This is a genomic window from Paenibacillus elgii NBRC 100335 (genome assembly GCF_004000865.1).
GTDB classification, from domain to species: Bacteria; Bacillota; Bacilli; order Paenibacillales; family NBRC-103111; genus Paenibacillus_G; species Paenibacillus_G elgii.
In genome coordinates this window covers 230,686-271,656 of record NZ_BIMB01000004.1, presented here as the reverse complement: position 1 = coordinate 271,656, position 40,971 = coordinate 230,686, and the positions used below count along the sequence as shown (strand labels likewise).

The 40,971-nt window shown below is 56.9% G+C and carries 43 protein-coding genes (1 of these 43 only partly in view); 23 read left to right on the top strand and 20 right to left on the bottom strand.

What is annotated here, in order from left to right:
- Nucleotides 1-209 precede the first annotated feature (209 nt).
- The 3 genes from PEL01S_RS05080 to PEL01S_RS05070 are packed head-to-tail and all read left to right on the top strand — an operon-like array spanning nt 210 to nt 2,415.
- Entirely contained in the window at nt 210-1,391 is a 1,182-nt protein-coding gene (locus tag PEL01S_RS05080; RefSeq protein ID WP_164824243.1) for a glucose-1-phosphate adenylyltransferase, read from the top strand.
- A 40-nt stretch (nt 1,392-1,431) separates the two neighbouring features.
- Nucleotides 1,432-1,773 (top strand): YflT domain-containing protein, encoded by a 342-nt coding sequence (locus PEL01S_RS05075; RefSeq protein ID WP_127459575.1) that lies wholly within the window; start codon nt 1,432-1,434, stop codon nt 1,771-1,773.
- Between the two features lie 54 nt (nt 1,774-1,827).
- Complete coding sequence (locus PEL01S_RS05070; protein WP_127459574.1) at nt 1,828-2,415, top strand: hypothetical protein; 588 nt, start codon at nt 1,828-1,830, stop codon at nt 2,413-2,415.
- 151 nt (nt 2,416-2,566) lie between these two features.
- Here PEL01S_RS05070 and PEL01S_RS34350 read toward each other — a convergent pair whose 3' ends face one another.
- The gene (locus PEL01S_RS34350) at nt 2,567-2,728 is read right to left on the bottom strand and encodes a hypothetical protein (RefSeq protein WP_164824242.1); all 162 of its coding nucleotides are present in this window, start codon (nt 2,726-2,728) and stop codon (nt 2,567-2,569) included.
- A 166-nt stretch (nt 2,729-2,894) separates the two neighbouring features.
- Here PEL01S_RS34350 and PEL01S_RS05065 point away from each other — a divergent pair, with 166 nt between their 5' ends.
- Both PEL01S_RS05065 and PEL01S_RS05060 read left to right on the top strand, forming a co-directional pair.
- Entirely contained in the window at nt 2,895-3,230 is a 336-nt protein-coding gene (locus tag PEL01S_RS05065) for an STAS domain-containing protein (RefSeq protein ID WP_063187881.1), read from the top strand.
- Nucleotides 3,227-3,697, top strand: a complete 471-nt coding sequence (locus PEL01S_RS05060) for an ATP-binding protein (protein ID WP_127459573.1) — start codon at nt 3,227-3,229, stop codon at nt 3,695-3,697. The genes PEL01S_RS05065 and PEL01S_RS05060 overlap by 4 nt, the downstream gene beginning before the upstream one ends.
- 420 nt (nt 3,698-4,117) lie before the next feature.
- On the opposite strand, the gene PEL01S_RS05055 is transcribed toward PEL01S_RS05060, so the two are convergent.
- From PEL01S_RS05055 to PEL01S_RS05035, 5 genes are all read right to left on the bottom strand, one after another.
- Nucleotides 4,118-5,080 carry an ABC transporter permease gene (locus tag PEL01S_RS05055; protein WP_127459572.1) on the bottom strand — a complete coding sequence of 321 codons (963 nt, stop codon included), beginning with the start codon at nt 5,078-5,080 and terminating at the stop codon, nt 4,118-4,120.
- Nucleotides 5,081-5,084: 4 nt separating this feature from the next.
- Nucleotides 5,085-6,161, bottom strand: coding sequence for an ABC transporter permease (locus PEL01S_RS05050; protein WP_127459571.1), 1,077 nt, complete (start codon nt 6,159-6,161; stop codon nt 5,085-5,087).
- Nucleotides 6,154-7,713, bottom strand: coding sequence for an ABC transporter ATP-binding protein (locus tag PEL01S_RS05045; RefSeq protein ID WP_127459570.1), 1,560 nt, complete (start codon nt 7,711-7,713; stop codon nt 6,154-6,156). Before PEL01S_RS05045 ends, PEL01S_RS05050 begins: the two co-directional genes overlap by 8 nt.
- Nucleotides 7,710-8,762 (bottom strand): BMP family lipoprotein, encoded by a 1,053-nt coding sequence (locus PEL01S_RS05040; RefSeq protein ID WP_063187889.1) that lies wholly within the window; start codon nt 8,760-8,762, stop codon nt 7,710-7,712. Before PEL01S_RS05040 ends, PEL01S_RS05045 begins: the two co-directional genes overlap by 4 nt.
- 123 nt (nt 8,763-8,885) lie before the next feature.
- The gene (locus PEL01S_RS05035) at nt 8,886-9,779 is read right to left on the bottom strand and encodes a LysR family transcriptional regulator (protein WP_127459569.1); all 894 of its coding nucleotides are present in this window, start codon (nt 9,777-9,779) and stop codon (nt 8,886-8,888) included.
- Between the two features lie 125 nt (nt 9,780-9,904).
- Between PEL01S_RS05035 and PEL01S_RS05030 the strand changes: the two genes are divergently transcribed.
- From PEL01S_RS05030 to PEL01S_RS05020, 3 genes are read left to right on the top strand one after another with little or no spacing between them, the layout of a single operon-like run.
- Complete coding sequence (locus PEL01S_RS05030) at nt 9,905-10,612, top strand: ankyrin repeat domain-containing protein (RefSeq protein WP_127459568.1); 708 nt, start codon at nt 9,905-9,907, stop codon at nt 10,610-10,612.
- Between the two features lie 30 nt (nt 10,613-10,642).
- The gene (locus tag PEL01S_RS05025) at nt 10,643-11,965 is read left to right on the top strand and encodes a purine/pyrimidine permease (RefSeq protein ID WP_127459567.1); all 1,323 of its coding nucleotides are present in this window, start codon (nt 10,643-10,645) and stop codon (nt 11,963-11,965) included.
- A gap of 57 nt (nt 11,966-12,022) precedes the next feature.
- Nucleotides 12,023-12,706 carry a class I SAM-dependent methyltransferase gene (locus PEL01S_RS05020; protein WP_127459566.1) on the top strand — a complete coding sequence of 228 codons (684 nt, stop codon included), beginning with the start codon at nt 12,023-12,025 and terminating at the stop codon, nt 12,704-12,706.
- 38 nt (nt 12,707-12,744) lie between these two features.
- Here the strand turns inward: PEL01S_RS05020 and PEL01S_RS05015 are convergent, their stop codons facing one another.
- Complete coding sequence (locus PEL01S_RS05015) at nt 12,745-13,263, bottom strand: Dps family protein (protein WP_127459565.1); 519 nt, start codon at nt 13,261-13,263, stop codon at nt 12,745-12,747.
- 176 nt (nt 13,264-13,439) lie between these two features.
- On the opposite strand from PEL01S_RS05015, the gene PEL01S_RS05010 reads away from it, so the two are divergent.
- The 4 genes from PEL01S_RS05010 (at nt 13,440) to PEL01S_RS04995 (ending at nt 15,680) form a co-directional block, all read left to right on the top strand.
- Nucleotides 13,440-13,919, top strand: coding sequence for a DUF948 domain-containing protein (locus PEL01S_RS05010; RefSeq protein WP_174806900.1), 480 nt, complete (start codon nt 13,440-13,442; stop codon nt 13,917-13,919).
- A 145-nt stretch (nt 13,920-14,064) separates the two neighbouring features.
- Nucleotides 14,065-14,418, top strand: coding sequence for an STAS domain-containing protein (locus PEL01S_RS05005; protein ID WP_063188246.1), 354 nt, complete (start codon nt 14,065-14,067; stop codon nt 14,416-14,418).
- Between the two features lie 27 nt (nt 14,419-14,445).
- A complete protein-coding gene (rsbW, locus tag PEL01S_RS05000) occupies nt 14,446-14,895 on the top strand; it encodes an anti-sigma B factor RsbW (RefSeq protein WP_127459564.1) in 450 nt (149 codons plus the stop codon).
- Complete coding sequence (locus PEL01S_RS04995; protein ID WP_127459563.1) at nt 14,892-15,680, top strand: sigma-70 family RNA polymerase sigma factor; 789 nt, start codon at nt 14,892-14,894, stop codon at nt 15,678-15,680. Before rsbW ends, PEL01S_RS04995 begins: the two co-directional genes overlap by 4 nt.
- A gap of 15 nt (nt 15,681-15,695) precedes the next feature.
- Here the strand turns inward: PEL01S_RS04995 and PEL01S_RS04990 are convergent, their stop codons facing one another.
- Nucleotides 15,696-16,304, bottom strand: a complete 609-nt coding sequence (locus PEL01S_RS04990) for a pyridoxamine 5'-phosphate oxidase family protein (protein ID WP_127459562.1) — start codon at nt 16,302-16,304, stop codon at nt 15,696-15,698.
- Between the two features lie 233 nt (nt 16,305-16,537).
- Here PEL01S_RS04990 and PEL01S_RS04985 point away from each other — a divergent pair, with 233 nt between their 5' ends.
- The gene (locus PEL01S_RS04985) at nt 16,538-16,855 is read left to right on the top strand and encodes a hypothetical protein (RefSeq protein ID WP_063187907.1); all 318 of its coding nucleotides are present in this window, start codon (nt 16,538-16,540) and stop codon (nt 16,853-16,855) included.
- Between the two features lie 30 nt (nt 16,856-16,885).
- Here the strand turns inward: PEL01S_RS04985 and PEL01S_RS04980 are convergent, their stop codons facing one another.
- The 6 genes from PEL01S_RS04980 to PEL01S_RS04955 all read right to left on the bottom strand — a co-directional run bounded on the left by PEL01S_RS04980 (nt 16,886) and on the right by PEL01S_RS04955 (nt 22,493).
- Nucleotides 16,886-17,569, bottom strand: a complete 684-nt coding sequence (locus PEL01S_RS04980) for a CPBP family intramembrane glutamic endopeptidase (RefSeq protein WP_127459561.1) — start codon at nt 17,567-17,569, stop codon at nt 16,886-16,888.
- Between the two features lie 199 nt (nt 17,570-17,768).
- A complete protein-coding gene (locus PEL01S_RS04975) occupies nt 17,769-18,203 on the bottom strand; it encodes a YtxH domain-containing protein (protein WP_127459560.1) in 435 nt (144 codons plus the stop codon).
- Between the two features lie 58 nt (nt 18,204-18,261).
- On the bottom strand, nt 18,262-18,519 hold the full coding sequence (locus PEL01S_RS04970; RefSeq protein ID WP_010494880.1) for a GlsB/YeaQ/YmgE family stress response membrane protein: 258 nt from the start codon (nt 18,517-18,519) through the stop codon (nt 18,262-18,264).
- A 115-nt stretch (nt 18,520-18,634) separates the two neighbouring features.
- Complete coding sequence (locus PEL01S_RS04965) at nt 18,635-20,119, bottom strand: glycoside hydrolase family 26 protein (RefSeq protein ID WP_127459559.1); 1,485 nt, start codon at nt 20,117-20,119, stop codon at nt 18,635-18,637.
- Entirely contained in the window at nt 20,116-21,036 is a 921-nt protein-coding gene (locus PEL01S_RS04960; RefSeq protein ID WP_231885216.1) for a phosphatase PAP2 family protein, read from the bottom strand. The genes PEL01S_RS04965 and PEL01S_RS04960 overlap by 4 nt, the downstream gene beginning before the upstream one ends.
- Before the next feature lie 5 nt (nt 21,037-21,041).
- Nucleotides 21,042-22,493: an ABC transporter substrate-binding protein gene (locus PEL01S_RS04955; RefSeq protein ID WP_127459558.1), complete on the bottom strand. Its 1,452-nt coding sequence runs from the start codon at nt 22,491-22,493 to the stop codon at nt 21,042-21,044.
- Nucleotides 22,494-22,703: 210 nt separating this feature from the next.
- Between PEL01S_RS04955 and PEL01S_RS04950 the strand changes: the two genes are divergently transcribed.
- From PEL01S_RS04950 to PEL01S_RS04935, 4 genes are all read left to right on the top strand, one after another.
- A complete protein-coding gene (locus PEL01S_RS04950) occupies nt 22,704-23,249 on the top strand; it encodes an RNA polymerase sigma factor (RefSeq protein ID WP_108535031.1) in 546 nt (181 codons plus the stop codon).
- Entirely contained in the window at nt 23,246-24,832 is a 1,587-nt protein-coding gene (locus PEL01S_RS04945) for an ABC transporter substrate-binding protein (RefSeq protein WP_127459557.1), read from the top strand. The genes PEL01S_RS04950 and PEL01S_RS04945 overlap by 4 nt, the downstream gene beginning before the upstream one ends.
- Nucleotides 24,833-24,842: 10 nt before the next feature.
- Nucleotides 24,843-26,252: an ABC transporter substrate-binding protein gene (locus PEL01S_RS04940; protein WP_127459556.1), complete on the top strand. Its 1,410-nt coding sequence runs from the start codon at nt 24,843-24,845 to the stop codon at nt 26,250-26,252.
- A gap of 161 nt (nt 26,253-26,413) precedes the next feature.
- The gene (locus tag PEL01S_RS04935) at nt 26,414-28,171 is read left to right on the top strand and encodes an endo-1,4-beta-xylanase (RefSeq protein WP_127459555.1); all 1,758 of its coding nucleotides are present in this window, start codon (nt 26,414-26,416) and stop codon (nt 28,169-28,171) included.
- 358 nt (nt 28,172-28,529) lie between these two features.
- Here PEL01S_RS04935 and PEL01S_RS04930 read toward each other — a convergent pair whose 3' ends face one another.
- Entirely contained in the window at nt 28,530-29,423 is an 894-nt protein-coding gene (locus PEL01S_RS04930; protein ID WP_239551430.1) for an alpha/beta hydrolase family protein, read from the bottom strand.
- Nucleotides 29,369-29,719 (bottom strand): hypothetical protein, encoded by a 351-nt coding sequence (locus PEL01S_RS35120; RefSeq protein WP_239551428.1) that lies wholly within the window; start codon nt 29,717-29,719, stop codon nt 29,369-29,371. The genes PEL01S_RS04930 and PEL01S_RS35120 overlap by 55 nt, the downstream gene beginning before the upstream one ends.
- A 311-nt stretch (nt 29,720-30,030) precedes the next feature.
- On the opposite strand from PEL01S_RS35120, the gene PEL01S_RS04925 reads away from it, so the two are divergent.
- Nucleotides 30,031-30,567: a PadR family transcriptional regulator gene (locus tag PEL01S_RS04925; protein WP_127459554.1), complete on the top strand. Its 537-nt coding sequence runs from the start codon at nt 30,031-30,033 to the stop codon at nt 30,565-30,567.
- Between the two features lie 37 nt (nt 30,568-30,604).
- Nucleotides 30,605-31,459, top strand: coding sequence for a helix-turn-helix domain-containing protein (locus tag PEL01S_RS04920; protein WP_127459553.1), 855 nt, complete (start codon nt 30,605-30,607; stop codon nt 31,457-31,459).
- Between the two features lie 66 nt (nt 31,460-31,525).
- Here PEL01S_RS04920 and PEL01S_RS04915 read toward each other — a convergent pair whose 3' ends face one another.
- The 3 genes from PEL01S_RS04915 to PEL01S_RS04905 all read right to left on the bottom strand — a co-directional run bounded on the left by PEL01S_RS04915 (nt 31,526) and on the right by PEL01S_RS04905 (nt 34,360).
- Entirely contained in the window at nt 31,526-32,206 is a 681-nt protein-coding gene (locus tag PEL01S_RS04915; RefSeq protein ID WP_127459552.1) for a DUF2238 domain-containing protein, read from the bottom strand.
- A gap of 142 nt (nt 32,207-32,348) precedes the next feature.
- Complete coding sequence (gene erm / locus PEL01S_RS04910) at nt 32,349-33,200, bottom strand: 23S ribosomal RNA methyltransferase Erm (RefSeq protein ID WP_127459550.1); 852 nt, start codon at nt 33,198-33,200, stop codon at nt 32,349-32,351.
- A 263-nt stretch (nt 33,201-33,463) separates the two neighbouring features.
- Nucleotides 33,464-34,360, bottom strand: coding sequence for an AraC family transcriptional regulator (locus PEL01S_RS04905; RefSeq protein WP_063187927.1), 897 nt, complete (start codon nt 34,358-34,360; stop codon nt 33,464-33,466).
- Nucleotides 34,361-34,478: 118 nt separating this feature from the next.
- Here PEL01S_RS04905 and PEL01S_RS04900 point away from each other — a divergent pair, with 118 nt between their 5' ends.
- From PEL01S_RS04900 to PEL01S_RS04890, 3 genes are all read left to right on the top strand, one after another.
- Nucleotides 34,479-36,980: a glycoside hydrolase family 2 TIM barrel-domain containing protein gene (locus PEL01S_RS04900; RefSeq protein ID WP_063187929.1), complete on the top strand. Its 2,502-nt coding sequence runs from the start codon at nt 34,479-34,481 to the stop codon at nt 36,978-36,980.
- Nucleotides 36,981-37,001: 21 nt separating this feature from the next.
- A complete protein-coding gene (locus PEL01S_RS04895; RefSeq protein ID WP_174806899.1) occupies nt 37,002-38,153 on the top strand; it encodes a glycoside hydrolase family 88 protein in 1,152 nt (383 codons plus the stop codon).
- A gap of 130 nt (nt 38,154-38,283) precedes the next feature.
- A complete protein-coding gene (locus PEL01S_RS04890; protein WP_063187931.1) occupies nt 38,284-38,949 on the top strand; it encodes a hypothetical protein in 666 nt (221 codons plus the stop codon).
- Between the two features lie 695 nt (nt 38,950-39,644).
- Here PEL01S_RS04890 and PEL01S_RS04885 read toward each other — a convergent pair.
- Nucleotides 39,645-40,586 carry a helix-turn-helix domain-containing protein gene (locus tag PEL01S_RS04885; protein WP_063187933.1) on the bottom strand — a complete coding sequence of 314 codons (942 nt, stop codon included), beginning with the start codon at nt 40,584-40,586 and terminating at the stop codon, nt 39,645-39,647.
- Between the two features lie 224 nt (nt 40,587-40,810).
- On the opposite strand from PEL01S_RS04885, the gene PEL01S_RS04880 reads away from it, so the two are divergent.
- Nucleotides 40,811-40,971, top strand: partial view of a ThuA domain-containing protein gene (locus PEL01S_RS04880; RefSeq protein ID WP_063187934.1) — the start only. 577 nt of this gene lie beyond the right edge of the window; the window shows 161 of its 738 coding nt (coding positions 1-161); it begins with the start codon at nt 40,811-40,813; the stop codon falls past the right edge of the window.

Below are 40,971 nucleotides of genomic sequence, written 5' to 3'. Positions count from 1 at the left end.
CGTCATTAGCGTAGGTGGCGGGAGTGTTCAAAAATTTGTTAAAAAATTATAAAACTATAGATCAAACGATCCGTTCGACCCACCTTGAAAAACGGCTGGCTCGTGCTATGAAAGCTGCCAATTTATGTTTCATAGACCGGGCGCCCGGTTAATCATAGGTATCGAACGAAAGCGACGAAACACTAGACCAACAGAGAGGTGCAGGTGAAATGATGAATTCCCAAGCATGTGTAGCTTTGCTGCTTGCCGGCGGGGAAGGCCGTCGGCTGGGCGTGTTGACCGCATCCAAAGCAAAACCGGCGGTTCATTTCGGCGGTGCTTACCGGATCATCGATTTTGGCTTGAGCAATTGCAAAAATTCGGGGATCCGCTCGGTTGGTGTCGTGACCCAATATCAAGCCGCATCCCTGCATGAGCACATCGGCAGTGGGGCGGTCTGGTCGAACGTCTCGGACGGCGTTGCCCTGCTTCCGCCGCAGGAGAGCGAATATGCAGGTACGGCGGATGCGGTGTACAAAAATCAAGCGTTCATCCGGCGGCACGAACCGGAGCACGTGTTGATCTTGTCGGGCGATCATATATATCGGATGGATTATCGGCGGATGCTGAAGCAGCATGAGGACAGTGGGGCCGATGCGACGATTGCGGTCACGCCGGTCGCATGGGAGGAGGCTCCCCGCTTCGGCATTATGCGGACGGACAGCCGGGGACGGATCGTTGAATTTACGGAAAAACCAGCCCAGCCGAAAAGCAATCTCGCCTCGATGGGCATCTATATATTCAAATGGTCTTATTTGAAACGGATGCTGGATAGCGACGCGCGCGATCCGCATTCCTCCCGGGACTTCGGCAAAGACGTCATACCGGCCATGCTGCGCTCCGGCGGCAAGCTGCACGCGTACTCGTACGAAGGGTATTGGCGCGATGTCGGAACCGTGGAAAGCTTGTGGGAAGCGCATATGGATCTGATCGGCGAGCAGCCGCGATTCCGCTGCAGCGAAGCCGCATGGCCGATGCATACGCCCGCTTGCGTAGCTGGACATTCTTACGTCGATCCTTCAGCCCGCGTCACGTATTCGCTGATCGCCGGCAACAGCCATATTTTCGGCCAAGTGGAACGCTCGGTCGTTTCGCACGACGTGTACGTCGGGCAGGGCAGCGTGCTCCGCAACTGCATTGTGATGCCGAATGCGCATATCGGAAGAGGCGTATTCGCCCGCAATGCGATCATCGGAGAAGGCGCGGTCCTGATGGACGGGGCCACCGTCGGAAGCTTGTCCAAGTCCTCGATCGCCGTCATCGGCGATGCGGAGATGGTGATGAAACAAAGCGGCAAGAAGCCGAAAGTGTACATGCCGATCGGGCAGTTTCAACTGGAGCACGTCCGGTAAGAAGCTTTGATGATACTACCGACTGGAGGAGGCGTTTCCGATGTTTCATTCGATCGTAGTAGCCAAGGGCGAGCAAGAAGTGAAGCAGGCGGTCCGCGATTTTCAATCGGCCGGCCGCGGCGTGGATCAGATTCAAATTTTGGCTCATGAGAATGTGCGGACGGAGGAGATGTTTAAGCCCAAGTACACAAGCCGGATCGGGTTCGTGGGTGAAGCGATGGCGCATACGGTTGCGCCGCTGTACAAGTGCGAGGGCATGGCGCTGCGGGAGAAGCTGCTGTCTCTCGGGCTGTCCATGTCGGCGGTCGAATTCTACGAGAAGGAGATGGCGAGCGGACGCATTGTCATTGCCGTAGATGAGAATGTCATTTTAAATCAATAAATAAACGTCTGAACTCGATCCGTTGCCTGACACAACACGGGAGAGGTGATTCCAATGAAACGGTTAAGCAAATGGTGGTTGATCGGCGCGGCTGCAATCGGACTGACCGGAGCTTCATGGAGCTCCGCCGAAGATTCGCCTGCGGCATTGGACAAGCATTCTTATCCGCCAGTGCTGGCGGCAACGGAACAGACGCACACCGTAAATACCGCCGTCTACGAAGAAGCCGGAACTGGAGCCGAAATTGGAGGGCCTGTCAAATGGCCGCTGGAACGGGTCAACGGGATCTCGGTTACAGATGATCTGAAAACGCTTTATGAATTAAAGGGCAAGCCGAAAGCCGAGGAAACCGATCCTCTGTTCAAGGACGAACGCACCTTCGTCTACGACGATTGCCGGATCGGCCTGTATGATAATTTCGTCCAATATGTCATGGTTCCCGTCCAGGCGGGGACGATCGAGATCGATGGCAAGAAGCTGGAGATGAAGGCGGACACGCTGCGGCAAACGCTCGGCACGCCCGATTGGACGGGCGAAGATGGGATCGTCTACAAGCGGGGCCAGCGGGCGCTCAAGCTGTTCTTGGATGAGCACACCGGGAAGCTGCTGTCCGTCCATTATTTCCATACGGCAACCGATTAACCCGGAGGATACGATCCAACTGAAAATCGCATGCGGGAGAGAGGTCAGGCTTTGGTCTGGCCTTTATTTTGTTGTTCAAGCCCAAAAGGACCGCCGACGCCGCAAAAAAGCGCACACGGCAGAGCCGGTGCGCGAGTCGTAACTGGGCATATTAGAACATGGGCAGGACATAACGGATCAGGAAATAGAGAAAACCGAAAAAGATGACGACGTAAGCCGCGTATTTGATGAAGGTGGAAGCAACCATGCCGGAATCCATCCGTTTCTCGATGCTTTTCTTCTCGATGTCCACGCTTTTCGTAGGATCATCCATCTTCAATCACCCCTTGTCTGAGCTGAAGTTTTCGGGCGCCTCGTTAGTGATGATTACCCCGGCTGCTTTTCGGTGAATCAGCAAGGTTCTCTGCGGAGTGCCGTGAAAAACTTCCCAAAATCTGCTATTCTACAAATAATCATGGATTCAGGGGAGGTAAAAGCGGATGGACAGAGACGCGCAGAAGTTCCATGTCAAAGTGCTAAGTACGCCGGAAGCAAACGTGTTGTTCTTATCCGGTGAGCTTGATTTGAGCACGGCCGAGCAATTCCGTTCCGTCGTGGAGCCGCTGGCGGGTCAGCGAACGGTGCCGCTCAAGCTGAACTTGCGGGAGTTGACTTACATTGACAGCACAGGGATCGGGGTTTTCGTCTCCGTGCTTAAGAAACGGCAGCCGGAGGAGGCATCGTTCGCCGTACAGGAAGTGCCGGCCAAAATCCGGCGTCTGCTCGACATGACCGGGTTGTCCCGTCACCTGACGATTGAAGGGGGCGGGCTATGAAGGGGCAAACGGAAGCCGGTTCGAAAACCGTCGTTTTGTGTGTGCCGCTTCGGGCGGACGATCTGGACACGGTCCGGTTGGCGCTGTATGGCGTGGCCGTACGGGTAGGATTTTCGTACGAAGCGATCGAGGACTTGAAGGTAGCGGTAACGGAAGCGTGCAATTATGCGATCCTGCAAGCCGGTGAAAGGGAACCGCTGCCGAGACTGTGCCTAACGTTCATGCTGCGGGAGACGGAGCTTAAGATCCGGATCGGAACGGATGCGACGGATGTTACGTTCGGGGAAGCGCTGCGTCCCGTGAAGCTGCCGCAGGAGAGGGTGAAGGATTTGGGGCGTCTCGAAGATTCACCGATCGGCCTGTATTTGCTGCAGGCGCTGGTGGATGAGCTTCGGGTGGAGCCCGGAGGCGAAAACGAAGACGCGCCGGAAGCTATCGTCCTGATCAAGCGGCTTGCGGCCGGGTGAGCGGGTTTTTCGATCATGCAGCGGACATTGTCAGGCTGCATGGAATGCAGTTGAGAAAGTGGTCTTTTATAAAAATAGAGATGCAAACGGAGGTGGGGTATCCATTAGAGAAGCGATAGCGGCCGCCTTTGTCTTCGGGAAATGTCCGCTGTTAAGCGGCTTCCAATCAAATTTCCCGAGGACCCGGGGTCCCCGCAAAGTAATTGGACTAAGCTTCCCCGATTCAACTTCACTTTGCGGGGTGGAGCAGCGGTCGGAAGTGGATACCCCACCCCTTCGTAACCTCTAAAATCCCCTCAGGCCACTTTCTCAACAAGCTGCCTTGCATGGAATGCAGTCTTAATCGAAAAGCCGCATCCCGGCAGCGCGGATCGCAGCAACGATCACAGCGCGGGGATGCGGCTTTTTCGCGTGCCTCGGTTAACGTTTGCCCGGGTCGTACGGCTCGCCGAGCGACGCGGGAGGATAGGCGCGGCCGACGGCGCCCGCCAGCACCAGAATCGTAAGAATGTAGGGGAGCATGTAGATAAACTCCATCGGGATCGCTTGGGAGACCGGGAACAGCTGCACGAAGTTTCGGATCGCTTGCGCGAAGCCGAAGAAGATCGCCGCTCCCAAAGCGCCGAACGGATGCCATTTGCCGAATATCATCGCGGCCAACGCAATGAAGCCTTGCCCCGAAATCGTGTTGTGCGAGAAGTTGCTCGTCGTCGTGAGCGTGATCGTCGCGCCGCCGAGCCCACCCAGCGCGCCGCTCAGCAGCACCCCGATATATCGCATGCGGGCGACGTTCACACCAAGCGTGTCCGCGGCTCCCGGATGCTCGCCGACCGCGCGGAGGCGCAGGCCGAACGGAGTTTTGAACATCACGTACCAGCCCAGAGCGACGGCGGCCAATGCCAAATACGTCGTCGGGTAAGCGGTGAATATGCCGTAACCCAGCAGCGGGACGGAAGCCAGACCGGGAATGGCGAAATTGTGAAATACGGCGTTCAGCGTTTCCGTTTGTCCGGAGCCTGCGAACAAAATTTTGACGAGATAGACCGTAAATCCGGCGGCCAGAAAGTTTATGACGACGCCGCTGACGACTTGATCGGCCTTGAAGGTGATCGAGGCGACAGCGTGAATGAGCGAGACGAGCATGCTGACCAGGATGGCCGCCAAGAGGCCGATCCAAGGCGCACCGTCCGCAAAGCCCGCCTGCTCGGCGTACCAGGCCGCGACCGCGGAGGCGAACGCGCCGGAGATCATCAGGCCCTCCAGACCGATGTTGACGACACCGGAACGTTCGGAGAAGATGCCGCCCATGGCCGTAAAAATAAGCGCGGTCGAGAAGACGAGCGTTGTATGGATCAACTCGCCGAGAATGCGAAGCGCATCCATCCGCTTAGGCCACCTCCCCCGGCTTGCGCCCGGCCCGCAGCGGCTTCAGAAGCCAGCGGATGATCCCGTGCGAGGCGACGAAGAAGATGACGGTGCCGATGATCACGCGGATGATTTCCGGCGGCACGTCCGCGCCGAAGCTCATCCCGGCCGAGCCGTACGTCAGCGTGCCGAACAAGGCGGCAGCGAGCACGACGCCGAGCGGATGGTTGCCGCCGAGCAGCGCGACGGCGATGCCGTCGAAGCCGTAGCCGGGCGATGCGGCGCTGATCACTTGGTAGTGGAAGACGCCGAGCACCTCGAACACCCCGGCAAGTCCGGCGAAAACCCCGCCGATAAACATCGCCCGCACGATGCCTGCGTTCACGTTCATCCCGGCGTACTCCGCTGCAGACGGGCTGTGTCCGACCGCTCGAAGCTCGTAGCCTTGGCGTGTCTTCCACAGGAGGACATAGAACGCGACGGCGGCAAGCAGCGCGATTGGGATGCCGAGATGCAGCCGGGCGTTGCCGAACAGCGCGCTGAGCGCGTTCAGACTGATCGAAGCGGTGTCGTGAATCAGAAACGAGCGCTGCTGGCCGGGCTGAAGCAAATAGCGGCTAACGATGTAGTTGCCGAGATACAGTGCGATCCAGTTCAGCATAATCGTCGTAATCACCTCATTGACGCCGCGCCGCGCTTTCAAGTACCCGGCGATGGCACCCCACAACCCTCCGAGCACAGCCCCCGTTACGATGGCGAGCGGCGCATGAAGCCAGAACGGCAGGGTCAGCTTGACGCCGACCCACGTGGCCCCGGTCATGCCCATAATAAATTGGCCTTCGCCCCCGATATTGAACAGCCCAGTCCGGAAGGCGAAGGCGACCGACAGCCCAGTCAGCAGGAGCGGGGTAATCTCGCGGACGGTCTCCCCGATGCTGTATGGATCGCCAATGACTTTCTCGATCAGCGACGCGTAGGCGGTGAGGGGATTATATCCGCCGGCCAGCATGATCAGGGCGCCAACCAGTAATCCGAGAATGATGGCGACCAGCGGAACGAGCGCCGAATCCTTGGTCATGACACGAATGGCTTTAGCCATGCTTTTCACCTCCGGAGGTTGAAGGAGCCGCCGCTTCGGCTGCGCGCCCGGAGCCGGACATCATCAGCCCGAGCTCGCGGTCGGACGTGTGAGCCGGGTCGGCTTCCCCGACGATGCGGCCTTCATAGATGACGGCGATGCGGTCGGACAGCTTCAGAATCTCGTCCAGCTCCAGCGAGAGGAGCAATACGGCTTTGCCCTTGTCCCGCTGCTCCAGCAGCCGCTTATGAATGAACTCGATCGCTCCGACATCGAGCCCGCGCGTCGGCTGCGCCGCGATCAGCAGATCCGGGTTCAGATCGATTTCGCGCGCGATGATCGCCTTCTGCTGGTTGCCGCCCGACAGCGCCCGCGCCGGAGTGCGAAGGCCCGGCGTCCGCACGTCGAATTCGGAGATCAGCCGCTGCGCCTGACGGTCGATCGCGGCATAGTCGAGAAAGCCTCCGCGATTGTAGGCGGAGGTATAGTATGTCTTGAGCACCATGTTCTCGCTCATCGAGAAATCCAGCACGAGCCCGCGTTTATGCCGGTCCTCGGGGATGTGCCCGAGCCCCGCCTCCGCGATGTCGCGGGGGGAGCGGTTCGCGATCTCGCGGCCACCGAGCGCGATGCGGCCGCCGTCGATCCCGCGCAGCCCGGCCAGCGCTTCGATCAACTCGCTCTGGCCGTTGCCGTCGACGCCGGCGATGCCGAGAATTTCCCCGGCACGCACCTCGAAGGTGACGCCGCTGAGCACGGACAAGCCGCCGGGGCCCCGCGCGGTCACGTTCTCTACGCTCAGGACCGGCGCGCCGACGGCGGCAGGCTTCTTATCGAGCCGGAACGAGACTTCCCGGCCGACCATTTTGGCCGCGAGCTCGTCCGGGTTCGTGTCCTTGACGGCGAGCGTATCGATGACCTTGCCGCGGCGGATGACGGTGACGCGGTCTGCGATCGTCATGATTTCCTTCAGCTTGTGCGTAATCAGAATGATCGACTTGCCCTCAGCCACCAGCTTGCGCATGATGTCCATCAGCTCGCGAATTTCCTGCGGCGTCAGCACGGCGGTCGGCTCGTCGAAGATGAGGATGTCGGCCCCCCGGTACAGCGTCTTCAGAATTTCGACGCGCTGCTGCATGCCGACGGAGATGTCTCTTATCCGGGCACGCGGATCGACGCGCAGTCCGTATCGGGCGGACAGCTCGGACACTTGGCGCGCCGCTTTTCCGTAATCGACCTGAAGTCCCCGCCTTGTCTCCTGCCCGAGAATAATGTTCTCCGTCACCGTGAACGGCTCCACGAGCTTGAAATGCTGGTGCACCATGCCCAGACCGAGTTGAATGGCCGTTTTCGGATTGACGATCGCGACCGGCTCGCCGTTGATGAGGATTTCGCCCTCGTCCGGCTGATACAGCCCGAACAAAATGTTCATCAGCGTCGATTTGCCTGCGCCGTTCTCGCCGAGCAGGGCGAGAATCTCGCCCTGTCGGAGCGTCAAGCTGATGCCGTCGTTGGCGACGATGCCCGGAAACCGCTTGGTGATGCCGCGCATTTCCACTTTCACGCCGCTCATTTTTCGGGAACCTTGATATCGCCTTTAATGATTTTTTGTTTGTATTCCTCAACCTTTTTGAGCACGTCGTCCGGCACGTTTTTCTTCGATGTGTCCGGCAGACCGACGCCGTCGTCTTTCAGGCCGAGGACGATGGTTTTGCCGCCTTCGTATTTGCCGGAGATCAGATCGTTCGAGATGCGGTAGACCGCCTGATCGACGCGTTTGACCATCGAGGTCAGCGTCACGTCGTCGCCGAACAGCTTCGACTGGTCCTGATCGACGCCGATGACCCATACCTTATTGCCGGCCTTCAGACGGTCCTTGGCTTCGTTAAATACGCCGCCCCCGGTTGCGCCCGCCGCATGAAAAATAATATCCGCCCCGTCGTTATAAACTGTGGAAGCGGCAGCTTTGCCGAGATCGGGCTTGTCGAACGCCCCGGTATAGTTGATTGTCAGCTTGGCGCTCGGATTGACCGCGGCCACGCCGGCCTTGAAGCCGGCTTCGAAGCGCTTGATCACCGGAATGTCCATACCTCCGATAAAGCCGATTTTGTTCGTCTTGGTCATCAGGCCTGCCACGACGCCGACAAGATAGGCGCCCTCGTTCTCGGCAAACGTCACGGATTCCACGTTCGGCGCGTCCACGACGTTGTCGATAATCGCCATCTTGGCGTTCGGATTTTGCGTCGCTACCGTCTTCATCGCATCGCCGATGATAAAGCCGATGCCCCACGTCAGGTTGAAATTGCCTTTGACCATTTGGGTCAGGTTCGGGATGTATTCCGAATCGCTCTTGCTCTGCAAATATTTCACCTGGGCCCCGGTATCTTTGGCGAGCCGCTGCAGCCCTTCCCAAGCGCTCTGGTTAAAAGAGTTGTCGTTGACGCCGCCAAGGTCCGTGACCATGCCGATATTGAACTTCGCACCCGCCTTCGTGTCGCCGCCTGCTGCCGGAGCACCGCCGGCTCCCGCGTTGTTAGGTGGCGCAGGCTTCTGGCCGCACCCGCCCAGCGCCAGCCCGGCCGCCAGCACGCCGGCCATGCCGAGGGATATCCATCGCTTCATTGTGTATCCGTCCTTCCGTAATGGAATGCCAAAGTAGCTTAGCTTGGGGTATAGTATTCTCCAAGCTTTGCTTCCTTATGACATTGCTGGAAAACGGAAGGGTGGCTCCCAAAATATGAACCGCTACTCCTTGCCGGAAAAAGGAGCCTCGCCCGTCAGCTCGATGAAATTCTGCGCCGCCTTGGACAAGTAATGGTCCTTGAGCCAAATGAGCACGGATGACGAGGCGATATGCGTTCCCGCCAGCTCGTACACCCGCACGTCGAAGCCGCGGTGCAGTTGGAGCACCGATTCCGGCACCAGTGTGGCGGCGAAGTCCGAGGAGACCAGCTCCAGCAGCATCGCGATGTCGGAGCATTCGGACAAGACGTTCGGCTTCATCCCGTGCCGGGCGAATTCCTCCACGATCATCTGATAGACGCCGAGTCCTTCCGTGCTGGGGAGGATTAGCGGCTCCTGCCCAATCTGCTCGAACGAAACCGCCTTTCCGTTCAAGGGGCTACGGCGCCGGGAGGTGACGTAATAGAACCGTTCTTCCCGCAAATGACGGATCGAGAAAACACCGAGGTCCAGCGGAAACCGGACAATCGCCAGCTCGATCGCCCGTTCCTTGACCAGCTTGCAGAGCTGGGCTGATTCGTTCTGTTGAATTTTGTACGTAATCGCCGGAAACTTCTCGTGAAATTTCCGAAGCAGCACCGGCAGCCTTCCGTCCGATAACGTGTTGACCCCGATGCTGAGCTTGCCGGTCAATCCGTTTCCGGCTTCTTTGACTTCGATCTGCGACTCCTCGAACAGCTTCGTGATGTGCAAGGCGTGCTTGTACAGCATGCGCCCCGCTTCCGTAAGCTCAAGCTGCCGTCCCTGCCGCTCCAGCAGCGTCACGCCAAGCTCCCGCTCCATCAGATGAAGCTGCTGGCTGAGCGGCGGTTGGGCCATATGAAGCCTTTTGGCCGCCGCCGTAATTTGCCGTTCCTCCGCAATCGCAATGAAATAGCGCAGCTGCCTGATGTCCATCGGAACCACCTGCCTGACTATATGATAATCATATGAAAAATCAATAATATTAATATTTTTCGTATAGATAAAGCTCATGTTAGCATAGGAAGCAGAGAAGCAAAATAGGAGGCAGGAGCGGACCGATGCGATGGATGTGCTTGGTATTACCCGTCATGCTGCTGACCGGCTGCCAGGAGTCTGCGAAAACGCCTGCAACCGGAGTCGTTCAATTCCAACCTAAAGGAGATGTGAGGCAGATGAATGAAGCGCTGATTGCCGCCGCGGAGCGCGGAGATACGGCTGAACTCCGGAGGCTGCTCAAGGCAGGAGCGGATAAAAATGCGAAGGACCCGCAGGGCCGCACGCCGATGATGGCGGCGACTTATGCGAATCAGCCGGAGGCGGTAAAGCTGCTGATCGAAGCGGGAGCGGACGTCAACGAACGCGACAACCGGCTGAACAATCCGTTCCTGTATGCCGGCGCCGAGGGCTTGCTGGACATTTTGAAGCTGACGATCGAGGCGGGGGCCGACCCGAAGCTGACGAACCGCTATGGCGGCACCGCGCTCATTCCCGCCGCTGAACGTGCGCACTTGGACGTGATTCAGGAGTTGTTGACGCGGACCAAAGTCGATGTCAATCACATTAACAACCTGGGCTGGACGGCGTTGATGGAAGCGGTCGTGCTTGGCAGCGGAGGCGAGAAGCATCAGCAAGCCGTCCGGCTGCTCGTGGAGCATGGGGCGGATGTGAACATCCCGGATAAGGACGGTGTGACGGCGCTTGCGCATGCGAAGCAGCGCGGGTTCGGCGAGATGGAGCAAATTTTACGGAAAGCAGGGGCGCGCTAGCCCCTTTCTTTACATTTGGGAGGAAACCGCATGAGAAAGCTTGCCCTCGGCGGCAGCTTGAGCACCTTGCAGTGGCTTCTGTTTTTGCTTGCGAATTCGATTGCTTTGCCGGTCGTCATCGGCGGTATGTTTCATTTGCCGCCAGAGGAGATTTCCTCGCTGATGCAGCGGACCTTTCTGGTTGTCGGCCTCAGCTCGTTTCTGCAGGGCTGGATCGGCCACCGGTACCCGATTGCCGACGGTCCTGCGGGCTCATGGGTCAGTGTCTTCGTCATCATGGCGGACGTGGCCGTCAAACAGGGCGGGAGCCCGCAGGACATGCTGCCGCTGCTTGAGGGAGGCATCGCCATTGCCGCTCTGCTGCTGGTCGTTCTGGGCCTGACCGGCTGGGTCCAGAAGCTGCTGTTTTTGTTCACCCCGCTTGTCACGGGAACGTTCTTGTTCCTTCTGGCCTTGCAGCTTAGCGGCGTCTTCATGAAGGGCATGCTTGGACTGCAAGGGGCGGCCGTTCGTCCGGACCCGGCAACCGCGCTGTTGTCCATCGCGATCTTCGGCCTAGTGGTCCTGCTGTCCGTCAAGGGCCGGGGCTGGGTGAAGCAGTATGCCATGATGATCGGCATCGTCTCCGGCTGGGCCGGTTACGGCCTGCTCGGCCTTAGCGCCGGATCGCCGGCCGCTGCTGCTCCGCCGGTTCAACTGCCGGAGCTCTTCGCTTGGGGAGCGCCGCAGTGGGATGCGGGAATCGCGCTGACCGCAGCGCTGTTCACGTTTATCCTGCTGTCCAACACGATCGCCGCCGTCACGGCGGTTCGCGATGCGATGCCGGAGCCTGCCCGTGACCCGAAGCGTACGCTGAACTGCGGCGTCTTGGCGGGAGGCTTGTCCCACGGCATCGCCGTTCTCTTCTCGACGATTGCCGTCGTTCCGCTGCCGGTCACGGCGGGCTTTATCCGCATCACGGAGCAGACCCGGCTGCGCCCGTTTCTCACCGCGGCGCTGCTATTCACGGGGATTTCTTCTATCCCCGCCGCCGTGCGGGCCGTCGCTATGCTTCCCGGACCGGTAGCGAGCGCCGCGCTGCTGGCTTCCTTCGTGCAAATGATCGTCATCGCCATGCAGACGATCTCGAAGGAAGCGCTGGACCTGCGCCGGCTGACGATCTTCGGCATCACGCTGGTATGCAGTGTCGGATTAATGTTCTTGCCTGCGGAGGCTTTTCAGGGGCTGCCGCCGATGCTGACTTACGTGTTCGGCAACGCGCTGCTGTTCGGAACGATGCTGGTGACGCTGCTTGAGCAGCTGTGGAAGCCCTCGGAGGCGGGAGCCCAAGTCCCTCAGCTTCCATCGCAATAGTCTATAAAATCGCTTTGCACGTATATATGGTAAAAAGCTCAAAAGGAGCCGTTTTCCATGTCAACAAGCGATTTTCGGGAAATGCCGCAGGAGGAGCGGCTGCGCCATGTGCAGAGCATTCTGGCACAGTACCATGCCGCGCGGGAGAGAAGCCCGTATCTGGAAGCTTACAAAGAGGCGGAAGCCGGTTACTGGTATCCGTTATTGTCCGTACTGGATGCGGCGTTAGGAAGCGGGAGCAAGAAGGTGCTGGACATCGGTACCGCCTATGGAACGCTGCTGCTGTACAGTGTGCTGTGGGGAAACGAAGGGTTCGGTATCGATATGACCGACGCTTACTGGTCCAAGGAGCTGGAAGCGGAGTATCCGATCTCGTGGTCGAAAACGAACATCGAAGCCGAAGCGGTGCCTTGGCCGCATTCGTTTGACGTCGTCATTTTCACCGAAGTGCTGGAGCATATGAATTACAATCCGGTTCCGGTTTTTCACAAAATCCATCAATGTCTGATTCCCGGTGGCCTGCTGCTGATCTCCACCCCTTGGTCGAGACATTATACGCCGAATCATCGCTGGCCGGACGTGTTCGACTTGCCCTATTATCAGGAAGGCAACGCGTTCGTTGATGCCGAATGCAAGTACTATACGATTGACGAGCTGGTGGCGCTGAGCCTGCATACCGGATTCTCGATCCAATTTCTCCAGCTTTATCACGGGCATTTGCTCGCAGGGCTTGTGAAATAAGAAAGGACGGAGGGCGCGCGCCTCCGTCCTTGTCGTCTTTATTCGTTCAAATAGGCGTTCAGCATCCAGACGTGCTTCTCCAGGCGCGTCTTCAGCTCCAGCAGCATGTCATGGGTGCCCTCATCGCCTTCCTGCTCCGCAAGCTCCATCGCTTCGCCCGTTTCTTCGATCACCATCGAGAAGTCGTCGCGCAGGCACTGCACCATATCGCTTGCCGAGGTGAACGGCTCGTGCTCCTTGATCGTGGCCGCTGCGGCAATCTCCTTCGTCGTGGATACCGGCTGACCTCCGACCGACAGCAGCCGCTCTGCGAGCTGGTCCATCGTCAGGGACGCTTCCTCGTACAGCTCCTCGAATTTCAGATGCAGCGTATAGAAATTCGGCCCCTTCACATACCAATGATGCTGGTGAATTTTGATATGAAGCACGGCCCAGTTGGCGACCTGCCTACCCAGGAGCGCGTGCAGTCCGCTTGATTTTTTCGTATCCTTTGTGTTCTTGGCCGGCTTTGCTTCCGTCGTTTTCGTTTCCTTTTCCTTCTCCATTACGTTCGCCATATGAGATTACCTCCGCTTCGTCATGTAATGTCTTGCCTGTGCCTTCTTACCCCGTCCCAGTGAAGGATGAAACATGGACAAGGCCCGTTGAGGGCGCAGGTTTCAAGCAGGACCGCCACGGGTAAGAATATTCCAAGCTTGGCGCGAACCGCATTCATGAAAGGGTGGAGGAGATTATGATAATTGAAATCAGTGTGGCCGTCATTGCGTTGGCCTTCGCGGCGCTGGTCGTCTTTTTGATCATGACCTTGCGTTCCTTATCAACCGTGCTCCTGCAGACCAACGAGACGATCCGGGAGCTTCAGCAGCAGGTGAATGGAATCAGCAGAGAAGCGACGGAGGTGCTGCGGCATACGAACGAAGTGACCGTCGATGTCCGCAACAAGCTGCACTCGATCGATTCGGTCGTCTACTCCGTCAAAAATATCGGCGATGCGGTACAGGAAATCACCTCCTCGATCAAGCAAGCCTCGGCCTCGGTGGCGGGGAGCATCCGTACCAAAGCGGTGAAGCAACGGCCGGCGGCCGGAGGCGGGCCCGGAAAGGATAAGGTTGCGACGGTCATGCAGGCGGTGCCCGTAGCGATCGAGCTATGGCAGGCGTTCCGCAGTCGCAAGTCGCAAGCGCGGCAGCAGGCTTACCCGCAGCAGACCTGAGCAAGAGTCCGGCTCCAGTCGGCAGAAAATTCCGCCCGCGCTGTTTCAAACGTTCGGCCCCGGGGTAAATAACAATCAAATTCGAGAATGCAGCACGGCTCTTGGAGCAGACAAGCTGCGAACGGGGAGGAACCACGCGGGTATGATGAATAAACAACAATCGTTTCATGTCGACACGCAACGAACCGAGCATGCCAATACCGTGTATTTGCATGGCGAGCTGGATTTGTCCAAAGTTTCGGATTTACGCTGCGCGCTGGATACGTTCATTGCCGATACGAGCCGCAAGCTCGTGCTGAACCTGAACGGCCTGCAGTATATTGACAGCACCGGCATCGGTGTGATTGTATCGGTATTAAAAGCCAGAGACGTGCTGAAAGCGCCGTTCGAGGTACAGGAGATTCCGCCGAAAATCAAGCGGCTGTTCGATCTGACGGGCATCACCCCGTTTTTGCAGCCGAACGAGTCCGCCGGGAAGTCCCAAGCGCGCGTTTATTAACGGATAGGAAAGGAAAGAAGAGACCGTATGAAACCCGAATCCCATGTTGTTAGTCTCACTGTGCCTGCGGAAGCGGAATTTATCGATTTGGTCCGCTTGACGCTTTACGGTATCAGCTCCAAGCTGGGCTTCTCTTACGAGGAAATCGAGGATATGAAGGTGGCCGTCGCCGAAGCGTGCAATAATGCGGTGGTTCATGCTTATGAACCGGGCAGTCCGGGCCTGATGGAGGTCCGCTTCGAGCGAATTGAGGACGGTCTGCGCATTGTGGTCAAGGATCAGGGACCAAGCTTCGATTACGCCGAGAAGGCGCGGCGGGCCGGATCGTTGCACGATAAATCGCTGAACGACATCCATGTAGGAGGCCTTGGGATTTATTTGATGCAGGCGCTCATGGACGATGTCGTGGTCAAGACGGGTATCGGCACGGAGGTCATCTTGACCAAGCGGGTATGCAGGAGCGAGGAAATGGTATGAAAATTAATTCGGAGCGATTTGCCAATGCGAGTGCCGAGGAGCTCATCGTAAGGTATCAAGAAACCGGCTGCAACGAGACAGCTACGGTTCTGCTGCAGCAGTACGAGCCTATGGTCAAGATGGCAGCCGGCAAAATGTCACGCAATCGCCCCGATCTGTTCGAAGACCTGTACCAAGTGGGGCAAATGTCGGTATTGAAGCTGCTGAAGCAGTTCGATCTGTCGATGGGCGTGCAGTTTGAAGCCTATATGATGAAAAGCGTCATCGGCCATATGAAAAATTATTTGCGCGACAAATCCTGGTATGTCCAGGTTCCGAGGCGAATCAAGGAAAAAGGCAACCAGATTCAGCAGGTGGTGGACATGCTCACGGTCAAGCTGGAGCGCTCGCCGAATGTCGATGAAATCGCCGCGGAGATGGAGCTGTCGGTCGAGGAAACGATCGAAATCCTCGCCGGACGCGATTATTACCACTATGTCTCGCTGGATACTCCGCTATCCACGGAAGATAACGGATCGACGATCGGCGATGTGATCGGGAGCCCGAGCGACGCTTATCTGCGGGTGGAGAACCGCCTCGCCTTGCAAGAGGCGCTCGTTCATTTGAAGCCGGAGGAGCAGCAGGTGCTGCATCTCGCCTATGTGGAAGGCCAGTCGCAGCGGACGATTGCGAATCAGCTCGGCGTTTCGCAGATGAGCGTGTCGCGCATTCAGAAGCGGGCCCTCGACAAGCTGAAGAAATATTTTACCGAGCCGGGGGCCGACGATATCGGTTTAGGTTCATAGACTCGCCCTTTACAGCTAAGGGCGAGTTTTTTCGTTGTCGCCCCGTTCGTCCTCGAAGGGAGCGTATTCGGCGATCTGCCGGCCGAGCGGCGTGGGGATGCCGTCCATGCTGACGGCGTTTTTGCTGCGCCAGTAATCGTTCAGCTCGTCGTCGCGTTTGGCTCCGGCCCACCGCTGCAGCGTATCGCGTTCTCGCTCGTACGTGTAGAAGGGCACGCTGAACCCGCAGGAGGTTTTCACGGCGTGAACGTCGACGCCGATAATTTGCCGCGTTCCGGGAAGCAGCTCGAAGCGGGGCGCCCACGTCTTCCAGTCGGCGGTCCCGGGAAGGATGACGCGGCCCTTTCCGTACAGCCTCAAGATGAGGGGAGGCCCTTCGAACGCAACGAACATCAGCGTAATCCGGCCGTTTTCCTCCAAATGCGCGCTTGTCTCGTTCCCGCTGCCGGTCAAGTCCAAATACCCTACCTCGGTCGGCGAGACGATTCGAAACACGTCGTATCCTTTGGGCGACAGGTTCACATGACCTTCCGCCTCCAGCGGGGCGGACCCGACGAAGAAGAGGCGCTGCTTGCGAATAAACGCCTCATGCTCGGGAAGCAGGGCCGGAAACAATTTTCCCATGGGCGAAAACTCCTTTCCTTGCGTTTTTCTTTTGTGTAACAGTATGCGCCCTGGGAGCTTGTTTGGGAAATACGTATTGCATATTCCGCTTATAGGGATTGCCTATCATTGTTGTGGGGAAGGCGCATCGGACAAGCCACGGCCTCTTCCGAACGGCCGTTTCAAGCGGACGGGCTTCGGGTAATAAAGCTTAAGCAACACTCCATACTCCCAGAAATAAGGCGGTGAAGGTCATGAAGGTCAAACATAGCATCAAATGTCACGGAAGCGAAGTGATGGTTCGCGAGGAAGGCGGGAAGTACCATTTGTCCATTCAGGCTGCGACTAATCCGCTGGGATTCGGTAACGTGTTGGAAACGTTTTCGGATAAGGAAGAGGCGATCAGAGCGGCGGAGCAATTCTGCAAAATGCTGTCGGCGGCCAAAGAGTGTGGCTATTACTTGGACAACGGGCATTTTGTAAAGCCGGAGCGGGAGCGTATACCGGTTACCTTCTGTTTAAAGGAGCATATCACAGAGGACTTGTGGATCGAGCATCTGAACCGGGGCTGACGGCCCCGGTTTTGCTTTGCCGGGGCATAGCTAGCTTAGATAGAGAAAATAGATGCCCATGATGCCCGCATCCGCGAAGCTGTGGCTCAGTACGGAGCCGGTCAGCGAGGCATGGCGGAGACGCATCCAGCCCCAGAAAAGACCGGCGGCGAAAACGGGGAGCACCAGCGCGATATTCCAAGGGCGCTCGAAGATCGGCACAATCGACAGCACATGGTACAGGCTGTAGAACAAAGAGGTTAGAAAGACGGCCATGGCAGGGCTTACTCTGCCATCCGTCAGCTTCCGCAGCACGTATCCTCTCCAGTACGTTTCCTCCAGCAGCGGGTTCAGCACCAGCAGCACCAGCACCAGCCATATCGTATGCTCCCCGGAAAAATGCCATTCCTGCAGCAACCCTTTTAGCCGGGGGATATCCAGAAACAAAGGATGAAACCAGGCGGCTGCGGCAACGATCGCCCCGAAAAACGCCGCGCCCGAGCCGATGCCCAGGAGGATATCGGTCTTTTGCCGCTGCCGTCTCCGATCGGTCTGAACCCGGGAATCGGCGGGGTTTCCTGTTCGGCGGCGGAGAATGGAGCTCCCCAAAGGAACCAGCAGCAGCCAGCCGTAAAATAAAGCGAACGTGAGCGGGACGCTGTGCATCCCCTGCAGTCCGGCCGCAATCATGACCGTCGGGCCGAGGAATAAAATGGGAATTTCGTATCGGTCCATAGTTGCTATCCGTCACCCTTCTGTTCCTGTCTTCCGTCCATCATAAACGGCACAGCTTGGTCATGACGAGTACTAACTTAAGCTAGTACTCTACGGGATGCACCCGTTCTGACCCGGGATCAGCATTGGCAGGTCCGGCAAACGCGAAAAAACCGGTACGTCTGCGCTGAGGCAGAGATACCGGTTTTCCAATGATGCTTTATCCTTTGGAGGAGCTTACCGCGCGGTCGGCCTGATCGATCGCCTTGTGGGAGGTGCTCTGCGCGTTATCGAGGGCGCGGTGGCCGGCGGATTGCGCTTTCTCCAGCTTATCTTGGGTCACGTCGGCCGCACGGTCAATCGCCTCATGGGACGCTTCCGCGACGCGGTCCGTCATGTCGTGCGCTTTGTCCGCCAATTGACTACCCTGCTCCCGCACCTCTTCGACGGTTTCGGAAGCTTTCTCCTTGCAGGCGGCCATCAGCTCCTGACCTTTGGTCTGTAAGGTTTGCATGGCGTCCATCAGGTCGCTGCGCAGCTCGCGTCCGGATTTCGGCGCCAGCAAGAGGGCAATCAGCGCCCCGGCGGTGCCTCCGATCAACGTTCCGAGCAGCAGGTTGCTTTTGCTTTCATTGGCTGTATTTGCCGTAGTCATGCTTCATCGCTCCTTTGCATTCGTATTGGAATCCGCTAGAGACGGTGCGACTTGAAGCTTACGCTGTACGGTTGAGGCCTTTGGCCACGAGACCGAGCAGGAAGACGAACAACGCTGCGCCGATAATCGCAGGTACGACGGCGAAACCGCCGATGACGGGTCCCCAGGAACCAAGCAGCAGATAGCCGAGCCAAGCACCGACGAACCCGGCGATCATGGAACCGATGATGCCTCCCGGCATCGCTCCCGGCGCAAGGGCGGAACCGATCGCTCCGATCACAAGCGCCATAAGTAAAGTAATCAGCAAGCTTATCATCTTCTTCACGCTCCTTTTGGAAGGTGGACTGACTGGCTTGCCTCTTTTTACCCTTGCAGAGAAGCGATGAAACAAACGGGACGGCAAGGGATTGCCTGCTGCCTCCGCTCCGGGACTACTTATATTCCTGCAAATGCTGACGGAACCGCTCGACCACCTCCGGCGTTTCGTCCAGCTTATATTTGCGGGCCGGGCGGTCGTCCGGATCGAAATCCGTATGGCTCCACCAGATGGCCGCTTTCAGCTTGGGATATTTTTTGATGTCCTTGAACATGTTGTCCACCCACTGTGCTTTATTCCCGCCGACCGAGCTGGAGGCGAATTCCGTGATCATCAGCGGCTGTTCGAACCACTTGCTGTATTGGGCGTACAATGGCGCATACAGCTCGTCGAACGTGCTCCACTGCTCGCCCGGGTAATAGGTGCCGGTATTGTAAGCGGTCAGCCCGACCACGTCGACGTAGTCGTCGCCCGGATAATAAAGCAGCGGATGATTCCACTGGAATTCGGGCTTGGACGAGTGATTCGGGTTCCATACCCACAGGACGTTATCGACACCCTGGCTCTGGAAGGTCCGGTAAATATATTTCCAGACCTCCGTATACAGCTCCGGGTCCTTGGAGTTGTGATAGGCGGAATAAGGCACCCAGTCCCCGTTCATCTCGTTGTTCAGCCGGAACAGCAGGGGATGGCCGAACGCCTTGATGTCCTGCGCGTATTTGGTGAAAAACTCGTCATATTTTCCGTTCAAAATGTCGTACATCACGCTGGGGTTCTGTTCGCCGAACCGCATCGTTTGCAGCGTCAATTGGACAAGGCGGTTGTCATCGTACGCGTTTTTTAAATCGTCCGCCGGAAAGCCCGTCGATAAGGACTTGTACAGGATCAACAGACCGAACTTGTAGTCCAGCTTCTGCTCCAGCGCATGAAGAAGATTCATTTTACCCGGAGCCGACCGCTCGTAAATGCCCCATTTCAGGCCGTCTGTCATAAACAGCTTGCGGTACTCTTCCGCCGTTTCCAGATTGGTTTTGAGCGGCGCCTTCTTGGTCACCGTGCCAAGCTCCGGCTTGTCCCCCTGAGGCGGAATGACCCGGAACGAATTCACGATCTTCTCGTCATTCGTGATGGGCTGGGCGGACTTGATCGCGATGGTGTAGACTTCTTTGTCGTTCTTGACAATTTCCGCGCTGGCGTAGTAGGGCTTGTCGTTCTCCACGTGCTTGAGCTTATCGCGCTCCCATTTCAGCAGATGGACGGACAGGCCGCCCACCGTCTTGGTTTCGTTCATGGTTACGCGGTGATCCTTCGTATTCTCGATAAACCGATTGCCGTACCCGATATACGTGGCGGCGTCGGATACGGTACCGTTGAAATTATCGTAATACACGTCGATTTGGGTCGTTTCGTCACACAAGCGCGTTCGGACCCCGGGCCAGGAACGGTCGACTTTCATTTGCTTCGGATAGCTCAGCTCATACCCATAAGGCAAATCGGTATACGTCGCCATAGGCTCGGAGACCATGGATTGCGCGATAAAGACGCCGAGCAGAGCGGCGAATACGACGCCGGAAATGACGTGCGTTTTTTTGAGCTTCATCCGGCTCTTCCTTCCGCTGCCGCATAAAGCTTGTTAAACCGGGCGGGAAGGAGCTTGCATCCCCAATAGATGACGGTATCCGCAAGCTTGACGACACCGTAGGCGAACAGCATGCCTGCGATGACATCCAGCACCCAGTGGATCTGCAAATACATCGTCGAGAAGATGATGGCAGAGCAATAGGTCACCATGACGTATTTGAAAATACGGTCCCGCTCGCGCAGCGCCAGCAGCAGCATCGCGAATGAAATCGACGTATGCATACTCGGGAAGCAGTTCATGACATTCGTCAGCAAATCGTTTTCCGTGGCGAACTGTCGGCCGAGCAAATCGGGCTGTCCTTTCACCCACCACACCTCGCGCAGCAGGATCAAGTGATAGAACGGCAAAATGAGCGGGAATTGCAGCAGATGGCCCGACAAGGCGTAGGACAGCATCTTTTTCACGCTGCGGGTCCAATAGCTGCGCACGATGCAGATCCAAAGCGAGAGCACGAACCCGTAGTTATAAATCCATACCATGGTTTTATCCAGCCTCGGATGGCTGATCGTCCGGGCCCATGCCGCATCATTGAACGGAATGCTATTCATCATGCTGTCCCAGTTCCAGATATGAAGGTTATTCTGAAACATCCGGTAGGCGATAGACCACCAGATGCCGTTCCCGGTGCCGTAGAAATAATAGAACACCCCGAGAAGCGGAACCCCAACCGCCAAAAATTTCATCCATTCGACGTCAACCTGGTCCTTTCGCACCCCAACCAGACAAATCAAAAGCAGAACCCAGCATTCCAAGGTCCAGCCGCCGACGGTGCCGATGCGCCAAACCAAGTAAATCGATGCTAAAATACCGCACATCGTCCAGTCGATTCCATTTGTCCATCGTCTTGACTTCTCCGACATCGTTCGATTTTCCAACCCGGCTAGCCCTGCCCTTTCTGTTCCGTATTTTTTTGTTCCTGTTTGGCTTTGTTATAAATGTCCTGGCCTTTTTGCTGCATCGTTTTGAGGGCTTCGTCGACCGATTTTTTGCTTTCGACGACGGCTTGCACCTCCGCTTGGGCCATTTGGTCGAAGGCAGAGTAGAACGACGCCGGCACCGGCTCCGCGCCTTTCGGATAGCCGTTTCGGATCAATTTCAGCATCGTGAACGGTTCGAGGCTGCGGCCGTCCCGTTCTTTGATATAGGCCGTTCTGGAGGACAGCTCACCCGGGCTCGAGGAGGACACCGCTTTCGCTACTTCCTCACTGTTGATATATTTGACCAATTCCCAGGCTGCCCGCTGGTTGGGCGAATCGACATGGACGGCAAAAAACTTCGAAATGGACACCGAATCCGAAGCCTCCGGGTTTCTCGGATCGACCGGAACGGTCACGATATCCCAGTTGACCGGCTTGACGTCCTTGAGCGAATCCTTGGCCCGCAGAAGCGTCTCAATATAGTACGATCCCTCGATGGCCATGGCGGCTTTACCGGTGGCGAACAAATCTTGCTTGAAGATGTCTTCCATCGTCATTCCCGGTTCGATTGGCTTGCTGTCTTTGGCATTATAGATTGCTCCTGATTTCACGGCATCTACGGCCAGGGTCAGCGCCTTTTTCCAGCCGTCGGATTGGAGGGTCACCGTTCCTTTTTCCCGGTCAAGGACGGACAAGCCCAGGGTGGACCCGATCCCCCTCATGTATTCGTATCCGACCGGCTTGCCGTCGTTAAACTGGTAGTACGAGGCCATCCCGTAGATGCGCTGCTCCCCCTGTCCGTTGGTCGGAAAACGTTTGGCAACATCGAGCACATCTTCCCACGTCATCTGGTTTTTCGGTAGCGGCACGCCGTGTTTCTCGAACAGATCCCGGTTATAAAACAGCGCTTTGCTAAAGAAGGAGGGGGCCAGCCCGTACAGCTTGCCGTCGCCCATGGACTTGATTTGTTCGATGACGGTCGGCATCATGCTCTCGACATCGAACTTGTCCTGACGAATGACATCGTCAAGCTGAAGCAGCTTGCCGTCGGCAGCCCATTGCTCGAACAATTCGGGCGTCGGGAGTAAAAGCACGTCGGGTTTTTCTTCGTCAACCAATTTTTGGAATTCCTTCTTGGTGTCTTTTCCCGGATCGAAGATGTTTTGCATGGAAACCACCTGTACGTCGATGTTCGGGAATTTGGAGGAGAACAGTGTGCCATACAGCTGAGAAAAATAATTTTTGTCGAAAAAAAGCACCTTGATGCTTGCTTTCTCGTCCTTGCCCAGTTCCTTTAACGTTACGGAAGGCTTGACTCCTTCGCCTCCGGCGAGCTTGTCCGAGCTGCATCCTGTCATTGTGGCGGCCAGGGACAAAGCCAGCCCCGCCGGTACCCATTTAGACCATCGTTTCATTTGCGATCCCACCCATTTCCGAAGTGTAGTGACGATGCGTTTTCGTCCCACCTTCTGTTTTTTTGTTGTCAAGCAGTAGACGGGGGATTCGCGGATTCGTTCCGTTGGACGTGAATATTTTTGTGAAAGAGGCGGCGAGCTTAAAATTTTTCTTACAGAAGGGAACCTTTCTTCCGTTGCTTCGTCCAATTTCATGTGAGGTGAACCCGGGTGGCCTTTGAATACTTAAAATCGATGTCCGGCGGCTTGGATAAAAACGCCGCTCTTTCGGACATCATGCTGACGTACGGCGAAGACGTATGGAACTATGCCTTTTTCCTGTCGAAGAACCGGACGTTGGCGGACGATGTGACACAGGACGTGTTCGTACGGGTGTACGAGCGGTTATATACGTTTCGCGGCGAGGCCAGCCTCAAGACATGGCTGCTCGCCATTACCCGCAATCTGGTGCGCGATCATTGGCGATCGGCGTGGATACGCCGCGTCATTCCTTTCGGCATTCTGCGCCAGGAAGGCCAGGAGCCGTCGGCGGAATCGCAAGTGATCGGCCTGCTTGCCGAGGAGGAAGTGTGGAACACGGTGCTCGGCTTGCCCCACAAGCTGCGCGAGGTGCTGCTACTGCATGCGCACCATCAGCTGTCTTACGCAGAGATCGCGAAGCTGCTGAACGTGTCCGAAGGCACGGTTAAATCTAGACTTTCCCGGGCGCGCGCCAAAGTATCGCAGCAGCTCGGCGAGGAGGGAAGAAAGGCATGACGAAACGGCTCGAACCCGAACATTGGGAGAAGCATCTGACCCGGCTGCAGCTCAAGCAGGGCGGCTTTTCCAAGGAACTCATGCATAAGGTGAAGGAGCGGGTGGAGACGAAGCAGCCGCCCGTCGGAAGCAAACGCTGGCTCCGCTGGAGTCCCGCGGTGGCGTGCGTGCTTGTGCTGGCGGTCGGATGGACCCAGGCGGACCGGCTGGTCGAGGGACTATCCAAGCTGTCCAAGCCGCTGGAGAAGGCGGCCTTGGAGGCGATGGACCCGAATAAGGAGAAGACGCTGAAAGTTTCGTTTGTTCATGAAACAACGTTCATGATGCAATATGGTAAAGCGTTTACGATCCGTTACCCGAATGTCGCCGTCAAGGTAGAGAAGGGAATCGGAAACGAATCCTCTGCCGGAATCATGACCAATCTTGAGGAGCAATTGGAAAAAGACAAACCCGACGTGCTGGCGCTGTCGCTGTCCGAATACGCGCAGTTGGCCAAGGAGGGCAAGCTGTACGCGTTGGACGACGTGATCCGGCAGGAGGGCTTCGATCTGCAAAATATACATGCCGGCGTTGTCGACAGGCTTCGTACCGAGGGTGGAGGCAAGCTGTACGGGCTCGCGCCGGAATATGACCAGCGCGCGCTCTTCTACAACAAGGAGCTGTTTGACAAATACGGGATCAGTTACCCGAAGAACGGCATGAGCTGGGAGGAGCTGCTGCAGCTCGCTTCCCGGTTTCCGACGGCCCCGAATGCAAAGGACCGGGTCTACGGTTTGGTCACACGCGCTTATACCGGTCCATTCGGTTTGGTACAACAGGCGGGCCAGGCCAAGGGACTGGGCATCCTCGATTCTTCAGGCAAGCAGGTCACCGTCAATACGCCGGAATGGCAGAAGGCTTGGACGGCCGTGCTGGATGCGGTCCGTGGCGGATATATTTATGAGCAGCCGCCGCTGGAAAAGTTGTCTACAAGAGAAGATATGTACAGGGCCAATCCGTTCATGACCGGGCAAGCGGCGATGACGCTGCAAAGTTACGGCTTCGTTAAGGATTTGAACGAGGCTTCGTCCAGATACAAGATGTCCTCTGTTCCATGGGATGTCGTGACCGAGCCGACGGACCGGTCCCGGCCGAACGAATCGTCTTCCTTCTCGGTCCGCACGATCTATGCGGTGAATGCGGCCTCCGAGAATCGGAGGGAGGCATGGGAGCTTGTCAAGTTCATCAACAGCGAGGAAATGGCTCGCAAAATGCTTACACAGAATATCGGCAGCGGTTCTTCGCCTTCGCGTTTATCGAGTCTTTCTGCGGTCAAGGGGCAAGAAAAGCTTGTCGAAGCGTTCACAAGCCTTCGTCCGCCGTCGGAGTCGCAAGTGACTCCGGGCGTGCCGGCAGAGTTTTATTCAGCCTTCGAGGAGCTTGCGACGCAGCTCTCCAAGGACGTGTTGAAAGGCAAGAAGACGGTCTCCCAGGCAGCACGGGAGCTTCAAGACAACGGACAGCAGGCGCTGATTCAGGCGAAAAACGCAGCGCAGAAGAAGCCGGTCCAAGCCAAGACGGCGGTGGACGGCAGGACACCATAGGGGGAGAGCCATGAATCGGAGCGGAACGACAAGAACTCGGAGGAACAAGCTGCTGCTCCCCCTGCTGGCGGGCACGCTGGCTTGGAGCGCGGCCGGCTGCAACGATGCGCCGGCTGCGGCCCCGCCGGAACGGACGAAGCTCAAGGTGGCTTATTTCAACCAGGAAGCGTTTGACAGTGAGTACGGCGATTATTTTACGGCCAAATTCCCTGAGCTTGAAGTGGAAGTCGTCGCAACTGATGATACGATGGCCCGCGGCAAGAATCCGCAAAAAGAAATGGACAAGCTGCTGGACGAGCAAAAACCGGATCTCATTATTACGAGGTCCGGGGAATATCAGCAGCTCGCGGCGGCGGGCAAGCTGTACGAGTTGGATTCGTTGATCAAGCGGGACAAATTCGATATCGAAAACATGCATCCGGACGTCATCGATTATTTGCGGACCAAGGGCGGGGGCAAGCTGTACGGGCTTGCCCCTCGATTTTCGACCTCGGTGCTGTACTACAATAAAGGGCTGTTCGACGAGTACAAGGCTCCTTACCCGAAAGATGGCATCACTTGGGACGACCTGTTCGAGCTGGCAGGCAGATTCCGCGGCGCCAAGAACGGGAAGGACCCGATTTACGGGCTTCATCAACCGTTTATGAACTCAAGGTTTGGGATGGTCCGGTCGGTGGGGTGGAATGTGGGACTCCGTGAGACGGATGATGAGGGACGTACTGTCACGATCGATACGGAGGCTTGGCAGAAGGTATTCTCACAGATGACGGAAGCCTGGAAGAACGGCGATATGCCCATGATTGGCGGGAAGGACAACAAAGGCGGCCAGGATAAGGAGGCTGTCGATAGTACCGATTTGTTCAGTCAGGGACGGGCAGCGATGACCATAAGCGGACCGTCGCAGATCAGGCGGCTGCAGGAGAGCGGCTCCAAGATCGATTGGCAGATCGTGCAGCCGCCTTCGCTGGACGGCAGCAGCTCGTGGCAGCAGGACGTTTATCTGCATCCGATTTTTGCGATCGGCGCAGGGTCCGGGCAGGCGGACAAGGTTTGGAAGATCGTCCGCTATTTCAACAGTGCGGAAGCGGCCAAAATCGAAACGAAGACGTCCATTTCGCCGCTGACGCCGACCCGCTCGGGCTTCGTCAATACGGTAGACGGCCGCAGCATGGAGCCGTTTTACCAAGTGAAGTATGACGATACGCTTGGATCGGGAATAGAAATGAAGCCGAATACCCCCGCGCGTTTTTACTGGGAATTCGATAAGAAGGCGGACGAGCAGCTTGAATGGATTATGACCGGAAAATCGACGGTGCGGCAGGCGCTGCAGCAGCTTCAAAAGGAAGGCCAGCAGGTGCTGGATGAAGCATGGCTGGCGGAGCCTCCGGAATCGGGAACGGACGGGGGAGCAGTGAAATAGCGGTGCCTGCCACCCGTCATCAAAGTAACAAAGCCCAGCGACTTGTGCGCTGGGCTTTGTTTTGTGCAAAACCATCTTAAAAAAAGACATGGGAAAACCTAGAAGCTCGCCTTATAATTGGGTTATTACGGTCAATTCACAATAGGGGAAGGGGTTTATTGATGATGACGAGAAGCAAACGAAGCTTCAAGCTCGGCGCAGCATCTTTGCTGCTGCTGCAGCTTCAGCTTGTTTCCGTAATGCCGGGGGCCGCTTCGGTCGAAGCAGCCGATGTGCCGTTGGCTCCTGCGACAGTCGATTTGATCCGGGGGCACGATTGGACCCGATTTTCAGGAGCAACTGCGGCTGGCGATGAAGTGACCGTTACCGGTATAGGGCGGGCCATCATCCCTTGGGGCAACGATGTGTCGCAGCCGACGGTCAGCAATCCGCCGATCAATTTGCGCGGTCCGGTTTTGAACATATCCGGAGATTTTTCGGTAAGCTTTCAAATGGCCTCTTCCCCCGGCAAAAGCGCCGGACTTCAACTGTACGGCACACTTCCGGTCATTCAGGACGAATGGCGGCAGGAAGGCAAGGCGGTATCGGTTATGTTGAAGAACGGCAAGCTGTCGGCCGCCGTCTATAACGGCTCTTCCGCCGTTCCGAAGAAAGCGGCTTTCAATTATACATCGGCCGGAACGCTTGATGTCCGGCTTCTGGTCAAGAGCGGCAAGCTCGCATTTTACGTAAATCAGGTCAAAGTCGGGGAAATGGCGGACCCCGGAGTGTTCGCGGATGGCAAAGTGTATTTCGGCGCCGATGCGGACGTCGGCAGCTCGTTTACGCTCAAGTCGCTGACGGCTCAAGCGGAAGGCAGCGCCTCGGCGGTAACGGTAAGTGATCTGGGCATCGCTGCCGTGCCGCAGAGTGCGGACTCGCTGCGGGCACTGGCGCGGACGAATGCGCCGCACCTGAGCATCGGCACGGCTGCGGCCGTCATCCCGACCATGACGGATTCCGCTTACCGCAGCATTCTGGGACGGGAGTTCAGTATCCTGACTCCGGAAAACGACATGAAGTTTCAGTTCATTCATCCGCAGCGGAACGTTTACGCTTTCGCGGAAGGGGACAGTTTGGTGGAATTCGCGGAACGCAACGGCATGGCCGTTCACGGTCATGCGCTGGTCTGGAGCGAAGCGAATCCCCGGTGGCTCACGCAAGGCAACTACAGCGCCGCAGAGCTGCAGGCCATCATGGAGGAGCACGTGAAGACGGTGGTCGGACGGTACAAGGGCAGAATCAAGGAGTGGGACGTCATCAACGAACCGCTCAAGGACGAGAAGTTTAACGTCAATCTCGGCTTGCGGGATTCGATCTGGTTCAAGGCGATGGGCGAGAAGTTTCTAGACATCGCGCTGCGCGCCGCTCACGAAGCCGACCCGGATGCCAAGCTGTACATAAACGAATATGGCTGCGAGGCGGAGGACGACAAAGCGGACGCGCTGTATACGCTTGTCCAGCGGCTCCAGTCGCGCGGGGTGCCTTTGCACGGCATCGGCTTCCAGGTTCACGAAGATATCGGCAAAGACAGCGACGGGACGTACGATCCCGTATCGGCTAGCGAGTTCAAGCGCACGGTCAAACGTTTCACCGATCTTGGCTTGGAGGTGCGGGTATCGGAGCTGGACGTCAACATGCACGGCAAGGTCACGGACACGCTGCGCAGCAAGCAGGCGGAATATTTCAAATCGATCCTGGCGCTGACCCAAGCGAATAACCGGTTTACGTCCTACGCCATGTGGGGATTTACCGACCGCTATTCGTCGCTTCAGCCCGAGGGTGAATACAACGAGTTCGGCAACGGGCTCATCTACGACGAGTATTATACGCCGAAGCTCCCGTACCACAAAATAAAGGAAGCGCTGCAAGGCCCATAAGCACGGGCTTCGGCGCTTGTTGAGAAAGTGGTCGGAGAGCGGTACAGGTAATACGAGGGGGTGGGGTATACACTTCCGGTCGCTGCTCCACCCCACAAAGTGAAGTTGAATCAGAGAAGCTCAGTCCTAGTACTTTGCGGGGACCCCGGGTCCGCAGGAAATTTTGATTTGAAGCCGCTTCGCAGCGGATATTTCCCGCGGACAAAGGCGAACGCTATCGCTCCTCCAGTGCATACCCCACCTCCGTATGTTTCACCGTATTAGTGAAGACCACTTTCTCAACACTCTGAACGCTCCGGAATGTTTCCGGAGCGATTTTTTTTGCGGGCAGACGCGAGGCTGGCTTCCCGCCTTATCGTTACGGACGGTTGAGACCATCCATTACATCGTCTAGCCACTCGAAGACACGTTGATTAAACAGGAGCAGCGCTCCGAATTGGCAGTGCTCTTCGCCACCGTCTTCCGCCGTAAAGAGCATGAACGTTTTGGGGCAGGTAAGAGCTTCGTAAAGCTTCATCGGCTGGCCGGCAAAGAAATGATCGGCCTCGGCTTCGCATACGAGCACGGGACATTTAATCATGTGGGCAATGCCCTCCAGCGTGAACGGCTGCGTTTTCTCAATCAACTCCAGGAACGTCTTCGCCTGGAACGTAAACCGGCCGTTATCGACAGCCCAGCGGACGCCGGTGTTGTTGGCCATCAGCTCCTGGATAAAGGTCTCCAGCTTGGCCGGTTCGTTGAAGTCCACGTTTGCTCCCTCGGGGGCCATTTCACCGAATTGGAAGGTGAACAAGCCGTCGTTTGCGATACAAGCGGCAAGGCGGTGCTCATAGGCTGCAGCCCGCGGCGCCAAAAATCCTCCGAGACTGATGCCCATTAGCGCAATCCGCTGCTTATCCACTTCCGGCCGGGTATGTAAATAATCGACGACCGGCGTAATCACCTTCTCCCAATCGTGGCGGAACGGAATGCGCTGCAGCCGAATCGTGGCGCCTTGACCCGGCCCTTCGAACGTCAGGCAATTGTAGCCCCGCTGAAGCGCCGCCGCCGCTCCGCCGAAGTAAAGCTCCTCCCCTGTGGAATCGTAGCCTCCGTGAATAATCAACGTTGGTCTGGGTACGTCATCCACGCGGTAGAAATATCCTGACAAGTGAGTCCCTTCATAAGGAATCTCCACTTGCTCCACAGGCCAAACCATCAGTGGGATCGCCTGGCGGAACGTGCTCCGGCTTTTTTCCCATGTTTCGAGCATGCGCGGGTCATCCGGATTGCCATCAGGAAAAACTCCGCGGTACGGTAATAATTGGACGCCCGCAAAAACGACTCCCGCGCGCTGATCCGCTTGCCCCGCGCCAAGCTGTCGGCAGCCTGGGCGTGAATGCGCTCCGCCGTTTTGTACCATTCGGCATACCAGCTTTCAAAATTGCTCTCCTCAATCCGATAGCCGGTCACCAGACATTCGCCGATATCCGCGCCTCCGTAAGGGGCGTAGCTCAACGTACGCAGCAGCTCGAAGGAAAAGGTAGGATCTTGAAAAATAAGTTTCATCACAAATTTCTCCTTTGTCACGGTTTGGTTAAGGTTAGTCATTTTATAAGTCAAAATTAACCTAGGTCAAATATAACTCAATAGCTTTTCTTTGTAAATAAAAAATAGGTTATTTTTAACCTATCCGAGCTTGTTGAAAAAGTGGACTTTAACAAAAATAGAGATGCAAACGGAAGTGGATACCCCACCCCCTCGTAACCTCTATTATCCCATTTGAACACTTTCTCAACACTCTGGAATAGGTTATTTTTAACCTATCCAGCATTGTGGTAATATGGAGGAATCAAGGTCAAATCAGAGGAGTTGTCTTCATGTCCATTCGTTATGCATTGCTTTCCTTATTGGCGCGCGAGCCTTTAAGCGGTTACGATATCAAGCAACAAATGAACGACCGGTTCGGCCCCTTTTGGAAAGTGGGCAGTAATCAGGTGTACCCCGAATTGTCCAAAATGGAAGGAGAAGGTCTGGTCAAGCTGCAAGGCATCGAGCAGCAGGCTAACCGCCCCGCCCGCAAATTGTACGAAATCACGGAAGCCGGACGGGACGCCCTCATCCAATGGACGCTCGAAGCGGGGGAGCTGGAGAGAATCCGCGACGATTTTTTGTTGAAGGCCTACAATATTTGGCTTGTCGATCCCGAGCGGATGATCGGACGACTCGAGGAAACCAAGAGGCAGCATGAAGAAAGACTGGCGGCGTATGAAAAAAAGGTCGAGGAGCTGGAGACCATGCTGACCACGGCCGACAGCAGAGACCCGATTGCCGCCACCATCTCGGTCGTCGAGTTCGGCATTCGATATGAGCACCTGTATATGGACTGGTGTGATCGACTAATCAAAAAAATGTAGCGCCAAGCAGCATTCCGGCGCGAGGAGCGGCTCTGCGATGGACTCTAATCAGCTTCAACGAATGCGCAGCTATTTGGACAATACGCAAATGACGGTGACGATGGCCTACTACTCCAAGGTGGGGCCGAATTGGCGGAGCATCAACGAGCTGCCGGATGTGAACCGGCTTTATTATATACGCGAAGGGGAAGGGTGGATTCGGCTGCGTGATCGGCTCTATCACCCGAAGCCGGGACAATTGTTGCTGCTGCCGGCAGGGATGCGGCTGTCGTTCGGCCGGCTCGGCGACAATGGCTTCGGGAAATATTGGTGCCATTTTACGGCAACGGTGGGAGACGTGAACCTGTTTCAAATGCTGGAGCTGCCCCACTGCATCGACGTGCGGGACGAGGCTGGGCTTGAGAAGCAGTTTCTGGACTTGATCGGGCTGTACAACAATCCGTCGCTGACGGCTCCGCTGCGCATCAAATCGGTGCTGCTCGATATCGTTTCCGGGTATATGGAAGGAGCGCTGGAGCGGGAGCGGGGGCTTCGGCTTGCGCCGATGTCCGAAACGGGAAAAATCAACACGGTGCTCCACTACGTAGACGAGCATCTGCAGGAACGGATCACGGTGGAAGAGCTGGCGCGGCTCGTGCATTTTCACCCCAACTACTTCATGCAGTATTTCAAAACAATGCTGGGGCTCTCCCCGATCGCCTACATTAACCGCAAGCGAATGGATAAAGCGAAGGAGTTGCTGTCCGCAAGCGAATGGACGGTGACGGATGTAGCTGAGAAGGTCGGCCTTGAGCTGTACTATTTCTCCCGCGTCTTCAAGAAGCAGACCGGTCTGTCCCCGAGCGAATACCGCAAGCAATTTGCAAGGCGCGGACCGATGGCAGAGGAGTAGACGTTGGGGCGCCCCTGCAAGCGGGACGGAAGCCGAAGAAGCCGGGCCCCGCTGCAGAACGCTGGATCAGGAATGTGAGGGCGCCGTGTGCTTCGTTTTTCGCAGGATGATGGCGAGCGCCCCCATCGATACCAAGGCGCCGACGAGTCCCATTAGCATATCTTTCTGGGTATCGAACACATCGCCCTGTAATCCGAGATAGTCGGCTCCGGCTTGTCCGGCCGTGGCAGCAGCCCCCATCTCCACAATTTCGAACAACGCGCTGAACCCGAGTATCGTCATGACCGGAATCCCGTATGACCAGAAATTGCGCAAGCCTGCGGCCCGGATGAGCAGTTCCCGAAGGCAGTAGGTAAGCCACAGGCCGAACAAGAAGTGAACGACCCGGTCGAAGTAGCTTCTTTGAAAATGAAACGAAGCTTTCAGCCATTGGTCGACCGGCGTATTCTGATACGTGTAATGAGCCGCGAAAACATGTGCGCAGAGGAATAGAAAAATCAGCAAATAAGATAGATTCGAGAAGCGGAACGCTTTGTACGTAAACAGCAGCGTGAAAAAAGCCGCGAGGACAAGCACGTTTTCCATCAGCCATTGGGTCCGGTCGGTCGGCGAGATCGCCATGACGATCCAATAGACAACAAAAACCGCGAGCAGCAGATGCAGGATGATGTTGCGGGAAAAAGGGATATCCGGGTCCATCAGCCAGTTGGTCCCCGTTCCGCCACGAGCTGCGGATTGTTGAGCCATTGTAGCTTCTCCCTTCGGTGTTTCAGGATAGGATGACCGGCTGTTTCCAGCCGGTTCGGACAATGTTCGTAGTATTGGCAAAATTGTCAATGTCATACCTTGGTAGGCTCACTTACTCGGCAATTCCGGAAGAGACCGCTGCTCATCGCTTGGACATGCCGCCTGCCTTGGGCCACCGGTAAGGCTCGACATAGCGGATCATCGTCTCGAAGACGGCAGCCCACTGCCGCTCGTTCAAGGCGCCGATTGGGGCGCTCCGGTCCACCCGCAGCAGCTTGACGAGATGCTTGAGCTGCGCCGGGGTGAACCGAAGGCCGAGCGCGGCGTGCAACGGGGCGCCGGGCACCCGGAGCGCTTGCGTGACGAGTCCCATGAAGCGGGCGTGGTCGCTCGGCCGCACGAGCGGCTCCTTTTTGCGGCGTACGGTCAAGATCGCACATTGTACCCGGGGCGGGGGCGAGAAGCAGTCGGGCGATACCGGCTCGGCGAGCTTCAGATCGAACTGCATGCGCCATCCGAGGATGCGAGCATGCGTGACCGGATCGGCCGTAAAGCGGCGGGCTACCCCAAGCTCGACGATCAGCACGCCATGCCGAAACGGGACGGCGGGATGTTCCATCAGCTTGCCGAGCACTGACGACGTGATGGCAAAAGGGATGTTAGCTACAACGCCAAAAGGCTTGCGGGGGAGCGGCATTTCCAGGAAGTCGGCCTCGACGATCCGGATGCCTTCCGCTTCTCTCAGCTTGCCGCGGAGCTTCTCGGCGAAACGGGGGTCGTTTTCGATGGCAAGCACCTGCCAGCCTTCTTGGGCGAGCGGAAGCGTCAACGCGCCGGCTCCCGCCCCGATGTCCAGCATAAGCGGCTGAGGCGAGAGTCGGGCAAGCTCGATCATGCGGCGGACAAGCGATTTATCGCGGATCAGGTGTTGGCCTGAAAAGTTGGAAGGGGTAAAACGCCCCGCTTGACGGGACGGACGTTTGTTTTTTGGCATGACAAATATGCACCTCATTCATTCGTTTTGTGGGAATGAAAAAGGTACAGCACAAATAAACCCGGGCCAAAAGCTTTTTCAGCCGGGAATACGTGTTCTGTACCTCAGATTACCGTAAACGCATGAATTGAACGCACATATGGATGCACATGAAAGAAATACCTCGGAATTCGTTAAAGTCAAAAGGCCCGTGAGCCCTTTTAAAGTATAGCATGTCAGGAAAAGGAACGCCATCCTTGGGCGCACCGCGTTCCATCCAAAGATTAAGATTTCCGTTTGCTGTCTGCTTCGTACGGCTCCCGTTTGAACCGGTTCGGCGTAAGGCCGACCTGCTTCTTGAACAGTTGGCAAAAATATGAGAAATTGCCAAGCCCGACCGCGCGGCCGATGTCCTGCACCGGCTTGTCGGTGGTCCGCAGCAGCCAGCACGCTTGCCGGATGCGGCGAGCCGTCAAATATTCGGTGATGCTGCTACCTACCGATTGACGGAAGACGGCGGATACGTGATTCGGGGACAAATGAATCTCCTGCGCGAGCCGTTCCAGCTCGAAGGGCTCCATGTAATGCTTTTCGATCCAAGCCATAATTTTCTCGGCGGTGGCCGATGCTTTAGGCAGTGATGGTTGCTCCTTTAGCGGTGAGCCGGCCGGTTCCGCCGCCGATTTCAAGTGATGCACGAACGCGGTCAGGAACAGCAGCTGCTCTTCCAGCAGCAGCTCGGCATTTTCCTTGGGCGCAAGGCGGGGAAGATGGGAGCGGAGCAGCGCGTTCATGGCGGCGGGGTCCGGCGTCCGGTACACTTGGGGGGCCAGCGGGTCTTTCCACAGCGATTGGAAAAAAGCCCGAAGTCCGGGAAACGGAGCGAGTGTTTCGTCGAGCACGGCAGGCTCGAAGACGAACAAGGAGCGTACGTACGGCTGCTTGGGCAGCTCGCCGATCCGGATGCGATGCAGCTGAAACGGCTTGAAGCAAAAGACGGTGCCGGGCGACATCTGGAAAATTTGTTGTTCTACAACGGCCGTTCCTTGCCCTTCATGGACATATAAAAGCTCCATTCCCTGATGCGCGTGGTAGATTTCGACGAACTCGTTCGTCCGGTCTTTGTAAAATGATAGCTGCACGGGATGACGATTCAGATTCAAGTAGTTCATCTGCTTCATGCGCATGGACCTCCACCGTAATATAGCAACATTTTATCATAAGAGCGCCAAACTTTGCGGGCGTTTTTTTTGTTATGCTGAAAGCATATTTTATTGGTTCGAAAGGGATGGCCTCACAATGATCAAACAGCGGTTAGTCGAAGGATGGGAGCATTACCGGGGCAGCCTCGGCGGTCCGTGGGAAGTATGGCGGGCCGACAAGCTTCAAAATCATTACAATGTGCCGTGGCATAAAGTGGAGCTGCCGCATACGTACAACGCGCTCGACGTGATGGACCCTGACGGTAAATATTATCAGGGACAGGGTTGGTACCGGACGAAATTGGCGGTAAACAATCCGTATCCGAACGGGCGGACGCTGCTGCATTTCGAAGGCGCCGGACAGCGTACGGTTGTCTATGTGTATACGAGCAAGGTCGGTTCGCATCTCGGAGGCTACGACGAGTTCACGGTCGACATCACCGAGGCGGCGGCCGAGGCAACGAGCATTGAGCGATATCAAGGGCTGGTCCCGGTAGCGGTTGCGTGCGATAATAGCCGGGAGCTGGAGACGATTCCGTCGGACGCGAGCGATTTTAACCTGTATGGGGGCATTTACCGGTACTTGAATCTCGTGTATGTGCCTGCCGTGTCGCTCGCGCGGGTTCATGTGGAAGCGGATACGAGCCGTTTGGTGGCGGGGGACGGGAAGCAGAGCTGTACCGTGAAGGTCAGAGCCAAGCTGTACAATCCGAACGCGCAGCGGGAGAGCCTCAAGCTGACGATTCGGCTGACGGACCGCGCAGGAGACGTGCTTGCGGAATCGAGCGTGAGCTGCCTGCCTTGGGAGGGCGAGAAGGAACTCGCGGTCTACGAGCTGGCCGATCCGCACCTGTGGAGCACGGACGACCCGTACCTGTACGGCTGCACCGTCCGGGCGGAAAGCGTGCATGGCGAGACGGAGCTTGCGGAACGGTTCGGCGTCCGGTATTTCGAGTTCGTCGAGCACGGTCCGTTCAAGCTGAACGGCGAGCGGCTTCTGCTTCGCGGGACGCATCGGCATGAGGATCATGCGGGCGTCGGACCGGCGATGACGGAGGAGATGATCCGCTGCGAGATGCAGCTCATCAAGGAGATGGGCGCAAACTTCATTCGCCTCGGCCACTATCAGCAGTCGCGAATCGTGTTGGAGCTGTGTGATGAGCTGGGCATTCTCGTCTGGGAGGAAATCCCGTGGTGCCGCGGCGGTCTTGGCGGCGACAGCTACAGGCAGCAGTGCCGGGACATGCTGACGGCGATGATCGAGCAGCATTACAATCATCCGTCGGTCATTCTGTGGGGTCTCGGCAACGAGAATGATTGGGAATGCGATTTCGACTATTTCGATCAGGAAGACATCCGCCGCTTCATGAAGGAGCTCCACGACCTGTCACATCAGCTTGACCCAAGCCGGTTGACCTCGATTCGCCGCTGCGAGTTTTGCAAAGACATCGTCGACGTGTACTCGCCTTCCATCTGGGCGGGCTGGTACCGCGGCATTTACACCGATTACGAAGCGAGCTGCCGCTCGGCGTTCGACAATGTGCGCTCGTTCTTCCATATGGAGTGGGGCGCGGACAATTTGCCGACCCGTCATGTGGAGAAGACGTACACGGGCTTCGAATTTATTCCCCGTGGCAACGGCACGACAGACGAGCGCGACGGCGACTACCTGCTGACCGGCGGCGAGCCGCGCGTCTCCCGGGACGGCGACTGGTCAGAGACGTATTTTTGCGAAATGATCGACTGGTATTTGAAGTCGCAGGAGCACATGGATTGGCTGACCGGGGCGGCGCAGTGGTCGTTTAAAGATTTTGCGACGCCGGTGCGTCCAGACTCGCCGATTCCGTATTTGAACATGAAGGGGATCGTCGAGCGCGATTTTACGAAAAAAGAAGCCTACTACGTCTTCCAATCGTATTGGGCGACGGAGCCGATGGCCCACATTTACGGTCATTCCATGCCGGTACGTTGGGGCGCTCCGGACGAACGGAAGACGATCAAGGTGTATTCCAACTGCGTGGAGGCGGAGCTGTTCCTGAATGGGCAGAGCCTCGGCGTGAGGAAGCGCGATTCGCAAAATTTCCCTGCAGCAGGCTTGCGTTGGGAGACGGCCCTGGAATCGGGCATGAATCATGTGAAGGTCGTTGCGGTAAAAGACGGCGTAACCGTGGAAGACGAGCTGACCTTCGAATACCAGACGGCAGTCTGGGGAGCTCCTACGGAGCTGCGGCTTACGGCCGAGCCGCAGGAGGACGGGCGGGTTTATGTGGAAGCACGGGCCTACGATGCCCATGGTGTGTTCTGCCCCGATGCGGCGAACTTCGTCCGCTTCGGTCTTGCGGGAGACGGCCGGCTGCTGGACGGTCTCGGCACGATCCGCGGTTCGCGGCTGGTTCAGCTCGCCACGGGGCTGGCCGGGATTTACGTCGATCCGCAGGGCGGTTTGCCGGCGGGCATCTCGGTCACGGACTTCGTTACGGCCGGAGGTCCGGCTGCGTCGCTTACCGGCGACAGCGGAAAGTCCGGGGCAGGGCATCCGCGGGTGTCGGTCGTCAGCGCGGCGTGCGAAGGGATGGCTACGGCATTTATTACGATTTAATTCCAGAGGAGGAGTTTACGCATGACAGCGATCGATACGAGCAAATGGACGCAGGCGTCCGACTTGAAGGCGGCGCTCCCGGCGATTTGGGACGCTTTGCAGGTAAAGGTGGACCGGATGATCGGGCAGCTTGGAGAGAAATCGCCGCACGTGGCCAAAGCCGACGGCCTGTACGACGATATGCGGCTGGATTGGTGGACGGCCGGCTTCTGGCCGGGCATTCTGTGGATCATGTACGATATGACCGGAAAAGAGCACTACCGGGAAGCGGCATGGTCTTGGGACGAAAAGTTCGAGCAAAAAACAATTCAAGATAATAATTTCCACCACGATGTGGGGTTCCAGTTTCTTCCTACTTCCGTTATCAAATACAAGCTGACCGGCGACAAGGACGCCAAGCGCCGCGGCTTGCAGGCCGCGAACTTCCTCGCGGGACGGTTCAATATTGCGGGTAGCTTCCTGCGCGCGTGGAATCAAGACAAAATCGGCTGGTCGATCGTCGATTCGTCGATGAACCTGTCGATCTTGTTCTGGGCGGCGCAGGAGATCGGCGATCCTCGTTTTGACCATATCGCCAGAGCGCATGCCGATACGGTGGTGGATAAGTTCATTCGCCCGGACGGCTCGGTGAACCATATTCTCAGCTTCGATCCGCAGACGGGCGAGCTGATCGAGCCGCTCGGCGGCCAAGGCCACGGGCCGGACTCGTCCTGGAGCCGCGGCGCTTCGTGGGCGCTGCATGGCATGGCGAACACGTACCGCTACACGGGTGACAAGCGGTATTTGTATGCGGCGCAGCAGGTGGCGCATTACTTCCTTGCCTGCCTGCCGGATGACCACGTGCCGCATTGGGATTTCCGCGCCGCCGACCCGCTCGACGGCGAGCCTCGCGATACGTCCGCGGCGACGTGCGCCGTTTCCGGGCTGATCGAGCTGGGCGCGGCGCTCCCGGGGGCAGAGGGCGCCGTGTACCGCCGCGCGGCGGAGCGCATTTTGCTCTCGCTGACGCAGCATTACGCGACGTGGGACCGTCCGGAGCACGAGGGCATTTTGCTCGCAGGCACGGGCAACAAGCCGGCCTGGCAAAATATCGACGTTTCGTTGATCTACGGCGATTATTATTACGTGGAAGCTATAGCGAAGCTGCTCGGCTGGCGGAATCGGATTTTTTAAGGCTCCGCGCCTTGCTTGTTGCTGCTTGATTCGTTATGATAAGGTATACGAATTGGTTGTGAAGCACACACCGTCCATCTCCGGCAAGGGGATCGGGCGGTTTTTTATTTTTCCGGAGGTGGACTGAGGAATGAGATTTCAAGAAGCTTACGAAGCTTTTTTGCATGCGCATGTGCAGTCAGCAGCTGGCGAGAGGCAACGGCGGTTGAAGGAGGGGCTTGGGCATGCGGAGAAGCTTTTTCTGCAGGAGGTGTGGTGGCCGGCTGTCGGACGATTCGAGCACCTGCATCCGGAGTTTGAGGTTCATGATTTCAAGGATGGGACACGCTACTTGGATTTTGCCTATTTGCGCCCGCCGTTCAAAGTATGCTTCGAAATCGACGGCTACGGTCCGCATAGCCGGGATGCAAGCCGCTGGCAATTTGCCGACCAACTCGTCAGGCAAAACCATCTGGTGATTGACGATTGGAAGGTGTTTCGCTTTGCTTACGACGATATTAGAGAGAAGCCGCGGCGCTGTCAGCAAATGATTCAACAGCTGATGGGCAGATGGTTCGGGGACGAGAGCGTGCCGATCGCGTTGACCCTGAAGGAGAAAGAAATTGTGCGCTTGCTCGTTCATAAGCAGCGGCAGGTGACCCCCGCGGAAGTGAGTCAGCATTTAGGGGTAAGTGTGCGTTATGCGCGGGAGTTGCTGCAGAGTCTCTTGAAGCGACAGGTGCTTGTGCCGGCTTCGGGCACCTTGCGCGTTCGGGCTTACCTGCTGAATCCGCATGGGAAACCGATGTTTTTGTAGCGGGAGTGCGGTTTGTAGCAGGTGTTGGACAAATAGAGCACGAGAGATGCTTTATTTGTTTCTTTTGGCGGGGCGTCGAAGTGTAGCGGAACTGAGATGCTTTATACGTGTCGAAAAATGTGCATTTGTTGCTGACGAAGGCTGATAGAGGAAGTGTACTTCCTCTATTTTCGCGGACACCCCTAGTTCGGAGGGAATAAGTTACTTGAGTTCCTCTATTTTGTATGGGCACTCGCTCGCCGCTCGCCGCCATTCGCATATTGGATTCCCGTGCCCTCGCTCTAGCTTTTGGTACGCTAGCCTGCCATTCGCGCACGAAAAATGTACCGAAGGAACGTAGAACGTGGGGGAGAAATTGGGGAGATGCCAAAATACAGTGGGCGGTGCGCAAAGGGCGTGGGTTGTTTTCGCTCATTCGTGCAGCCACGACGGGTCTGTACTCACTGACCATCCGTTATCATAGGCGCTCGTTACGTCGTCTGTACCCACGTAGAGTCACATTACCAGCGCGCCATCCTGTTACGACGTTGTGTGCATGCCAATCACGAAGGCTGCGAGCAGCAGTGTCACGTCGCCTGTGTGTTACCACCCGTCCCGCCGTCTTCATCTATGAACGGTCACGTCATCAACCGCCGTGTCATCTGCCGCGCGCTCCCATCTCGTCAACTGCCCCCGCCCGTCCGCCTTACGCCCCGCTACGCCTGCGGTGCGGCTTCGTTCACGCCGACGCCGGCTTCGCCGCGCATCCGCTGCTTGAACTCTTTTGGCGAGCAGTGATTATGCCGCTTGAACAGCTTGTAAAACTGGGCCATGTTGGGGATGCCGACCTCGAAGCCGACCTCGACGATGCTCAGATCGCGCGTCAGCAGCAGGCGCTCGGCTTTTTTTACGCGCTTGTAGTTGACGTAATCGACGAAGGAGAGGCCCATCACCTTCTTGAAATACTTAATGAAATAGTGGTAGCTCAGGTTCAGCAGCCCGCACATGTCCTCCACGGCGATTTTCTCGCTCAGATGCCGGTCGACGTAATCGAGCGCCGGGCGGAGCCGGGTCAGCTCGGTTTCCTCCGCGCCGCCGAGTACCCCCGCCGTATCGCTGCGCATGAGCAGCAGCATCAGCCGCTTGATCGAAGCGCTGATGGCCAGCTCGTAGCCACGCATCCGGCTTTGGGATTCTGCGAAGATATCCATGATGAGCGCGTACGCTTCCTGCCGTGCTGCATCATGGTCGTGAAAAATATAATTCAGCTTCCACAGCGGCTGCGTCAGCTCCGAGAAGCAGTGCAGGTAAGGCATCGTGCTCTGGTCGAAATGCTGGGACAAATCGACCTGGAACACGATATAGCGAAGCCTTCCCGGATCGAGCTTGGCCGTCCGGTGCAGCTGCGAGGACCCGAGCACGATCAGATCGCCGGGACCGATGACGGTATACTCATGCTTCGTCTGGATGCCGAGCCGCCCCTCGATGATGGCTAGAAATTCCACTTCCTTGTGGTAATGCCACCGGCATTTCTCCGAAAGGCCGTGGTAGGGCGAATCCGAGAGAATTTCCCATATTTTTAAGAACAACAGCGGGTTCTGGTAAATAACCTCCTCCTCGCTGGCCGTTTCCATTGGCATTTCGACGACGGTTTTCATCGGTTCGCAGACGCACCTCGCTTCGGTGTATACAGTAGCGGCAAGCCATTTTTGAATAGATCCGCTTATAGCCTCTCAAGGCACATTATGCAATTCAGTATATCACGAAACGGACGTCGATAGCAGTTTTGCATACAGACGAAACAGGATTGGGAATATCTTTTTGAAAAGGGATTCACTATACTGTAAGAAACGCTTCAATTCCAATGTGGAGGGACACTCTCATGAGCCAAAAACTGCGCGTAACCGTCTGGAACGAATTCCGTCATGAAAAAGAAAGCGAGATCGTGCGTTCCGTATATCCGAACGGCATTCACACGGCAATCGGCGAGGGGCTGGGCGCGGACTTCGAAGTTTCCTATGCGACGCTGGACGAGCCTGAGCA

Excerpts from the sequence above, each read along its gene's own strand:
- PEL01S_RS04955 (WP_127459558.1), bottom strand. The coding sequence starts at position 22,493 with ATGAAACGATGGTCTAAATGGGTACCGGCGGGGCTGGCTTTGTCCCTG.
- PEL01S_RS04930 (WP_239551430.1), bottom strand. The coding sequence starts at position 29,423 with ATGCTCGAAACATGGGAAAAAAGCCGGAGCACGTTCCGCCAGGCGATC.
- PEL01S_RS04905 (WP_063187927.1), bottom strand. The coding sequence starts at position 34,360 with ATGAAGCAGATGAACTACTTGAATCTGAATCGTCATCCCGTGCAGCTA.
- PEL01S_RS05060 (WP_127459573.1), top strand. The coding sequence starts at position 3,227 with ATGAAGGGGCAAACGGAAGCCGGTTCGAAAACCGTCGTTTTGTGTGTG.
- PEL01S_RS35120 (WP_239551428.1), bottom strand. The coding sequence starts at position 29,719 with ATGAAACTTATTTTTCAAGATCCTACCTTTTCCTTCGAGCTGCTGCGT.
- PEL01S_RS05080 (WP_164824243.1), top strand. The coding sequence starts at position 210 with ATGATGAATTCCCAAGCATGTGTAGCTTTGCTGCTTGCCGGCGGGGAA.
- PEL01S_RS05050 (WP_127459571.1), bottom strand. The coding sequence starts at position 6,161 with ATGGCTAAAGCCATTCGTGTCATGACCAAGGATTCGGCGCTCGTTCCG.
- PEL01S_RS04990 (WP_127459562.1), bottom strand. The coding sequence starts at position 16,304 with ATGGGAAAATTGTTTCCGGCCCTGCTTCCCGAGCATGAGGCGTTTATT.
- PEL01S_RS04935 (WP_127459555.1), top strand. The coding sequence starts at position 26,414 with ATGATGACGAGAAGCAAACGAAGCTTCAAGCTCGGCGCAGCATCTTTG.
- PEL01S_RS04890 (WP_063187931.1), top strand. The coding sequence starts at position 38,284 with ATGAGATTTCAAGAAGCTTACGAAGCTTTTTTGCATGCGCATGTGCAG.
- PEL01S_RS05040 (WP_063187889.1), bottom strand. The coding sequence starts at position 8,762 with ATGAAGCGATGGATATCCCTCGGCATGGCCGGCGTGCTGGCGGCCGGG.
- PEL01S_RS05015 (WP_127459565.1), bottom strand. The coding sequence starts at position 13,263 with ATGGCGAACGTAATGGAGAAGGAAAAGGAAACGAAAACGACGGAAGCA.
- erm (WP_127459550.1), bottom strand. The coding sequence starts at position 33,200 with ATGCCAAAAAACAAACGTCCGTCCCGTCAAGCGGGGCGTTTTACCCCT.
- PEL01S_RS04920 (WP_127459553.1), top strand. The coding sequence starts at position 30,605 with ATGGACTCTAATCAGCTTCAACGAATGCGCAGCTATTTGGACAATACG.
- PEL01S_RS05065 (WP_063187881.1), top strand. The coding sequence starts at position 2,895 with ATGGACAGAGACGCGCAGAAGTTCCATGTCAAAGTGCTAAGTACGCCG.
- PEL01S_RS04975 (WP_127459560.1), bottom strand. The coding sequence starts at position 18,203 with ATGACTACGGCAAATACAGCCAATGAAAGCAAAAGCAACCTGCTGCTC.
- PEL01S_RS05035 (WP_127459569.1), bottom strand. The coding sequence starts at position 9,779 with ATGGACATCAGGCAGCTGCGCTATTTCATTGCGATTGCGGAGGAACGG.
- PEL01S_RS04900 (WP_063187929.1), top strand. The coding sequence starts at position 34,479 with ATGATCAAACAGCGGTTAGTCGAAGGATGGGAGCATTACCGGGGCAGC.
- PEL01S_RS04925 (WP_127459554.1), top strand. The coding sequence starts at position 30,031 with ATGTCCATTCGTTATGCATTGCTTTCCTTATTGGCGCGCGAGCCTTTA.
- PEL01S_RS04915 (WP_127459552.1), bottom strand. The coding sequence starts at position 32,206 with ATGGCTCAACAATCCGCAGCTCGTGGCGGAACGGGGACCAACTGGCTG.
- PEL01S_RS04885 (WP_063187933.1), bottom strand. The coding sequence starts at position 40,586 with ATGAAAACCGTCGTCGAAATGCCAATGGAAACGGCCAGCGAGGAGGAG.
- PEL01S_RS05055 (WP_127459572.1), bottom strand. The coding sequence starts at position 5,080 with ATGGATGCGCTTCGCATTCTCGGCGAGTTGATCCATACAACGCTCGTC.
- PEL01S_RS05045 (WP_127459570.1), bottom strand. The coding sequence starts at position 7,713 with ATGAGCGGCGTGAAAGTGGAAATGCGCGGCATCACCAAGCGGTTTCCG.
- PEL01S_RS04980 (WP_127459561.1), bottom strand. The coding sequence starts at position 17,569 with ATGGACCGATACGAAATTCCCATTTTATTCCTCGGCCCGACGGTCATG.
- PEL01S_RS04895 (WP_174806899.1), top strand. The coding sequence starts at position 37,002 with ATGACAGCGATCGATACGAGCAAATGGACGCAGGCGTCCGACTTGAAG.
- PEL01S_RS04965 (WP_127459559.1), bottom strand. The coding sequence starts at position 20,119 with ATGAAGCTCAAAAAAACGCACGTCATTTCCGGCGTCGTATTCGCCGCT.
- PEL01S_RS05075 (WP_127459575.1), top strand. The coding sequence starts at position 1,432 with ATGTTTCATTCGATCGTAGTAGCCAAGGGCGAGCAAGAAGTGAAGCAG.
- PEL01S_RS05020 (WP_127459566.1), top strand. The coding sequence starts at position 12,023 with ATGTCAACAAGCGATTTTCGGGAAATGCCGCAGGAGGAGCGGCTGCGC.
- PEL01S_RS34350 (WP_164824242.1), bottom strand. The coding sequence starts at position 2,728 with ATGGATGATCCTACGAAAAGCGTGGACATCGAGAAGAAAAGCATCGAG.
- PEL01S_RS05030 (WP_127459568.1), top strand. The coding sequence starts at position 9,905 with ATGCGATGGATGTGCTTGGTATTACCCGTCATGCTGCTGACCGGCTGC.
- PEL01S_RS04985 (WP_063187907.1), top strand. The coding sequence starts at position 16,538 with ATGAAGGTCAAACATAGCATCAAATGTCACGGAAGCGAAGTGATGGTT.
- PEL01S_RS05070 (WP_127459574.1), top strand. The coding sequence starts at position 1,828 with ATGAAACGGTTAAGCAAATGGTGGTTGATCGGCGCGGCTGCAATCGGA.
- PEL01S_RS04995 (WP_127459563.1), top strand. The coding sequence starts at position 14,892 with ATGAAAATTAATTCGGAGCGATTTGCCAATGCGAGTGCCGAGGAGCTC.
- PEL01S_RS04970 (WP_010494880.1), bottom strand. The coding sequence starts at position 18,519 with ATGATAAGCTTGCTGATTACTTTACTTATGGCGCTTGTGATCGGAGCG.
- rsbW (WP_127459564.1), top strand. The coding sequence starts at position 14,446 with ATGAAACCCGAATCCCATGTTGTTAGTCTCACTGTGCCTGCGGAAGCG.
- PEL01S_RS04940 (WP_127459556.1), top strand. The coding sequence starts at position 24,843 with ATGAATCGGAGCGGAACGACAAGAACTCGGAGGAACAAGCTGCTGCTC.
- PEL01S_RS05025 (WP_127459567.1), top strand. The coding sequence starts at position 10,643 with ATGAGAAAGCTTGCCCTCGGCGGCAGCTTGAGCACCTTGCAGTGGCTT.
- PEL01S_RS04945 (WP_127459557.1), top strand. The coding sequence starts at position 23,246 with ATGACGAAACGGCTCGAACCCGAACATTGGGAGAAGCATCTGACCCGG.
- PEL01S_RS05010 (WP_174806900.1), top strand. The coding sequence starts at position 13,440 with ATGATAATTGAAATCAGTGTGGCCGTCATTGCGTTGGCCTTCGCGGCG.
- PEL01S_RS05005 (WP_063188246.1), top strand. The coding sequence starts at position 14,065 with ATGAATAAACAACAATCGTTTCATGTCGACACGCAACGAACCGAGCAT.